The sequence below is a fragment of the Hydrogenophaga atypica genome, assembly GCF_042665215.1.
In the GTDB taxonomy this organism is placed as follows: Bacteria; Pseudomonadota; Gammaproteobacteria; order Burkholderiales; family Burkholderiaceae_C; genus Hydrogenophaga; species Hydrogenophaga defluvii_A.
On sequence record NZ_JBHTCA010000010.1, the window covers coordinates 57,672 to 112,191 of the forward strand.

A 54,520-nucleotide genomic window follows, 5' to 3' on the forward strand; every position below is an offset into this window, starting at 1 on the left:
TTCATGGCTGCAACCGTCCGGAGAAAACAATTTCCCCTGCTTTGTCACTGCGTTCGGCGCATTCCTCGCGGGACAAATTGTTTTCTCCTCCCGGTTCTCCACTGCGTTGCGACCACAAGCGGTGCAGCCCGCCCGTCCCCCGCCGGCCGGATCACAACAAGGACGCGATGGGCGCGAACCTTGTTCAACCGAAAGGAAAAATCATCATGGCCAACATCGGCACCTTCACCGCAGACAAAGACGGCTTCACCGGCACGCTTCGCACCCTGACGCTCAACGTCAAGGCCAAGCTGGTTCCCAACGACAAGGGCGGCAACGAGAACGCCCCGGACTTCCGCATCCAGGCGGCCGGTTATGACGTGGGCGCGGGGTGGCGCAAGACCAGCGAGGCCGGGCGAGCCTACGTGTCCTGCACCCTCGATGATCCTTCCTTCCCGGCGACGGTCTATGCCCGCCTGATCGAGGGCGAGGACGGCACGCACGACCTGATCTGGTCGCGCAGCAAGCCGCAAGCGGCCTGACGGCCATCCAGTGCCCCGCCGATTGCGGCGGGGCACTGTGCTGATGCAGCTGAGTGCCTGATCGACCACCGGGACGACAAGGTTTCAACGCTGCAAACGTGGCCCCTGCGAACCGCAGCAGGCGGCGAGTAGTGAGTCAGCGCCAAGCGTTGGGATCGCTCACGCGAGGCTTTCCATGTGCTCCTGATAGCACTCCAGCAGCACCGCCGACAACGCCGCAATCTTGGCCTGTGGTGCTTCCTTGCGCCAGACCAACCGGGTCTTCACCCGCCCGAATTTCGCACGCAACTTATGCACACTGAGCCGGTCGCGGTCGGTGTACGTTTCGAGCACGCTGTGGGGTACGAGAGCAACCCCCATGCCCACGGCCACACAGCCGAGGATCAGGTGGTACGAGCCGACTTCCACGATCCGCTCGGGGATGACGTGGCCGCGTGCAAACCAATCCTCCAGCCGCTTGCGGTGCGGGCATCCTGGGTGAAACGCGAGAATGGATTTTGAAGGCAGGTCCTTCGGTGATGCGATGGTGCCGTGCTTCGCTTCGGCGACGATCACCAGCTCTTCATCGTAGATCGCCATCGTCTCCAGGCGGCGATCAGATACAGGGTCTGCAATCAATGCGGCATCGAGTTCGGAATGGAGAACCTTGTTGACCAGATCCCGGGGATCGCCGGAATAGAGTTCCAGCGCCACGTCTGGATACCGATCATGAAAACGGCCCAGCGGGCCGGGTAGCCGGACCGCCGCCGTGCTCTCCATCGCACCAAGCCGCAGCACGCCGGTCGGCTGGTCCGCCTGCACCGCGCTGGCGGCCTCCCTCGACAACTCAACAATGCGCTCCGCATAGCCGACAAGGATCTTGCCGGCAGGAGACAACTGCAGTCGCCGGCCCTCGCGCAAGAAGAGTTGCACGCCGACCTTGTCCTCCAAGACCTGAATGCGCGATGTGACGCTGGACTGTGCGCGGTGCAAGACCTCGGCAGCACGATTGATCCCGCCGGCCCGCACGACGGTCAGGAAGATTTGCAGGTCGGAAAACTCCATGGATAAATCGCCTTTGTAGAACTGTTTGTTCTCCATTAATCATTATTCATGATCTCACGTTCTACCTACAGTCGTGTTCATCTGCAATGCAATGGACTGGAGCAACTATGAAAATCGGCGTCATCGGTATCGGCGTCATGGGCGAACCCATGGCGAGGAATCTCCACAAGGCGGGACACAGCGTCACCGTCTACAACCGCACAGCCAGCCGCTGCGACGGTCTGCATGCTCTTGGGATCGTGGTCGCCGAGACGGCCCGGCAGGCCATCGAGGCCTCGGATGCCATCGTCCTCATGGTTCCGAGCCACGTCGAGGTCGATGAAGCGCTGCAGCGCACGGCCAACGGAGCGATTGCGGCCCCTGTGAAGGGCAAGACCATCGTGCTGATGTCAACCGTTGCGCCAGCCTACTCGGCCGCGCTGGGCGACAACCTGGCAGCGGCCGGCGCTCGATACGTCGAAGCGCCTGTCTCCGGCTCGAAACAACCCGCCGAGACAGGCCAGCTCGTGATCCTCGCGGCGGCGGCCGATCCTGCGCACATCGACGATGTGCAGCCCCTGTTCGACGCCGTGGGCAAGAAGACGGTGCGGTGCGGCCCCATCCCTACGGCGATGCGCATGAAGCTGGCCAACCAGCTCCTGCTGATCGCCTGCTTCGAGGCGATCACCGAAGCCACGCACTTCGCTGCGGGCATCGGCCTCGATGTCGGGCTATTCCTGGAGATGGCCCAGGCGGGACCGCTGGCCAATGACGTGCTGCGCATGAAGGCGCCGAAGATGCTGGCTGACGACTTTACGCAACAGGCGCCCATTCGCCATGTCGTGAAGGACATCGGCCTGGTGTGTGACGAGGCCGCCCAGCGTGGGCTTCGGGTGCCTGTCGCGGAGGTCAACCGAACCCTGTTCTCCGAGGCCATGCAGTGCGGCCAGGCCCAGGACGACGCCGTAGGCATCGTCAAGATACTGCGCAAGGGACGGTAGCCATGGCTGCGATCCCCATTCCCATCACGGGACTGGCTGGCCGGAAGAGCCTGGGCATTGGTGTCCTGTGCGGCCTCGCCGTCGCCCTGATCTGGTCCGGCTGGTCGGTCGCGACCCGCTTCGCAGTAACGACCAGCCTCGGCCCATACGACGTGACGTTCCTGCGCTTTGGCGTCTCGGCGCTGCTGCTGTGGCCGATCCTCGTGCGCAAGGGCCTGGGCATCGAGCAGATCGGCATCGTTCGGCTGCTGGTGATGGTGCTGGGTGCCGGCGTGCCTTTCATGCTGCTGGGCTCCATCGGCATGCAGTTCGCACCGGCCTCCCACGTCGCCACGCTCATGATCGGGACAATGCCGATCTGGGTGGCCTTGCTGTCCGGGCTTCTGTTCGGCGAAAGGTTCACTCGCCAACAGTTGGGCGGCATGGGCATCGTCATCGCTGGCGTGCTCTGTATTGGCGGCTATGCGTTGATCGCGAACCGGGCGGCTGGCGAGTGGCGAGGCGATCTGCTGTTTCTGCTGGCGGGCCTGTTCTTCGCGAGTTTCACCGTGGCCCAGCGGCGCTCGGGTGTCAGCCCATGGCATGCGACCGCACTGGTGAATTGTTTCTCAGCCCTGCTGTTCACCCCGATCTACTTCCTCTGGCTCAAGCCACAGATCTTCACGGCACCGCCTGCAGCGGTGGCGTTCCAGGTCGTGGCGCAAGGCATCGCCGTCGCGATCCTGGGTATGTACTTCTACACGGAGGCGGTGCGCCGGTTGGGGGCACCTCGGGCGGCGATCTTCGGTGCGCTCGCGCCAGCGCTGACGGTCCTGATCGGCATGGTCGCCCTCAAGGAAGTGCCTGCGTGGCTAACCATCGTCGGCATCGCGCTCGTCATGTGTGGTGTCGCATGCGTCGTGACGGGCGGACGGGCGAAATCGAGTTAGGAAGGGGCGGCATAGGAGCTTTTCCTACGCCGCCTAACGCACCACTATGACTGCAAGCCCCTGAGCCGAGCTGCAGCGTAGGGAGCAACTGCAGTGACTAGTAGAACGACTGGCCAGATGTTGCCATCCTTGAACGTATACGCCTCCAGAATGGTGGCCCACGTCTTGCCCTGAAACCGACCGAATGAGAGTTCGAAAGCGAGGGTGAGGGCCACCCAAAATGCGCCGAACCCCATGAGTTGCGCTGGCCGGTGAGCCCCCAGCCATGGCAAGGCAAGAAAGGTGATGACCAGAATCAAGGCGGAAAGCAGTACCCCACTCAGGAGGAGTCCTGGTGCCTTGCCGAGATGAGGGATGAGAACGCTTTCACGCAGAGCGCCGTTGGCAACGGCGCAGAAAAGGATGACGAGCCAAACGGTGAGTGACTTTGCTATGAGTGCCATCGCCAGTCCAATAGCGCTTGATGCTTCAGTTCAGCAGCGGACCGATTCAAACGCCGCGTCCGCTGCAATTCAGTCGCGCCAGCTTACCCTTGTTCGACCAAACTGGCTCACACGCGACTATGGCACATTGCCTTGCTTCGCCACTGTCTCCAGCTCCCGCCGCACCTGCGCAAGAAGCTGCTCGGCCTGTTTTTGGCTCTTGCCCGCATAGGCCAGCGTCAGCAGCGTGAGCGGGTGCACCTCCATCACCTCGCACAGCTCGGCCAGCTTGTGCAAGGTGGGGCTTTTGAGGTCGCGCTCCAGCGAACTCATGTAGGTGCGGCTGGACACGTCCGAGAAGGCTTCCTGGCTCAGACCCCGTGCCTTTCGGATGGTCTTCAATGCCTCCGACAATGTGTGTTTCGCTGCCAACCTTGGATCTCCCTAAAATCCAAGATGACATCCGATTGCGCTCTATAGGGCTACAATCTATAGTGTTCATTGTTTGAGACTTTCCGCTTTCGTGCCTTTACGGAAATCCGCATTGACGGATTCCCACGCAAGCGCAGAATCGCCTCCGTGTTTTTCTGGCAATGCTGATCAAGGTCCACCGTTGTCGCTTCTCAAACGTTATCCGCAGATGAAGCAGCAGACCCTGGCAATGGCCGCAGATCAAGACAACGGATTCGAGCAGTCGCGCAAGCCCACCCGACGTGAAGAGTTCTTGCGGACCATGGAGACAATAGTGCCTTGGGCCGCCCTGTGCCAGGTGATAGAGCCGCACTACCCCAAGGCCGGCAACGGCCGTCCGCCCATTGGGTTGGAGCGCATGCTGCGCATCCATTTTCTTCAGCACTGGTTCAACCTGGCCGATCTGGCGTGCGAGGAGGCTCTGTATGACAGTGCCAGTCTGCGCCGCTTTGTGGGGATTGACCTGGGCCGCGAACGCGTGCCCGACGCCACCACGCTGCTGAAGTTTCGCAAACTGCTCAATGAGCAAAAACTGGGTGAAGCCCTGTTTGCCAAGGTAGGCCAGCAATTGCAGGAGCGCGGCTTCAAGGTCAACACCGGCACCATCGTGGATGCCACGATCATCGCAGCGCCCAGCTCCACCAAGAACGCCGACAAGGCGCGCGACCCCGATATGCACCAGACACGCAAAGGCCAGCAATGGTATTTCGGCATGAAGCTGCACATTGGCGTGGACAGCCAAAGCGGGCTGGCGCACAGCGCCGTGGTGACGGCGGCCAACGTGCATGACAAACACCCTCTGCCCAATCTGCTGCATGGCAATGAGCGGCGTGTGTACGGCGACTCGGCCTATGCCAGCCAGAAAGCACTGATAGCGAGCAAGGCCCCCAAGGCCAAGGACTTCACCAACCAGCGCACCCGCCGTGCAGGCGAGGTGGACGAAGTTCAGCGGGCCAAGAACCGCAACAAATCGCGGGTGCGTGCCCGGGTCGAGCATGTCTTTGCGGTGGTCAAGCGCCTGTGGGGATTCACCAAGGTGCGCTACCGCGGGCTTCAGAAGAACGCCACGCGGGCGTTCACGGCCTTGGCGCTGGCCAACATCTACCTGGGCCGAGGGCAATTGCTGGGACAGGTGCGCCCGTAGGGGTTTGAAGGGGGCTGAAAGCCTCCAGAGAGCGGGCTCAGCGGGCCGAGATTCGGCAGCGTTTCACGCCATTTGGCATTCAAATGGTTCGTGCCATGGATTGACGCTACTTGATCAGCATTGCCTTCTACAAACCCGCCGATGCGGCTTTGTGTTTTCATGCTTCGGCGAATTCGAGCAGCAAGAAGGGAGTGCCATGAACCCACTCATCACCGAGGACGAGCGCAGGCAGTTGCTGGCCCACGGCCAGGCCCGCGGCGCTGGCCGGGTCATCGACCCGCTGCCCGTCGTGCGGCTGTTCACGCCGGATGCACACGCCACCTGGCTGCTGGCCGCGCTCGATCCTGCAGATGGCGATACCGCTTGGGGCGTCATGGACGTGGGCATCGGCATGCCCGAGTTGGGTGAGATCAAACTTTCGGATTTGGCCTCGATCGTCGGTCCGAACAAGCTGCCCGTGAGGCGGGACCGGTATTTCCAGACAGCGCGCCCGCTGTCGGAATACCTGCGGCTGGCCCAGGAGAACGGTTCCGTCGTGGACTGAACCTCTCACGCCCCGGCCAAGCCGGGCGCATTGAGACTATTTCTGTCTTATTTCAGACCTAGCCGGTCTGAATCCGCACTCTTGCGGCCAAGCGCCGTGCTTGTGCTGAAAACAGTCACGATCTTTCACGCGGCTTGCGGCACGGTGATTGATATCGCGTGACGCTTTGGGATTGCGCGGTCGTCGTATTCGGACGAATTTCGCAATGCATCGGAGCCCATCGGTATTGACACGCAATGTTACGACTCCCGCATTTTGATGGCAATGGGCCATCTGCGACTGCCTTGTGTTGAACGCCCGTTACGACGTTCCTGATCTTCAACAGGAGCTTGTCCATCATGGCCGATCCGCACCATCTCGCGCACTGGTATCCCACCGCCGCCTACCTCTACGTCCTGGGCCTGGATGCACTCGCACTGGCCTGGGAGTACCTGCGCCGCCATCCCGATTACCGGCTCGAATGGCTGCACCGCCACCGCTGGCCACGAGCGGCACCACCCGCGGCGCATCGCTGGGGCTTGCGCCTGCTGGAAGACCCGGCCTTGGATGCGCGAGACGCGCATCCAGCCTGGTTTCCTGGCCACGCTGCCGTGGTGCAGCTCTACCCGGACGCCGATCCTCCAGTGGATGTCGAGCTCTTTGCGTTTTGGCGCATCCCTGGTCACAAGCAGCTGGTCCATGACGGCAAGGTATTGGCGCTGATCGCACGCAGCCCTGGCCGCTGCCTGCGCTTCGCACTGGCGCCGGGCCTGGAAGATGGCATGGCCGTGGCCTGTGCCCATCGTGGCGGCACGACCGCGAGGCTGGCAACCGATGCCGCACCCATGGCACGGCCCAGGCCGCCCCCTGCTGCGATGATGGAGCTGCACACCTTGCAGGCGCTCGACGCCACCCTGGCGGGCGCATCCTTGCGCGAAATCGCCGAGGGTTTGTTTGGTGAGGATGCAGCGGCCGATTGGTACAGCGACGGCGGCCTGCGTTCCAAGGTGCGCCGCCTGGCGCGGCGCGGCGATGCGTTGATGCGCGGCGGCTACCACCGCTTAGCACAACTTGCACCGCTTGAGAAGGGTCGTTTTGAAGGGGACGCAAAACGACCCTGAGCAACAGGGCTTCGTTTTCTGAGACTGCCTCCATCCGGTTGCGCTGTGTGGCCGGAGCTTTGAAAGCTATGGAGGTTCTCACCATGCGCCCTGCTCCCTTGCGGCCTGCCGCCGCTCCCGCAACCAACACCACTCCCGCTGCGCAGCCCCAGCGCTATCTGACCAACGACGAGGCCGCCGACTACCTGCGGCTGTCGCCGCGCACGCTGGAGAAACAGCGCGTGATGGGTGGTGGCCCGAAATTCCGCAAGTTCGGCCGCCGCGTCATGTACGCCGTGGCCGACCTCGACGCCTGGGCCGCCGAGCGCAGCTTCGAGAGCACGTCCGATCCCGAGTACGCCGAGCAGCACTCGGCGGACAGCCGTGCGCGCTGACCGCTGGAGCGCCGGAGGCCATCGCCATGTCCAGCCCATCGCTGCCATCGCGGCAGCGACCGTCGCAGGAGCGCGAACAGCTCGATCTGTTCCGCGCCCTGCCGGGCGACATGGCGCCGCGCGACAGCCAGGACCTGATGGCCTTTCCATTCTTCTCACTGGCGAAGTCGCGGCGCTCTGCGTCGATCAACTTCCAGGCGGGCGGCGTGACGATCCGCGTGGAGGGCACGCAGGAACACGGCATCGCCACGATCTGGGATGCCGACATCCTGATCTGGGCCGCCAGCCAGGTCGTGGAGGCACGCGATGCGGGCTTGCGCCCTTCGCGGCTGATGCAGGCCACGCCCTACGAGATCCTGCGCTTCATCGGGCGCGGTACGTCGCTGCGCGACTACCAGCGTCTCAAGGCGGCTCTGGATCGCCTGCAATCGACCACGGTGGCGACGTCCATCCGGGAGACCACGGGAAGGCGGTTGCACCGCTTCTCGTGGATCAACGAGTGGAAGGAGTTGGCCGACGCCCGCGGCACGCCACTGGGCCTCGAACTGATTCTGCCGGACTGGTTCTTTGCGGGCGTGCTGGATGCGGCACTGGTGCTGACCATCGACCCGGCGTACTTCCGGCTCACTGGGGGCATCGAACGCTGGCTGTACCGCCTGGTGAGAAAACACGGCGGACACCAACCCGGTGGCTGGCAGTTCGACTTCCAGCACCTGTACCGCAAGTCGGGCAGCGTGGCGCGGTATTACGACTTCGCGGCCGATCTGCGAGCACTGGTGGGCCGGCAAACCATGCCGGGTTATCTCCTGGGCATCGAGCATGTTTGTGGCATTTCCTCGCCACTGCTGACATTCCGGCCTGTGCCGCAAACGGCACGGGGATAACTGCGACAAAGCCTGTGGACGGACTCGTGCTATCAGGCAACTCAGGTATCGTGCTATCAGGCAACAAATCCTCGTGCTATCAGGCAACAAAATCGGCCGCAAAGCCAATAACGGCGCGGGTTTCGGCCTCTCTTAACTTCCCTAACTTAAATTCTCTAACTTTTAGTAGAAGCGCGCCGTTTCGGTGGACAACCGCCGAAAGACGAAAAGCGCAGCAAGCCAGAAGCCCAAAACAACCCCGCTTTGCAGTGCAAGTGCAGGCCAGCCTTCCAGCATGGAGGGCCGCGCCATGATCGTCGCCTTGCTCAACCAGAAAGGCGGCGTGGGCAAGACCACGCTCGCCACGCACATCGCCGGAGAACTCGCGATGCGCGGACAGTCGGTCATCCTGCTGGATGCCGATCCGCAGGGTTCATCCCTGCACTGGACGCAGCGCCGCAGCCAGCAGGGCTTGCCAAGGCTGTTCAGTGCTGTCGGTCTCGCACGCGAAACCCTGCACCAGGAAGCCCCAGAACTCGCCAGGCGGGCCGATCACGTCGTCATTGATGGGCCGCCCAGGATCGCGGCCTTGGCGCGCTCTGCGTTGCTGGCGGCGGACAAGGTGCTGATCCCGGTGCAGCCCAGTCCCTATGACCTGTGGGCCAGCGCCGAGATGGTGGCGCTGATCCGTGAGGCCCAGGTCTTCCGCCCGCTGCTCCGCGCGGCCTTCATCATCAACCGGCGCGTCAGCACCACGGTGATCGGGCGCGAGGCGCGGCAGTCGCTGGCCGAGCAGCCCCTTCCTGCGCTGCGCGCGGAAGTGCGCCAGCGCATCGTGTTCGCCGACAGCGTGGCCGCTGGCCGGCTTGCCAGCGAGACGGCGCCGGACAGTGCCGCCACGCGCGAAATCACCGCGCTGGTGGACGAACTGCTGCGGTGGCCGACATGACAGCGAAGCCGCCACCCAACAGCAAACGCGCTGCCAAGCGCGTGGGCATCGGCGCACGCCCGCCCGCGAATCCGCATGCCGAGGCGTGGATTCGTCAGGGCGATGTCGATGCGCTCAACAAGGGCGACCTTTACACAGCCCGGTTGACCCTCGACATCACGCCCGCCATGCGCTCGCGCATCAAGGTGTCGGCCTTCACGCAAGGCGTGACGGTGGCCGACCTGCTGCGCGGTCTGCTGGAGCGGGAGTTTCCGGAGCACCGCAGGGAGAACACACCATGACCGCATCCACTTCGTCTGCCACTGACGCTGCCACGGCTGCACCGTCGCCGTCACTCGCGGCGCTCACTGGCCGGCCTGCCGGAACGCCGCTGACGCGCGTTTCTCTGGCCTACGTGGAACACCGGATCAAGCTCTACCTGCGCTTTGGCGAACCGGCGCGCACGCTGCGGCTCGACCGCTGGCGCAGCGTGGCCGTATTCCTGCCGAACGCCATGTTCTGCCGCATCCGCTGGGAGTCCAACGACTACGGCACGATCCGCTGGCAGCTCATGGTGATGCAGGCTTGCACGCCGCTCGATGCTGCGCAACGCATCCCTGGCGTGCAGCCGGGCGCGCGCCTGCTGCTGCACGCCGAGGGCGACAACCAGGTCCGCGCCGTGCTGGAGCGCATCGACGCCATCGAGAGGTTGGGCATTGCGCCCGCCGCCGCATCACCCGCGTACTGGCGCACGCTGGGCAACCGGCTCGCTGCGCGCTTGCCGCTGCCCGAATACACCGCCGAGCGACACGCCGCCTGGCTGGCCGGGAGGGTGCTGCCATGACGACCACGACAGCATCACTTTCTCGCTCGCCTGTGCACTCACGTTTGCGCGCTCGCCGCGTGCTGGCGGGCCTGTCCGTCTGTGGCCTCGCTGCGCTGGCCTGGGCGGCTTTCGTGCACCCGCTGCCGCGCCTGGTCTACAACCCGTCCGACAGCGTGGCGGTCGGTTGGTATCGCGTCGATCCGCGAGGCCACGGTGCCGCCTCGCTGCTTGTGGGCAGCATCGTCCTGACCCGGTTGCCAGCCGACGCTGCCGCGCTTTCTGCGCAGCGCGGCTACCTGCCGGCGCGCATTCCGCTGCTCAAGCGCGTGGGCGCGGTCGCACCACAAGAAGTTTGCGTTTTCGGCGCATTGGTCTGGATCGACGGCGTGCCGGTGGCCGCCGTTCGATCCGCTGACCGACTGGGCCGTCCGTTGCCATCCTGGCCGCAGTGCCGCCGCCTTCAGGCTGGGGAGATTTTCCTATTGAGCACCACCAATCCGGCGTCGTTCGACAGCCGGTATTTCGGGCCGGTCAGCACCTCCGCCGTGATCGGCGTGGCGCACCCGGTCTGGCTGGAGTCACGCCCATGATGGCCGCAGATTTGCTGCACGCGAGCGTGCATCGCATCGTGCCATCAGGCGTGTCGTTCTGCTGGCCATTGTCGCGTTGTCGCGCATACAGTGCAGATGCGTTCGCATTGCACTTCGCGCTATCCCACGGGTTGCATCTCGGGTTGCATTCTGCGCAGCCCACCAACGTGCAGATGCCTTGCCGCGAACACGGCCGGTCTGTGGCCGTCGCCGTGTTCGCCAGTGCGCTGGCTGCATGTGCAGCAGCGCCACCGGGCCGCAGTTGCCGGGAGTGGATGCGGGAGGCAAATGCGGAAGGCAAGACAAAAGGGGGCGGCACCGGCCCGCCCGCAAAGCCAGTCTGCACGTGGGGGTGGCGCGGCACACGCCTGCTTCGCCGCCGTGCCGCGTGGAGCGCGAGGCCCGCGCCAATGCGGGTATGCCCGCGTGCTTTGCACGACCGGACACGCCAGAGCTTGCAGGGAGCACAGCCATGAGCGAGCGCCGCGATGACGATTTCCACATCCGCCCCAGCGCCCCGAAGAACCGGGGCCAGGGATTCGTCTCCAAGGTGCTCAAGCAGGCCGGCAAAGCCAGCAGCGGCAAGTCCTCGGTGCACCGCCCAGGGGGAGCTGGCAAGGGTGCTGGAACCGGCCAACGGCCCGGCTCGCGCCTCGGGCGAGGTCACACGGCTGCCCGCTTCGCGGGCGCGAAGTTGACGCCCATGTCGCGGCGCGTGACCATCAAGACGCTGCTGGTCAATCAGCAGCGGGCCAACCCGCAATCGCTCGCTAAACATCTGCGCTACATCGAACGCGACGGCGTGGGCCGCGACGGCGAGCCGGGCCGGGCCTACGGGCCGCAGACCGACGAAGCCGACCTCGATGCCTTCAAGGAACACTGCGACGACGACCGGCACCACTTCCGCTTCATCCTCTCGCCCGAGGATGGGGCGGAGCTGGAAAACCTGCGCACCTACACGCGGCACCTCATGGGGCGCATGGAGGCCGACCTGGGCACGAGCCTGGAATGGGTGGCCGTTGATCACTGGAATACCGACAACCCGCACACGCATATCGTCGCGCGCGGGCGCGATGACACGGACAAAGACCTCATCATTTCGGGTGACTACATCGCCGACGGGTTCCGGCACCGGGCCGCCGAACTGGCGACCGAATGGCTGGGGCCGCGCACCGAACTGGAGATTCAGCAGGCCATGCTGCGGGAGGTGGGGCAAGAGAGGTGGACGAGTCTGGATCGCACGCTGCAACGCGAAGCCGGCGACGACGGCCGGATACAGATCGAACGCTTCAACGAACCGCGGCTGCAACGCCAGCGCCTGCTGCTGATCGGCCGGCTGCAACGCTTGCAGCGGCTGGGCCTGGCCGACGAGGTTCAGCCCAGCACCTGGGCCGTCCATGCCGATGCCGAGAAGACCTTGCGCGCCCTGGGCGAGCGCGGCGACATCATCCGCACGATGCAGCGGGCCATGCGCGGCGAGGCGCGCGAACTGGCGGTGTTCGAGCCGGGTGAAGATGGCCGAACCATCCTAGGTCGTGTGGCTGCGAAGGGACTGGCCGACGAACTGCGCGACCGGGGCTATCTGGTCATCGACGGCGTGGACGGCAAGGCCCACTACGTCGCGCTCAATGCCGGCGACGAACTGTCGAACTACCCCATGGGTGCGGTGTTGGAAGTGAAAGGATCGGCCGACATACGGGCCGCCGACAGGAACATCGCCGCGCTGACGAGCGATGGGCTGTACCGCACCGACCATCACCTTGCTATCGCACAGGGTCAGGCCATGCCGGGCCGCGACCCGCAAGAAGTGGTGGCGGCCCACGTTCGCCGGCTGGAAGCCTTGCGCCGGGCTGGCATCGTGGAGCGTGTGGCCGAGGGACTATGGAAGGTGCCGGGCGACCTGCCCGAACGTGGCCGCCAGTACGACGCGCAGCGCCTGGGCGGCGTGGCCGTGGAGCTGAAATCCCATCTGCCCATTGAGCGGCAGGCCCGCGTCATCGGCGCCACCTGGTTGGATCAGCAGTTGATCGGCGGCGGCAAGGGTCTGGGCGACCTGGGCTTTGGCAGCGAGGCCAGGCAGGCGCTGCAGCAGCGAGCCGACTTCCTGGCCGAACAGGGACTGGCCGAGCGGCGCGGGCAGCGCATCATCCTGGCGCGCAACCTGCTGGCAACGCTGCGTGGCCGGGAGGTAGCGCAGGCCGCGAAAGACATTGCCACCGATACCGGCTTGGAGCATCGCCCCTTGGCCGACGGGCAACGCGTGGCCGGCATCTACCGACGTTCCGTCATGCTCGCCAGTGGGCGATACGCCATGCTCGACGACGGCATGGGATTCAGCCTGGTGCCTTGGAAGCCGGTGATCGAGCCGCGGCTGGGGCAGCAGATCGCCGCGACGGTGCGGGGCAGCAGTGTTTCGTGGGAGATCGGGCGACAACGGGGGCAATCCTTGAGTTGATTACTGCATCCTGCAGTTGATCGGCGCAACACGCGCTGCGCCAATCTGAGCGGCGAGTTCTCCGCCTGGGGCAGCCGCACATGGTCGATCGGACCGACTGCCGCTGTTCGACCGTGGCCGCCGCAAGAGCGTGGGGCAGTTGCGCGAGCTGGAGCAGCAGGAAGTGGCCGTGTACTACCAGAAGACCGTGCTCAAAGCCTGGCAGGAGATCGACGACGCGCTCAGCGGATACACAGCAGGAACGTGAACTGCAAGCCCGGACGCACAGCGCCGGCCAAGCCTACGAACTGGCTCGGGCACGCTACGACGGCGGCATGGCCGACTTCCTCTCGATGCTCGACAGCCAGCGCAGCTATTTGCAAGCGCGTCGCGCCCTGGCTGCCAGCGAAGGGCGCCTTGGCACCCGCTACGTGATGGTCGACAAGGCCATTGGCAATGCACAAATATCGGAAGGTGGCGAGACGAAATGACGAACCGCGTTAGCGCATACCCCGAGCGCTCACATCAACTGTTATTAGTTGTGGAGTAGGTCTTCTCGCATGATCGGGAACACTGCGGGGATTCGTCTTACCGGCTGCCCGCAGGGCAGACGCATCCAACGACGCGTTGGCACGTCTTTCCGCGCCGGAGAGAAGTATTTCAGCAGCCCTGCTAAGTCCTGGATGGCCTTCGACCACGGGCACTGATATTGAGAACGGCAGCTGTAACAATGACAAAAATCCCACTCAACTGTGCGAGTGAAACCTTTTCTCCAAGAGCAAGCCACGAGAGAAGCAGGGAGAACACGACGGTCATGTACTGAAGGGACGCTGCAACGATTTGATCACCAGAGCCAAAAGCCTTTGACACGCCAAACTGCCCCAGGGCTCCCAAGACCCCGGCTAACATGAGCAAAAGATAACCTTGAATGTCATTGCTGATATGGCCCTGCGCCAGCGACGTCAGAGGGAATGACAGGATGGCGGCCATCGTCGAAAAGTAGAAAACCATCTGCCATTCATTCTGGCCAGAATTTTTCAGGACACGGACGTCCTTGAATGCAAGTGCTGCAATCAGTGAAGCACACACACCTAAAACGACTGGAAATACATCGCTGGATCGCAGGCTACCGCCGAAGGGGTTCAACAGAACAATCACCCCAAAAAAGCCAAGAAGGATGTATGCGATCTCCTTCTTCGATGGCTTGTTGCTGGAACTTTCAAAGAGATAGAGGATGAGTCCCAAGAAAAGAGGGGATAAGTAGTTCAGCGTGACTGAGACCCCCATGGGCAAAACCCCTAGGGTGTAGTACCAGGTTGCCATGGACACTAGTCCGAAGAGGCTACGTCGGGCATGGATACCGAAGACATTCGTCCGTAGCTGAAATCGAAGAACTGACCTGATCAGCAGTACGAAAAAAATGGACGAAGCAGACCTTATGAACAAGATATCGGGTACAGAAAAGTGCTTTGCTTCCAGCTTGATGATGAATGCCATCAACGTGAAACTACTGGTCGCGAGCAACATCCAGAGAATGGAGAACATGGAAAAAATCGCAATACCGACGTGGGGAGCTTTGATAGCCGATATGGACTCCAATTCGTATTGGGTCTCTCATTGCTAACGGCATGAGAAAATCTTAGGCAACGGCTTGCCCTGACAGCAGACCCCTTTTTCCGGTCTTGCCAGACCTTCTGGAACTGAGTCAAATTGGTCTGGTTCGACTCGGAAAAGTGGCACACAGTCAATTGCATGCGATTGATAGACTGCTGTCGCACTATTTGTCTTTCGGCTTTATTCCTCCGCCTATATGCCTACGGTGACCGGCCGGGCTCTGTAGCAGTTTCATTGAATATGACCGCCGAGTTGCGTCGCGACGCCCCACTCCATTTCTGGCGCGGTGTATCCGTACTTAGTGTTGGCGAACAGGGGTTGCCATATGGACGATGAAGTGCTTCCGACAGTCAGTGCTCTTCTCCTTGAGCAGGTAGATAGCAACGTCTGGAAGGCCATTGAGGCCGAGCGGGGTCGGCAGGCACGTTCGATTGAACTGATTGCGTCAGAAAACTTCGTTAGCCGAGCGGTGCTCCAAGCCCAAGGATCGGTGCTGACTAACAAGCATGCTGAGGGCTATCCGGGAGCTCGCTACTACGGAGGATGCTCGCACGCGGACGCGGTGGAGATTCTGGCCATCGAGCGAGCCAAGGCACTTTTCAACTGCAGATATGCCAACGTGCAACCGCATTCAGGAAGCCAGGCCAATCAAGGCGTGTACCTCGCATTCCTTGAGCCCGGAGACAAGATTCTTGGCCTTGACCTGAGGTCCGGTGGGCACCTGACCCACGGAGCGCGCGTGAGCTTGTCGGGCAAGTGGTTTCAGTCAGTCTGCTACGGCGTGGAGCCCATTACGGAACTGGTCGATATGGACAACGTCGCGCTCATAGCCAGAAAGGAGCGACCCAGGCTCATCATCGCGGGAGGATCGGCCTACTCCCGGGTGATTGACTTTGCGAGATTTCGGGACATCGCCGATGAAGTGGGGGCGATTTTCATGGCCGACATCGCGCATGTGGCAGGCTTGGTCGCGGGAGGTGTCTTTCCCTCGCCCATTCCCTATGCGCATGTCACCACGACGACGACTCACAAGACCCTTCGAGGCCCACGCGGAGGCATGATCTTGAGCAACGATGCCGAGATTGCCCAGCAGATTGATGCCGCAGTGTTCCCTGGGCTTCAGTCGGGGCCGCTGATGCATGTCATTTCTGCTAAGGCTGTTGCCTTGGGTGAAGCCCTCCATCCCACGTTTCGTACATACGCAAAAGCGGTGTTGGAGAACGCTCGGGCATTGTGTGATCGGCTTGCTCAAGGCGGACTCTCCGTTGTATCCGGTGGAACGGATTGCCACCTTGGCGTGATTGATCTGCGCCCTTGGGGTCTAACAGGAAAGTCCGCAGAAATGGCGTTGGATGAGATTGGCATCACCGTCAACAAGAATACCGTTCCCAACGATAATGCCGCGCCTCTGGTCGCATCAGGTATTCGAGTAGGCAGCGCCGCATGCACGTCCCGAGGCATGGGAGTGGATGAATTCAGGGAAATCGGCGACATGATCCTCGCAACGCTTGGAGGGGTTCGCAGTGGAACGATGAACGCCCACACGCTAAAGGCTATTCATCAAGGTGTGTCAAACCTGACCAGGCGCTACCCACTTCCCTATTGACCTCGGCCGACAGGCACCGGCATGCTGCGAAGGGCATTGGCCAAGCACAAGATGGCGGACTCGATCTCGTACGCAGTCAGCGACGCGTAGCCCAGCAACCAACCCGGCTGCTTGTGTTCGCCGGCGTACAAGCGGCTGAGTCCCGGCAATACGACATTGACAGCGGCTGCCCGACGTATGGTGTCTTGCTCCGACCATCCGGGCTCCAGTAGACACGGAACCTGCAGCCCACCCGCTGGGCGTGGTGCCGTGACGATTCCCGCCAAGTGTTTACCGATGGACTCAAGGATGACCTCGCGGCGGCTCGCGTACAGCTTGCGCATGTTTCTCACGTGCGAGTTGTAGTGGCCGTCTTCCATGAACCTGGCCAGCGTCAGTTGCAAAATCTGCGGGGTGTGACCGTCCATGATGCTTCGCGCATGGGTGAACGCCTTGACCAACTCCTGTGGCAAAGCGATATACCCCATGCGTAAACTTGGATAAAGCGTCTTGCTGAATGTGCCGATATAGATCGTCCGTGCGTACTTGTCCAATCCTTGGACGCAGGCGGTCGGCATGCCGTCGTAGTGGAATTCGCTGTCGTAGTCGTCTTCGATAATCCAGCGGCCGTTTTCCGCAGCCCAGTGAATCAAGTCCAGACGACGCTCCAACGACATGGTGGCCCCCGTGGGGTATTGGTGTGACGGAGTCACGTACACACAAGTCGCGCCACTGCGGTCTGCTCGCAGCAGATCCGTGCGGATACCTTGTGCATCCACGTCAATCGGCGTGATTTTGGCTTCTGCCGACTCGAAAGCCTTCTTGGCCCCGAAGTACCCAGGATTCTCCAGCAGGATCGGTTTGCCTGCATCCACCAGCAATTGAGCGCACAAGAATAATGCCTGCCGGGTACTGCTCAGCACCAGGATCTGCTCGGCCGAGACCTTTGCTCCACGCTCCAGGTTGAGATAGGTTGCGATGGCTTCGCGCAGAGGTTTTGCCCCTTGCGGGTCACCATGTAAAAGCACGCTGGTGCGATAGTCCTTGAGTGCCTGGCGCTGCAGGCGCTCCCACACATCGGTAGGGAAGGTTCGCGTCTCTGGCAGACCTGTGGCAAATGCCTTGATTGATTGCTGATCCGAGATTCCCTCACTCTCGAGGATGACGTTCCCCCGCCGGCTCAAGCCCACACCCGGTGCCTGTGCTCGTCTTTCATGTTCTTGGTATTTCACGCGCCGCCGAGGGTGCCCTCGCAATTCCGCGCCAATGGTCTCGGAAACGTAGCTCCCTGATCCCTGCTGCCGAACGATGAACCCGTCTCGGTGCAGTTGCATGTACGCATTCTCGACCGTATCGCGTGCGATCCCGAGTGACTCGGCAAGCGAGCGCGTCGCCGGCAGTTTCAACCCAGGGGGCAAGGCGCCATCAAGGATCAGCTCGCGCATGGCGCGCTGCACACGCTGGTGCAGATCGAGTAACTGGAACTCCGCATCGTTCATCCGAATTCGCAGCGTCTCTAGCTCGAATGTTTTACTCATATGGTCTGCTCCTTGAAGTCAATGGTCCATCACTATGGCAGGCCATCTTATCGTCGTCGCTTGCCAAATGGTCTGACGTAAATCAAAAAAGTGTATGGCTTGCATAGTCCACTAGAGGCCTATAAACACAACTTCCATTGAAGCTCGGCGTTCAAGTAGTAAAGAGGAATTAAGAAACACCATGTCTCCATCCGACTCACATCCATCCCTTCGAATACGTGATCTCACCCATCCGGTCGTAGCCGGCCTGATTTCGGTCATCGTCAACTACGGCGGCACCTTCATCCTGGTGTTCCAGGCGGCCAAGGTCGCGGGACTGAGCCCGGAGCTGACGGCCTCGTGGGTGTGGTCGATTTCCATCGGCGTGGGCGTGACGGGGATCATCCTGAGCTGGCTGACGCGCGAGCCCATCATTACCGCCTGGTCCACGCCAGCGGCGGCGTTTCTGGTCACGGCGCTGGCGACCACGCCTTATGCCGAAGCGGTGGGCGCCTACATGATTTCGGCAGCGGCATTTGTCGTGCTGGGGCTGTCGGGTTGGTTCGAGCGCTTGATCCGCCTGATTCCTCCGGGCGTGGCCGCAGGTTTGCTCGCGGGCATCCTGCTGCAATTCGGCATCAAGGCTTTCGGCGGCATGAGCATTGATCCGGTGCTGGCCGGCTTGCTGATCGTGACTTATGTGGTGCTCAAGCGCTTCAGCGCGCGTTATGCCGTCGTCGGCATCCTGGTGTTGGGCTTGCTCTTTCTGCTCATGCAGGATCGCGTGGATCTGTCGGGACTGAGCTTGAAGCTCGCCGCTCCGCTTTTCACCATGCCGGCGTTCTCGCTCAACGCCTTGCTGAGCGTCGCCTTGCCCTTGTTCCTCATCACCCTGACCGGCCAATACATGCCCGGCATGCTGGTGCTGCGCAATGACGGCTTCAAGACCAGCGCCAACCCCATCGTGACGGTGACGGGTCTTGGCTCGCTGCTGATGGCTCCGTTCGGCTCGCATGCCTTCAACATCGCCGCCATCACGGCCGCCATCGCCACGGGCCGAGAGGCGCACGAAGACCCGTCCAAGCGCTGGATCGCGGGCATCGCCGCAGGCGTGTGCTACATCCTCGTGGGCGTGTTCGGCGTGACATTGGCCGCCGTCTTCATGGCATTCCCTGCGACCTTCATCACCACGCTGGCAGGGCTGGCACTGCTGGGCACCATCGGCGGCAGCCTGGCCACCGCCCTGGCCGACGCGAAGACGCGCGAAGCGTCGCTGATCACCTTCCTGGCTGCCGCCGCCAACATCTCGCTGCTGGGCATCGGTGGCGCGTTCTGGGGTCTAGTGATCGGGCTGGTCGCCTATGCCGTGCTCAATGGCGCACTGCCGCGCAGCGCGCGGCCGGCCGCTGCGGCTTCGACCACCGAGCCCGCGATCAAGAGGGAGCGCGCCAATGCCTGAGCCATCGGACACCCAGACCCGTCACGACCAGCATGGCCGCTATCCGCAGGCGGCCACGGTCGATGACTTCCGGCACAACCTGGCAGCGGTGCGGGCTCGCATGGACGTCGCCTGCCACCGCGCCGGACGCGATCCGGGGGGAGTGCGTCTGCTGCCGGTGAGCAAGACCAAGCCCGAGGCCAGCCTGCGCCTGGCCTACGCGGCGGGTTGCCGCCTGCTCGGCGAAAACAAGGTGCAGGAAGCTTTCGGCAAATGGGAAGCTATGCAGGACCTGACCGATCTGCACTGGTCGGTCATCGGCCATCTGCAGACCAACAAGGCCAAGCTGGTGGCGCGTTTCGCCAGCGAGTTCCAGGCACTGGACAGTCTGCGCGTGGCCGAGGCGCTGGAGCGGCGCCTGCAGGCCGAGGGCCGTGCGCTGGATGTGTTCGTGCAGGTCAACACCTCGGGCGAGGCCAGCAAGTACGGGCTGTCGCCCGAGAACGTGCAGGGCTTCATGAAAGAACTGCCCTCATTCCCGGCGCTGCGCGTGCGCGGGTTGATGACACTGGCACTGTTTTCCGCTGAAGCTGAAAGGGTGCGGCAGTGCTTCATCCTGTTGCGCAATCTGCGCGACCAGTTGCGGCAAAGCGCGCCGGCAAGCATCGGGCTGGAGGAGTTGTCCATGGGCATGTCCGGCGACTTCGAGATCGCCATCGAGGAAGGCGCCACTGTGGTGCGCGTCGGGCAGGCCATTTTTGGCGCGCGGGCTATGCCGGACAGTTACTACTGGCCGACAGAGACAGCGGGGACACAGGCATGACCGATACACCGTCTCCTGCCCTGCTGCCGTTGCGGCCCGACGTGGTTTCGGTGCAATCGCAGGTGGTTTATGGCCGCGTGGGCAACAACGTCGCGGTTCCCACCTTGGAGTCACTGGGCCTGTCGGTGGTTGCAGTGCCGACCGTCGTGTTCAGCAACACGCCCCACTATCCGACGATGCACGGCGGTGCGTTGCCTGTCGAATGGTTCGAGGGCTATTTGCAGGATTTGTCGGAACGCGGGGCGCTGCACGCACTGCGCGCCATCTTGGCTGGCTACCTGGGCAGTCCGGGGCAAGCCAAGGTGCTGGCCCGCTGGACGCAGGGCTTGCAGGCGGAGCGCGCAGACCTGCGCGTGGTCATCGACCCCGTGATGGGCGATCACGATCACGGCATCTATGTCGATACCGACATGGCCGAAGCCTACCGCCAGCTTTTGCTGCCGCTCGCTCACGGACTGACACCGAACGGGTTTGAGCTGGCGCACCTGACAGGCCGCCCGGTCGATGACACGGAGAGTGTCGTTGCCGCTGCCCGTACCTTGCTGACCGGTTGCACTCAATGGATCGCGGTGACCAGTGCAGCACCGGATACCTGGGCGCATGGCGAGATGCAGGTTGTATTGGTTACCCGCGCGCAGGCGCACGTCATCACGCATGCGCGCATCGACGCCGTGCCCAAAGGAACTGGTGATCTGTTCTGCGCTGCCTTGACGGGGCATTGGCTCAACGGTGCCACCTTGCCCGAAGCCATTGCCAGGGCTTGCCAAACGATCGTGCAGGCGCTGCGCCACACCCACAACGCGCAATGCGCGGAGTTGGTGCTGCCGAGCCGGGTGGCAAGCCCCCAGGCCAACAGCCAGACCCACGCACGCGAACTGGTGCGTATCCGTCAAGCGTTTTCTGAATCCCACTGGAGTCACCGTACATGCAACACACCACTTCCCATTTGATGCGGGCCTATGCCCGCCAACCCGTCTCCTTCACACGCGGCAGCGGCGCGCGTCTGTGGGACGAGAGCGGCGTGGAATACCTGGACGCCATCGCGGGCGTCGCCGTCACCAGCCTGGGCCATGCCCATCCGGAGATTGCCGCCGTCATTGCCGAACAGGCCGGGCTGCTGCTGCACACCTCCAACGTGTTCCGCATCGACTGGCAGGAGCAACTGGGCGAACGTTTGTGCGCGTTGGCGGGCATGCAGCGGGTCTTCTTCTGCAACTCTGGCGCCGAAGCCAACGAAACTGCGCTCAAGCTCGCACGCCTGCACGGGCACCGCAGGCAGGTGGCGCAACCCCAGATACTCGTGATGGAGAACGGCTTTCATGGCCGCACCCTGGCAACGCTCTCGGCCACCGGCAATCCGGCGAAGCAGCAAGGCTTTGAGCCGCTGATGCCGGGTTTCCTGCGGGTTCCCTATGACGATATCGAGGCAGTTCGCCGGGCGGCAGACCAATCGCCCAGCATCGTTGCGGTGCTGATCGAACCTGTGCAGGGGGAAGGCGGCATCCGCGTCGCCAGTGCCGACTATTTGCGGCAACTGCGGTCTTTGTGCGATGAGCGTGGCTGGCTACTGATGATCGACGAAATCCAGGCGGGCATGGGCCGCACCGGCGCGTGGTTCGGGCACCAGCATGCGGGCATCACACCCGACGTCATGACCTTGGCGAAGGCGCTGGGTAACGGCTTTCCGATCGGTGCCTGCCTGGCGCGGGGTGAGGCGGCCGATCTGTTCTCGCCCGGCCAGCACGGCTCCACCTTTGGCGGCAACCCTCTGGCCTGCCGTGTGGGCTGTACGGTGCTCGACATCATGGCCCGGGACGGCATGCCGCAGCGGGCCGCCGTTCTGGGAACGCGCCTTCTCACGGGCCTGCAAAAGGCATTGGGCCAGCACCCGAGTGTCCTTGCGATCCGGGGCCAGGGCCTGATGGCGGGCATCGAGCTGGACAGGAGTTGCAAGGAACTGGTCGGGCGGGCGTTGGAGGAGCAGCGCTTGCTCATCACGGTGACGCGCGATACCACCATCCGGTTGCTGCCGCCGCTGATCTGCGACGAAGCGCAGATTGACGACATCGTGGCACGTGTCGCCCGCTTGCTGTCTTCGATCCCTACGCTCAATCCTGCAGAGCCTACCCTCAACGATCTCGTCGATAGGACACCCCACCATGTATGACGCATCCCTCGCCCTTATGGACTTTGACCCCGAGCTGTCGCAGGCCCTGCAGAACGAAGAGCGCCGCCAGGAGGATCATGTCGAGCTGATCGCCTCCGAGAACTACGCCAGCCCGTTGGTGATGGCCGTCCAGAACTCGGTGTTCACCAACAAGTACGCCGAGGGCTATCCCGGCAAGCGCTACTACAGCGGCTGCGACAACGTGGACGTGGCCGAGCGCCTGGCCATCGAGCGGGTCAAGGCGCTGTTCGATTGCGACTACGCCAACGTCCAGCCCCACGCCGGCGCCCAGGCCAACGCGGCGGTGTTCCTGGCCCTGACCAACCCTGGCGATACCGTGATGGGCATGAACCTGGCCCAGGGCGGCCATCTGACCCACGGCAATCCGTCCAACTTCTCCGGGCGCCATTACAAGATCGTGCCCTATGGTCTTGACCCTGAGACCGGCCTGATCGACTACGACGAGATGGAGCGCATCGCGCTGGAGACCCGACCGAAGATGCTGATCGGCGGTTTCTCAGCCTATTCGCGCCATAAGGACTGGGCGCGCATGCGCACCATCGCCGACAAGGTAGGCGCGGTCTTCTGGGTGGACATGGCGCATGTGGCAGGCTTGGTGGCAGCGGGCGAGTACCCCGATCCACTGCCGCATGCCCACGTGGTCACCAGCACCACGCACAAGACCCTGCGCGGCCCACGCGGCGGCATCATCCTGGCTAAGGGGCAGGACGAGGACTTCTACAAGAAACTCAACTCCGCTGTGTTCCCGGGCATCCAGGGCGGCCCATTGATGCACGTGATCGCCGCCAAGGCCATCGCATTCAAGGAAGCGCTACGACCCGAGTTCAAGACGTACCAGCACCAGGTCGTGACCAACGCACGTGCCATGGCGGCCACGCTCCAGCAACGCGGCTACAAGATCGTGTCAGGTGGGACCGACAACCACCTGATGCTGATCGACCTGTCCGCCAAGCCATACACCGGCAAGGACGCTGACGCCGCACTGAGCGACGCTTACATCACCACGAACAAGAACTCGGTGCCCAACGACCCTCGCTCGCCTTTTGTAACCTCAGGCGTGCGCATTGGCACACCCGCTGTGACCACGCGAGGCTTTGGCGTGGCCGAGTGCGAGCAACTGGCCGGCTGGGTGTGTGACGTGCTGGATGCGCTGGAGACTGGTGGCAGTACGCTGACAACGGTGCGTGATCGGGTGCGTGAACTGGTGGTGGGCTTGTGCCAACGCCATCCCGTGTACCGGTAGCGGTTTTGCACATGGAATTGCGGCATCTTCGTTGCTTCATGGCCGTGGCCGAAGAACTCCACTTCGCCCGCGCGGCCGAGAAGCTGCATATGGAGCAATCGCCGCTGTCGCGAGCCATCAAGGAGCTGGAAGAAGACCTGAGCGAAGTGCTGTTTGCCCGTACCACGCGCAGCACGCGATTGACCCGTGCGGGAAAGCTGTTTCTGGAGCACGTGCCGCGTGTCTTCACTGCCTTGCAGCAGGCGCGCGACAGCGTGAAGGCAGCGGCCAACGGCTTCCACTGCCAGTTGCGGATCGCGCTGTCCGATGGCATCACGCCCTCGCGCCTGCCCAACCTGTTGGCACTATGCCGCCAGGAGGAGCCCGAGGTCGAAATGCGCTTCTTTGAGGTTTCCCTGTCGCAGCAGATCAAGGGGCTGCATGACGATCTATACGACGTTGGATTCGCTCAGTCGGATGAGGTCGGTGATGGCATCGTGGCGATTCCTGTGTGGAGCGATCCCCTCATGGTCGCCGTACCGGCCCGGCATCCGCTGCTCAAGCACAAACGTATCCCTCTGGAAGAGCTGCTGCGTTATCCGCTCGCGCTATGCGATCCGCAGGCATGCGAAGGCCATGCTAAGCACATCGAGCGCGTGCTCCGTCAGGTCGATACAGAACCGCTGATTGCTGAACGGGTGGCCTCATGCGACATGATGATGGTGCTGGTATCGGCGGGACTCGCCCTGGGATTGACCAGCAAGATTCACATCACCACCAGCCGGGAAATAGGCGTGGTCGCGCGTCCACTGGCCGGGCGCACGCACATGGTCACGACCTCTTTGCTGCGTCCGGCGGGAGAGGTGTCGGAGGTGCTGGCTCGCTTCATCGAACGAGTGCAAGCCATCGAGCCCTCCGAAGGCGACAGGCCCTTGCCGGGCGATCACCCCAATTCACCGAAGGAGTCCAAGCCATGAAGAGAACCATTCCATTCGTATTGGTCGCGGTACTTTCTGCCTGCGGCCTATCGGATTCCCCTCCGCAGGTAAACATCCCGACAGTCGAAGAATTGGCTGCTGATCCCCAGCGACTCAAAGAGTTGCGCCAGCAGTGTAAGACCGATCGCCCCATACTGGGTGACGTGTTGTGCAACCGGGTGGCCGAAGCCACAAGCCGCCGATTCTTCGGTGACGGCAAAGTGCCTTACACGCCACCGAAGGAGCCACCCAAGTTCTGATCGTCTGCTGTCTGCAACGAATCCCGGTTTTCTTTCTCCACACGCCGCAGCGCGCCCGCGCTTGCGGCTTTTTTTCGTCTTTCGCTTCTGCGCGAATTCTTGTTTTCTTCTCGACCTTTGTCCCGATAACGGTCTTTGACCGGCACTGACCCGGCACCGATCCTGAAGCCTGCGGCACATCGTTGTGCCGCGTTTGGAGGCAGGGTCATGCAAGGAACGAACGTGCTGTTCGGTCAGATCGCCGTGGTATTCGGCATCGTGATCGCCGGAGTGTGGAGCGCGACACAATGGACAGCAGCGGCCCTGGGCTATCAACTACGCCTGGGTTCGCCCTGGTTCGATCTGTTGGGCACACCGATCTACCACCCGTGGAAGCTGTTCGAGTGGTGGTTCTTCTTCGATGCCTATGCGTCCCACATCTTCGACGTGGGCGGCGCCATTGCCGCCGGCAGCGGTTTGCTCGCCGTGGTGGTCGCCATCGGCATGTCTATCTGGCGCTCGCGCCAGTCGCGCCTGGTTACGACCTACGGTTCGGCACGCTGGGCCGACGCCAGCGACATTCGCAAGGCAGGGCTGACCCAGCCCGCTGGTGTGTTCCTCGGTCGGCATGGTGATGAGTACCTGCGCCACGAAGGGCCAGAACACGTCCTGACCTTCGCGCCCACGCGCTCGGGCAAGGGCGTGGGCCTGGTAGTGCCGACGCTGTTGTCGTGGCCCGCATCGGCCGTCGTTCATGACATCAAGGGTGAGAACTGGCAGATCACCGCAGGCTGGCGCAGTCGCTTCAGTCACTGCCTGCTGTTCAACCCCACCGATGCCAAGTCAGCCGCTTACAACCCGCTGCTGGAAGTGCGGCGCGGCGCGCATGAAGTACGCGACGTGCAGAACATCGCCGACATCCTGGTCGATCCCGAAGGCGCGCTGGAGAAGCGAAACCACTGGGAGAAGACTTCGCATGCGCTGCTGGTCGGTGCCATCTTGCATGTGCTTTACGCCGGTGAGGACAAGACGCTGCGGGGCGTGGCGAACTTCCTCAGCGATCCGGCTTGCCCCTTCGAGCTGACGCTGCACCAGATGATGACCACGCGACATCTGAGCAACGAGCCGCATCCCGTGGTGGCCTCCGCTGCCCGTGAAGTGCTGAACAAATCGGACAACGAACGTTCGGGCGTGCTCTCCACGGCGATGTCGTTCCTCGGCCTGTACCGTGATCCCACGGTGGCCGAAGTCACCTCACGCTGCGACTGGCGCATTGCGGATCTGATTTCTGCTGAGTACCCGGTATCGCTGTATCTCGTGGTGCCGCCTTCGGACATCTCGCGGACGAAGCCGCTCATTCGCCTGATCCTCAACCAGATCGGTCGGCGGCTCACGGAATCGCTCGACGGCAGCGACGGCATTGCGCGCCGTCACAAGCTGCTGCTGATGCTCGATGAGTTCCCGGCGCTGGGGCGCCTGGACTTCTTCGAGACTGCATTGGCCTTCATGGCCGGCTACGGCATCCGCAGCTTCCTGATCGCGCAGTCGCTCAACCAGATCGACAAAGCCTACGGCCAGAACCATTCGATCCTCGACAACTGCCATGTGCGGGTGACCTTCGCCACCAACGACGAACGCACCGCCAAGCGGATCTCAGAAACGCTCGGAACCGCTACTGAACTGAAGTCTCAGCGCAACTACGCGGGTCACCGGCTCGCGCCGTGGCTGGGCCACCTGATGGTGTCGCGCCAGGAGACGGCCCGCCCGCTGCTAACACCCGGCGAAGTCATGCAATTGCCGCCCGATGAGGCTGTGGTGATGGTCTCCAGCTTGGCTCCGATCAAAGCCAAGAAGCTGCGCTACTACGCGGACAGCAACTTCAAGCACCGCGTGCTGCCGCCGCCCGTGCTTGCTGCGGGTCGCTACGCCGACGTGCCTCCCTCGCGTGCCGACGACTGGAGCAGTCTGGCGATTCCCTCCATGCCGATCGCAGCTCTTGCCGGTGCAGTCGACGGCGTCTCTGCTGCGGCCGATGACGGCGGCCCACGCCGCCAGCCCGAGCTTTCCGAAGTCTCCGAATACCAACCCGAACAGGCATCCGCAGTCAACGACCTTGCGCTGCTCGATGACGACGACGCGCCGCTTCCGCTCCCGCGCCAGCTTGACCCAGCGCTGCAGCGCACGGCCCGGCTGGCATCCCTCGACCCCAACGACGGAATCGACCTATGACCCAACACCGCCTCAACGTGTTCATCCAGCCCGAGCACAGCAAACGGCTTGATGAACTGGCCGCCAAGAAAGGCGTGTCCAAGTCCAGCATCGTCGCGGCGGCGCTCGCATCGTGGCTGTCGCCCGATGCCGCCGACCAGCGCGAAGCGGCCATTGCCAAGCGGCTCGATCGCCTGTCACGCCACGCCGAGCGTCTGGAGCGCGACCAGAACATCCAGATCGAGACACTGGCGCTGTTCATCCGCTATTTCCTGACGGTAAGCACGCCCGTGCCCGAAGCGCATCAAGACGCAGCTCGCGCCCAAGGCAAGGCCCGCTTCGAGCAGTTCGTCGAACAGCTCGGACGCCACCTGCTGCGCGGGCGCAGCCTGGTGCGGGACGTGGTGGAGGAACTGCATCCTGATCCGATGCGGATGGATGACGCGGTGGCACATACCGATGAGCGGGAGCGTGCCTCATGAGCGCCGTTCCCCAACTCCCGGCAGAACCTCGTTCATCGGCCGCTACGTCGCTGGATCGCCGCATCCAGATGCTGCGTACCGCCATGGGGCCGCTGATCGCCGCCGCGCTCGAAGACCCGGACGTGGTGGAAATCATGCTCAACCCGGATCGCACCTTGTGGATCGACCGACTTTCATCGGGGCGCGCACCAATGGGCATGGAGCTGTCCGAAGCCGATGGCGAACGCATCATCCGGCTGGTGGCTGCCCACGTCGGTGCGGAAGTGCATCGCGGCCAGCCCTTGCTGAGCGCCGAGCTGCCCGAGACGGGCGAGCGCTTCGAGGGCATCCTGCCGCCGGCCGCGCCAGGGCCAGCCTTCGCCTTGCGCAAGCGCGCTGTCGGCGTAATCCCGCTGTCGCGCTACATCGAGGACAGAATGATGACCGTCGCGCAGGCGGACCTGCTGGTGCGCGCCGTGCGCGAGCGCCAGAACATCCTGATCGCGGGCGGCACCAGCACCGGCAAGACGACGCTGGCCAATGCCTTGCTTGCGGAAATCGCAGCAACGGGCGACCGCGTGCTGGTGCTCGAAGACACGGTGGAGCTGCAATGCGCAGCCCGTGACCACGTGCCACTGCGCACACGCCGAGGTGTGGTGTCCATGCAGGAGCTGGTGCGCTCTTCCATGCGACTGCGGCCAGATCGCGTGGTGGTCGGCGAGGTGCGTGGTGCCGAGGCGCTGGATCTCATCAAGGTCTGGGGCACGGGCCATCCGGGCGGCATCGCCACGATCCATGCCGGCTCCGCCATCGGCGCATTGCTGCGCCTGGAGCAATTGATTCTCGAAGTGGCGGTGAATCCGCCTCGTGCGCTGATCGCCGAAGCGGTCAATGTGGTGATCCACATCGCCGGGCGCGGGCGCAAGCGCCGCATCGAGAGCATCGCCCACGTCGTCGGCTTGGACGGCGTGGGCTACCACCTGGCGGATGCGATGGAGACGCCGTTTCCTGAGCTGCCATCGCAGTCCGACCTTTCTTCCCTGTCCCTCAATCACCCTGGAAAACCTCCATGACGCACGTTCCTGCTTTCCGTCTTTCCGTAAATCCGCTTCCCCGGCCCGCACGGCTGGATGGCCTTACTCGCCCGGCGATGCAGGGCATGCTGCTCGCGGCGCTGATGCTGCTGCTTGCTGGTACTGCGCAGGCCGCTGGCTCCAGCATGCCCTGGGAAGCGCCGCTGCAATCCATCTTGGAGTCAATCCAGGGGCCAGTGGCTCGGATCGTCGCGGTCATCATCATCATCGCCACGGGTCTCGCGCTCGCCTTCGGTGATACCAGCGGAGGCTTTCGCAAGCTGATCCAGATCGTGTTCGGTCTGTCCATCGCGTTCGCGGCGTCGAGCTTCTTCCTGTCGTTCTTCAGCTTCTCCGGTGGGGCCGTCGTATGAGCAGCCCGGATACCTTCGCGGCCGGCTTCGAGGTGCCCCTGCATCGCTCGCTCACCGAACTGATCCTGCTGGGCGGTGCACCGCGCACCGTGGCCATTGCCAACGGCACGCTGGCCGCCGCCGTGGGCTTGGGCCTGCAACTGTGGATTCCGGGCGTGGTGCTCTGGATCGTCGGCCATTCGCTGGCGGTATGGGGTGCGCGCGTCGATCCGCAGTTCATGCAGGTCTTTGCGCGGCACATCAAGCACCGCTCACTGCTGGACGTGTGAGGGGAATGCCATGCTGAACCTCGCCGAGTACCGTCAGCGGCCCGCACTGCTCGCCGACTGGCTCCCTTGGGCCGGCCTGGTGGCGCCGGGCGTCGTCTTGAACAAGGACGGCAGTTTCCAGCGCACAGCCCGGTTTCGGGGGCCGGACCTCGACAGCGCGACGCAGGGCGAGCTGATCGCCACATCGGCGCGCTTGAACAACGCACTGCGCCGCTTGGGATCGGGCTGGGCACTGTTCATCGAAGCCGAACGCCGGCCCGCCGCCAACTATCCACACTCGGACTTCCCCGAGCCACTGTCCTGGCTGGTGGACGAGGAACGCCGAGCCACCTTCGAGGACTCGGGCAACCACTTCGAGAGCGGCTATCACCTGACGCTGGTGTACCTCCCTCCGGAAGAATCACGCGCCCGCGCGGCGGGGATGCTGTACGAGAACCGGCCCACCGAGGGCGTGGACTGGCGCGAGCGCCTGACGGCATTTCAAGCAGAAACGGATCGCGTCTTCGATCTGCTCGATGGCGTGATGCCGGAGATCGCGTGGCTGGATGACAGCCAGACGCTGACCTACCTGCATTCGACCATTTCAACACGGCGCTACCGCGTGGCCGTTCCGGAAGTGCCATTCCACCTTGATGCGCTACTGGCCGATTCCGCGTTCATTGGTGGGCTGGCTCCGATGCTGGGCGACCAGCACCTGCGCGTGACGACGGTGCGAGGTTTTCCGACCTCGACCTGGCCGGGGATTCTGGACGACCTCAACCGCCTCGGCTTTGCGTATCGCTGGAGTACGCGCTTTCTCTGCCTAGACAAAGCCGAGGCGGAAAAAGAACTCGCCCGCCTGCGCCGCCAGTGGTTCGCCAAGCGCAAGAACGTCATTGCGCTGCTGCGCGAGACGATCTTCCAGCAGGAAAGCCCGCTGGTCGATACCGACGCCAGCAACAAATCGGCCGATGCCGATGCAGCGTTGCAGGAGCTGGGCAGCGACCAGGTGGCCTTTGGCTATGTCACCGCCACGGTGATGGTGCTTGATGCTGACCCAGCGAAGGCCGACGAGAAGCTGCGCATGGTGGAGCGCGTCATCCAGGGTCGGGGCTTCGTCACCATCCCAGAAACGCTCAACGCCGTGGATGCGTGGCTGTCCTCTATTCCCGGTCATGCGTATGCGAACGTGCGCCAGCCCATCGTCTCGACGCTGAACCTGGCGCACCTGATGCCGGTGTCCGCCGTATGGGCCGGGCCGGAAAAGAACGCGCATCTTGATGGCCCACCGCTGATCGTGACCCGCACCGAGGGCGCGACGCCGTTCCGGCTGGTCACGCACATTGGCGATGTGGGCCACACGCTGGTGGCTGGCCCCACGGGCATGGGCAAGTCGGTGTTGCTCGCCACCTTGGCGATGCAGTTCCGCCGCTACCGCGGTTCGCGCATCTTCGCTTTCGACATGGGGCGCTCGATGCGCGCCACCATCCTGGGACTGGGCGGTGAGCACTACGACCTCGGGATGGATGGCGAGATCGCTTTCCAGCCGCTCGCGCGCATCGACCGCGAGAGCTACCGCACCTGGGCGGCCGAGTGGATCGAAGGCCGCTTGCTACACGAAGGCGTGGCAGTCAGCCCCGACGTGAAAGCAGCCATCTGGTCGGCGCTCGGCAGTCTTGCTGGTGCGCCCGTGGAGCAGCGCACGATGACCGGCCTGTCCGTGCTGCTGCAATCGAACGCGCTGCGCCAGGCGCTTGCGCCCTATGTGCTGGGTGGTGCCCACGGCAAGCTGCTGGACGCGGATTTGGATCGCCTGGGTTCCGGCTCCGTGCAGTGCTTCGAGATGGAGGAGCTGATGCACAGTAAGGCCGCCGTCATGGCCGTGCTGCATTACCTCTTTGCCCGGTTCGATGAGCGTTTCGACGGTGCGCCCACGCTGCTGATCCTCGATGAAGCCTGGCTGTTCCTCGACGACCCGGTGTTTGCTGCACGCATCCGGCAGTGGCTGAAGACGTTGCGCAAGAAGAACGTGAGCGTCATCTTCGCTACGCAGAGCCTGGCGGACATCAAGGATTCGAGCATCGCACCGGCCATCATCGAAAGCTGCGCGAGCCGCATTTTCCTGCCCAACCCGCAGGCGACCGAACCGCAGATTCGCACGATCTACGATGGCTTCGGGCTGAACTCTCGCCAGATCGAGATCGTCGCCACCGCGCAGCCCAAGCGGGACTACTACTACCAATCCCGTCTCGGCAACCGCCTGTTCGACCTCGACCTGGGGCCGGCGATGCTGGCCTTCGTGGGCGCTTCCATACCGCAGGACCAGCGGGACATGGACACGGTACTCGCTGCGGCCACTTCCTCTTCCTTCCCATTCGCAGCCCTCTGGCTGCGCCATCGCGGCTTGCACTGGGCCGCCGACCTGCTGTCTTCGTTTCCGTCCCCCCACCCACAGGAGAACCCATCATGAAAAAGCGTCTTATCACCGCTGTCGTCGCGACCATGCTTTGCGCTGCGACCACTGTCCATGCGCAAAGGGTCGTGATTGATCCCACCAACCTCGTGCAGAACACGCTGACGGCCATTCGCACGTTGGAGCAGATCAACAACCAGATCCAGCAGCTCCAGAACGAGGCGCGGATGTTGACGAACCAGGCGCGAAACCTTGCCAGCCTGCCGTTCAACGTGGTGAGCCGGCTGCGCAGCAATCTGGCACTGACTCAGCGGCTGATCGCCCAGGCCAAAGGCATGGCCTATGACGTGGCGAACATGGACCAGATGTTCCGGCGCCTGTATCCCGAGCAATACGCGGCCACGGTGAGCGGCGACCAGATGTACCGCGATACGCAGGAGCGCTGGAAGAACACGCTCAATGGCCTGCAGACCACCATGCAAATGCAGGCCCAGGCCTCGCAGAACCTGAGCGATGACGAGGGTGTGCTGGCCGACCTCGTGGGTAAGAGCCAGTCGGCTGAGGGCGCGCTGCAGGCCATGCAGGCCATGAATCAACTCTTGGCCTTGCAGGCCAAGCAGTCCATCCAGACCCAGCGACTGCAGATCACACAGGACCGGGCGGCCTCGCTGGAGCTGGCACGGCAGGCCGCCGCCGTCGAGCGCGGCCGCGAGGTGACGCGGCGTTTCCTGGGTACGGGCACGCCGTACACGCCGCACCCCATCAATTTCTATGGCAACTGACGGGTACGGCTATGAACGACGTTTCGGTCATTGACCGCTTCCTTGACACGTTCTCACGCTACATCGATTCGGGATTCGGGCTGCTGCAGGGCGAGGTCGCCTTCCTGACCGCCACGCTGATCGTCATTGACATGACGCTCGCTGGGCTGTTCTGGGCGATGAGCCATGCCGGCGGCCAAGGCGAGGACGTGATTGCCAAGCTGATCCGCAAGGTGCTGTACGTGGGCGCCTTCGCCTACATCATCGGCAACTTCAACATGCTCTCGGGCATCGTTTTCCGCTCCTTTGCCGGGCTGGGCCTGACGGCCAGCGGTTCGACCTTGAGCATGGGCAACTTCCTGCAGCCGGGACGGTTGGCCAAGGTTGGCATCGATGCAGCCGCGCCCATTCTCGGCCAGATCAAGGAGATGGCAGGCTTCCCGGAAGTGTTCATCAACATTGCCCTCATCGCCGTGCTGTTCCTGGCCTGGATGGTGGTCATCATCAGTTTCTTCGTGCTGGCGGTGCAGCTCTTTGTGACACTGATCGAGTTCAAGCTGACCACGCTCGCCGGTTTTGTACTGGTGCCGTTCGCTCTTTGGAACAAGACGGCCTTCCTGGCCGAGAAGGTCTTGGGCAATGTGGTGTCCTCGGGCATCAAGGTGCTGGTGCTTGCCGTCATCGTGGGCATCGGCTCAGGCTTGTTCTCTCAGTTCACCATTCCGGCCGGAGCCGAGCCCTCCATCGACCAGGCGTTGGTCATCATGCTGGCGTCGCTGTCCATGCTCGCGCTGGGCATCTTCGGGCCAGGTATTGCGACCGGATTGGTATCGGGTGGACCGCAGCTCGGCGCGGGTGCGATGGCTGGGGCTGCCATCGGCGCGGCCGGAGCCGCTGTCGCGGTCGGCGCTGCGGCTTCTGGCGTGGGCAGCGCGGTAGCCGCCGGAGCCCGCATGGCACCTGCCGCCGCCAAGGTCGCGGCGAGCGGCGCTCGCTCGGTGGCATCGACCGGCAGCAGCGCCAAGTCGGCATACCAAGCGGGCTCCGCTGCGGCCGGTGGTGGCCTCAAGGGTGCTGCCGCTGGCGTGGGCAACGTCGCCAAGACCGGCGCGCAGGCGGCCGGGCAGAAGGTGGCCGATGGCGCACGCTCGATGACAAAACGCGCCGCAGCCGCGTTCCGGGAAGACGGTAGTCCCAGCTCTGGAGCGGGAGCGGCTGAGGCCGCATCGGGTGGCGCAGCCGATGCCACCGCTTCATCACCCCCCACCGAACAACCCGCATGGGCCAAGCGCCTGCATCGCCGCCAGCAACTCAGCCATGCCGCGACCACTGCCGCCCACACGCTGCGCGGTGGCGATGGTGGCAGTTCCAGCCAAGGCCCAAGCCTTCGTGATTCCGATTCATAAGGAGAACTCCCATGCGATTCAAACGACCCCAGGTGCGCTACGCCGACACGCCGCAGCCTGCCACCCCGTACCAATCCGCCGCACAGGTGTGGGACGAGCGCATTGGCTCGGCCCGCGTGCAGGCGAAGAACTGGCGCTTCATGGCCTTTGGTTGCCTCACACTGGCGGTGCTGATGGCCGGTGGCCTGGTGTGGCGCTCGGCGCAGTCCATCGTGACGCCCTATGTCATCGAGGTGGACAACGCGGGCCAAGTGCGTGCTGTCGGCGAAGCCGCCACGCCGTACCAGCCCAGCGATGCGCAGGTGGCTTACCACTTGGGTCGCTTCATCGGTCTGGTGCGCGCACTGTCCATCGACCCCATCGTCGTGCGGCAAAACTGGCTGGATGCCTACGACTACACCACCGACAAGGGGGCCGTGGTGCTCAACGAGTACGCGCGGATGAACGATCCGTTCTCGCGCATCGGCAAGGAATCGGTGACGGTGCAGATCAGCAGTGTCACTCGTGCCAGTGACCAGTCTTTCAACGTGCGCTGGACGGAGACACGTTTCGTCAACGGGGCATTGGACCGCACCGAGCGCTGGAACGCGGTGGTGTCCACCGTGCTGCAAACCCCACGCACCGAGCAGCGTGTGCGCAAGAACCCCTTGGGCATTTACGTCAATGGCTTGTCGTGGAGCCGCGAATTGGAAGCGAACGAAGGAGCAAAACCATGAATGCACATTTCCGTAAGCCCGCTTTGCCGGTGATTCTGCTGGCATCCACCGTCCTGTTCACGGGCTGCGCCACGCAGGGCAAGCCGCCACCGTCCATCTCGCTCGATGAACCGGTGCAAGCGCAAGCGCTGGCCGAAGCACCGAAACCGATGGAGGTGGTCAGCGTACCCGAGCCGTTGGCCTTGCCGGGACAACTGATGCCATTGCCGGGCACGGGGGATACCAAACTTGCGCAAGAGCCTGCGGACGAGAAGGTGCGCGTATCGCGTGCCAATGCCGAGGCGCGCATCGCGCCTACGCGCGAAGGCTACGTGAATGCGATCCAGGTCTGGCCCTTTACCGATGGCGCGCTGTACCAGGTCTATGCGGCTGTGGGCCGCGTGACGGTCGTTGCGTTGCAGCCGGGTGAGGAACTGGTGACGGTGGCTGCGGGCGATACGGTGCGCTGGATCGTTGGCGATACGTCCAGCGGTTCCGGCGCGGACTTGCGGGTGAATGTGATGGTCAAGCCGATCCGCTCGGGCCTGAAAACCAACCTGGTCGTCACCACCAGCCGCCGCACCTACCTGCTGGAGCTGACTTCGACCGAGAAGACGTGGATGGCGTCGGTGTCCTGGGAGTACCCGAGAGACAAGATGCTGGCCTTGCAGCGCCAGGCGCAGGCGGCCAGCGCCGCCGCGCCGGTCGATAGCGGCCTGTCGCTGGAGAAGATCCGCTTCCGCTACGCGCTCAGCGGCAGCAATCCGCCGTGGAAGCCTCTGCGCGCCTTCGATGACGGCGAGAAGGTTTATATCCAGTTCCCGCCCGGCATCGCCCAAGGCGAGCTGCCGCCGCTTTTTGTGATCGGCGCGCAGGGTGATGGGCAGTTGGTGAACTACCGCTTCCGCCCGCCGTATTACATCGTGGATCGCCTGTTCGGCGCCGCAGAGCTGCGCCTGGGGGGTGACAAGGGTGACGTGGTGCGGATCGAGCGCACCGATGGGGCCGTGGGCAAGGTCGGGAGGAACTGAGCATGAGCCAGGATGACACTCCCGACCTCGCCACGCCGCAGACTGGCAAGGTTGCGCCCGAGGCGGTGGCGCTGCGCGCGCAGCCGCGCCCGGTCACGCGCCTGAACCGGCGCACGTTGGCCATCCTCACTGGCGGCCTGTCCGTCGCCGTGCTTGGGGCCACGATCTGGTCGCTGCAACCGCACCGGCGTGGTGCCAACGACCAGACAGAGCTTTACAACGTCGATCGCGTGTCGAAGTCCGAGGGGCTGGACGGCTTGCCTTCGGACTACTCCAAGCTGCCGAAGGTGCCGGAGTTGGGGCCACCGCTGCCGGGCGACCTTGGCCCGGCCATCGTGGCCTCGCAGCAGCCGATGGCGCCCACCTATGCGCCGCCGGGCCATGATCCCGAGGATGCCTTGCGCAAGGAGGCGGAAGCGGCGGCGGCTTCGTCGGTGTTCTTCCGCTCGGGCAAGCCGGGACAAGCCGCTGGTGCTATCGCGCAAGTGGCACCCGGTGCACCCAGCGCCATGGCGGCCTTTGACCCGCTGGCCGCCGGGCCAGCCTCGACCGCGGCCCAGCCAGCCGCCCCGACCACAGTGCAGAACCGCCAGGAGCAGAAGGAAGCCTTCCTGAAAGGCGGTTCTACGGAAACCCGCAATTCCGGCCATCTCCAGATGCCGGCCTCGCCGTACCAGGTCATGGCGGGGACGGTGATCGCGGCGGCGCTGGTGACGGGCATCAAGTCGGACTTGCCGGGCGACGTGATCGCTACGGTGACGGAGCCGGTCTATGACACGGCAACGGGCAAATTCCTACTGATCCCGCAGGGATCACGCATCCTGGGCCGCTACAACAGCCAGGTGAGCTACGGCCAAAGCCGCGTGCAGATGGTGTGGAACCGGATCATCCTGCCAGATACGTCTTCCCTAACGCTGGACAACCTCGTGGGCACTGATCCGGCAGGCTATGCCGGCGTGGAAGACGAGATTGACCGGCACTGGGGCCGCATCCTTGCCGGCGCGGCGCTGACCACGCTGCTGGGCGTGGGCGCCGAGCTGGCCGCGCCGGCGAACCGGCAGGACGGCAACCGCATCATCATCGCCGGACGCGATGGCTTGCAGGACAGCGTGAACCAGGTGGGCCAGGAGATGACCCGGCGCAACATCAACATCCAGCCGACGCTGACGGCGCGACCGGGCTTGCCAGTGCGGATTGTCGCCAACCGCGACCTTGTATTGCGCCCCTACCAGCCTTTGTTTCTTCAGCGTGGGAGCATGCGATGAGTACGACGAAAAAACTCCGTCTAGGCCCGCTGCCGAAGCTTGAATCCACCAAACTGACCTTCGCGTGCCCGGCCAGCCTGAAGGCCGACCTCGACCGCTACGCCTCGCTGCACGTACAGACGTATGGCGAGGCCGTGGATGCGGTGACGCTGATCCCGCACATGCTCGAAGCGTTCATGGAAAGCGATCGGGGGTTTCGCTCTCAATCGCATATGCAACAGAAGCGGGCAGCGCGAGATACAACGTCACCGTGATGCGTAGATTGGATGGTGCCCTCCCCCCTTCGCCGCAGCGAGTTGTGCCAATTACTGCCGATAGTCACCATAGCTACGTATGCACAGAGACCTACCGGGAGTCATCAATGCACGCTCACATGGAACACGTCGCTGAACACAAGGAACCGCAGGCGCGCGCACCGCATCCCGGCACGGATGGCTATGACAACCTGCCCCAGTTTCCTGCGAAGTTTCCTTTGCCTTTCCGCCGAACCATCCGCCGCCAAGAACTTCACCAGATCGTTCCTCTGGCAGAGACAACGATCTACGCGATGGAACAGCGCGGCGAATTTCCACGTCGGTTCGCGCTGACCGTGCGCTGCGTCGTCTGGGATCTGGAAGAGGTGGAAGCCTGGGTTGCCGCACGTAAACAGGCCTCTCGTTCCGGCGATGCCGCCAAGTCAACAGGGCCTGATGTCAGGCAACGCAAAAGGCGGCCGGTGCGCAATACGTCTGCTCGTTAGCCGGTGGTCACGCAACCAACACCCGCAGCTCGCGCGCAGCGGCAACAGGCAAACGGCCGACCTCCCTGGCCAGGTTAACCTCCAGTGCCGCACGTGCGGTTTCCAGCATCTTCCGCTCAAGGGCGTAACCGCCCTTCTCTTCCAACCAACCCAGCACTTCGGCCAGGTGCCAGATCGAGGCGCTGCCTTCATGCACTGGCGCGGGAAAAGTAGCGGCATGAGAGAGCATCAGTTTGCGCATCGCCTGACGTGACACGCCCATTATTTCGGCCACATCGGTCAGACCAACGAAATCCGGTACCGCCTCCACCAACTTGGCCGAGGGGATGGCACGCTTCACGTCCGCCAGCGCACTGCGCACTGCCACCTGCGCGCTCTCCGCTTCGCGAGTGAACTCCAGCGCCAGGCGACCTGGCTGTCCGATACCCACCAAGGCATCATCACAGCCAGCCTCGCCCAGACGCTCGACCAGCGCATCCGGATCATTGTCGTGCTCGGTAAGCTGGTACTTCAAGGTGAAGATGTATTCCATGGGTCAATCCTCGGATAGAAAGCGGGCCTCGCTTCGGCGTTGATAGGTCGTGCAGTTGTCCACGACCCGCTGCAATGCCTTGGCATGGTTGCCAGGATTCTTTGGCGTGCTCCACACGCTGGTGATGCAAAACTCGCCACAGCGGCACTCATCATCGTTGTAAGGGCAATAGATCCTGCCCCAGGCATGACTGCCGCCAACCGTGACGCGCCAGCCCTGCGCTTCCGCGTGCTTGAGCGCCGCTTCGACTTCCTTCTTCGGGTGAGAGGGACGAGTCATTCATGGTCTCCAGTATGGGGATGAATCGACAGGTTGTCAACTGACAACCTGTCGCAAAATGACTCAGGCCGCAGCACTCAGGACCGGCACCAACGTGTTGCTCGGCAGCAGCGTGGGCGCGTAGCTCCCTCCCTCCACCCAGGCATCGACCATGTTGGCCCACTCCTGCAGCATGTGGCGCCGCGGCTCGGCGTATTCGGCCTTGTTGTAGACCGAGCGCGAGGAACGGCCGTCTTCATGGGCAAGGCACTTCTCGATCCAGTCGCCGTTGAAGCCGACCTCGTTGAGCAACGTCGAGCCGGTGCGGCGCAGGTCGTGCACCGTGAACGGCTCCAGCGGTAGACCGGCGGCTTTGGCGCGCTCGGACACGATCTGGGTCACGCGGTTGAGGGTCGCCTTGGACATGCAGCGGTTGGCGTCGTACCGCGACGGCAGGACGAACTTCGATCCTGCCGCACAAGTGTGGAGCGCAACGAAGATGTCCACGGCCTGGCGCGACAAATAAACGACGTGCGGATTGCGACCTTTCATCCGTGACTTCGGAATCGTCCAGGTCGCATTCTCGAAATCAATCTCGGCCCATGTCGCCTCGATCAGTTCGCTCTTTCGTACCAGCGTCAACAGAATCATGCGCAACGCCAGGCGAATGGTCGGATACGTGGCCACCGATTCCATCTGCCGGTTCATCAGGCGGATCTCCATCGGTGACAGCGCCCGGTCCTTTGGCACGAAGGTCGCGATCGAAGCCGCGCCCACGCCATCGGCTGGGTTGTCCACTTTCTCGCCGTGCAGGATGGCGAAGGCATAAACCTGCTTCACGATGTCGCGGACATGCACGGCGGTGGCGGGCGCGCCACGCGCCTTCACCTTGCCGCACAAGGCGCGCAGGTCGTCAGCACTGATTTCGTTGAGGAGCCGGTTCTTGAACGCCGGCAGGATGTCCCGGTCGACGATGCTCTTGCGCATCGCTCGCGTGCTGTCGGCCATTTTGGCGTCGGCAAGCCATCGGACGGTCATGTCGCCGAAGTTCTTGGCGGCAGTCAGTCGGCGCTTTTCGCGTTGTTTCTCGTGCGCCGGGGACTTGCCCTCGGCGACGGCCCTCTTGGCGTCGAGCAGCTTTTCGCGGGCCAAGGCCAGCGATATGCCAGCTGGCCCGTAGCGGCCGATGGTCAGCGTTTCCCGCCGGCCGTTGAGACGGTAATCGTAGCGGAAGGTGACGGTACCGGCGGTCGATACCGTCACGTACATCCCATCCCGGTCAGAAGCCTTATAAGTCAACGACTTAGGCTTCAGATTGCGCAGTGCTGTGTCAGTAAGCATCGAGGTTTTCCTCCTGTTTTTGACGGCTTTTACCGTCAGGGGTCAGGAGACCTGCTGATGCCTGGAAAGCCGCATGAAACAAGCTTTCCAGAGGAGACATTTACCGTCAAAGACCTGTTTGGTCTCAATAGTAAACGGGAGGGTCTTAATCCGACCTCCAGTTCTTACCGTCAGTTTTACCGCCAACCTGGTTTGCTGGCCGGCGATAGCCACCGATAGCTGCCGTGACGTATTTTCTTATAAATCAATACGTTACGGCGGTTTTTCGATAGTTGGCGATAGTCCCCGAAGAACCCGATTTCACTCCCACTCAATCGTCGCCGGCGGCTTGCTGCTCACGTCGTAGGTCACCCGGTTGATGCCACGCACCTCGTTGATGATCCGGCTGGACACCTTTTTGAGCAGCGCGTAGGGCAGCTCGGCCCAGTCGGCGGTCATGAAGTCGCTGGTCTGCACGGCGCGCAGTGCCACAACGTAGTCGTAGGTGCGGCCGTCACCCATCACGCCCACGCTCTTGACCGGCAAGAAGACGGTGAAAGCCTGGCTGGTCAGGTCGTACCAGGTCTTGCCGGTCGCTTCGTCCTTGAAGTTGCGCAGTTCCTCAATGAAGATGGCATCGGCGCGGCGCAGCAGGTCGGCGTATTCCTTTTTCACTTCACCCAGGATGCGCACGCCCAGGCCGGGGCCGGGGAAGGGATGGCGGTAGACCATCTCGGCCGGCAGGCCCAGGGCCACGCCCAGCTCGCGCACCTCGTCCTTGAACAGGTCGCGCAGCGGCTCCAGCAGTTTCAGGCCCAATTGTTCGGGCAGGCCACCCACGTTGTGGTGGCTCTTGATGGTGACGGCTTTCTTGCTCTTGGCGCCGCCACTCTCGATGACGTCGGGGTAGATCGTGCCCTGGGCCAGGAAGGTCGCGCCCTTGTGACCCGCCGTGCCGGCCTTGAGCTTGGCGGCCTCGGCCTTGAACACGTCCACGAACAGGCCGCCGATGATCTTGCGCTTTTGCTCGGGCTCGCTCACCCCGGCCAACTTGCCCAGGAACAGTTCGCTGGCGTCCACGCGGATGACCTTGGCGTGCAGCTTGCCCTCAAACATGTCCATCACCATGTCGCCTTCATTCAGGCGCAGCAGGCCGTGGTCCACGAACACGCAGGTGAGTTGGTCGCCGATGGCGCGGTGGATGAGTGCGGCGGCCACGCTGGAATCGACCCCGCCCGACAGACCCAGGATGACCTCTTCATCGCCCACCTGCTCGCGGATCTTGGCCACCGCTTCTTCGATGTGGTCACGCATGATCCAGTCAGGGCGTGTGCCACAAATGCCCAGCACAAAACGCTCCAGCAACGCCCTGCCCTGCACCGTGTGCGTGACCTCGGGGTGGAACTGCACCGCGTAGTAGCCACGCGATTCGTCGGCCATGCCGGCGATGGGGCAGGCATCGGTGCTGGCCATGAGCTTGAAGCCGGGCGGCATCTCGGTGACCTTGTCGCCATGGCTCATCCAGACCTTGAGCATGCCGTGGCCTTCGGCCGTGGTGAAGTCGGCGATGTCCTCGAGCAAGGCGGTGTGGCCACGTGCGCGCACCTCGGCGTAGCCGAATTCGCGCGTCTTGCCAGCCTCCACCTTGCCGCCCAGTTGCTGCGCCATGGTCTGCATGCCGTAGCAGATGCCCAGCACCGGCAGGCCCAGCTTGAACACGGCGTCGGGCGCCTTGTCGTCCACCTCGTACACGCTGGCGTGGCTGCCCGAGAGGATGATGCCTTTGAGCTGGCCATCGGCGGCGAACTCGCGCACCCATTCGCTGCTGACGTCGCAGGGGTGGACCTCGCAGTACACGTGGGCTTCGCGCACGCGGCGTGCGATCAACTGGGTGACCTGAGAGCCGAAATCGAGGATGAGGATTTTCTGGTGTTGCATGGCGGTGAAGGCTTGTGTGAATCAGAAAGCAAAAGGCCGTCCGGCGGGACGGCCTCTGGGGCAGCTCAGATCAGTCCGCCCGGTAGTTGGGGGCCTCTTTGGTGATCTGCACGTCGTGCACGTGGCTTTCGCGGATACCGGCCGAGGTGATCTCGACAAATTCCGCCCGGTTGCGCATCTCTTCGATGGTGGCGCACCCGCAGTAGCCCATGCTGGCGCGCAGACCGCCCGCCATCTGGAACAGGATGCTGACGACCGAGCCCTTGTAAGGTACGCGGCCTTCGATACCTTCGGGCACCAGCTTGTCGGCATTGGGGTTGCCGGTGCTGCTTTCCTGGAAATAGCGGTCGGCGCTGCCCTGCTGCATGGCGCCAATGCTGCCCATGCCACGGTAGCTCTTGTAGCTGCGGCCCTGGAACAACACGATTTCGCCCGGCGCCTCTTCGGTACCCGCGAACATGCCGCCCATCATCACCGTGCCGGCACCGGCTGCGATGGCCTTGGCGATGTCACCGCTGTAGCGGATGCCACCGTCGCCAATCAGGGGCACGCCCGTGCCCTGCAGCGCGGTGGCCACGTTGTCGATGGCGGTGATCTGAGGCACGCCCACACCGGCCACAATGCGCGTGGTGCAGATGGAGCCGGGGCCGATACCGACTTTCACGCCGTCAGCGCCGGCCTCCACCAATGCCAGCGCGGCCGCGCCGGTGGCGATGTTGCCGCCGATCACGTCCACCTGCGGGTAGTTTTGCTTGACCCATCGCACGCGCTCGATCACGCCTTTGCTGTGGCCGTGGGCGGTGTCCACGACGATGGCGTCCACACCGGCTTTCACCAGTGCCTCGACGCGTTCTTCGGTGCCTTCGCCCACGCCCACTGCCGCGCCCACGCGCAGGCGGCCTGCAGCATCGCGCGCCGCGTTGGGGAAGTTGAGTTGCTTGGTGATGTCTTTGACGGTGATCAGGCCCTTGAGCTCGAAGGCGTCATTGACCAGCAGCAAGCGCTCCAGCTTGTGCTTGTTGAGCAGCTTCTTGGCTTCGGCCGGCGTGGTGCCGTCGGGCATGGTGACCAGGCGCTCGCGCGGGGTCATGATCTCGCTCACGGCGAGGTCGTAGCGGGTTTCGAACCGCAGGTCGCGCCCGGTGACGATGCCCACCACCTTGCCAGCATCCACCACGGGGAAACCGGACACGCCCAGTTCGTCCGACAGTTTCATGACCTGGCGCACCGTGGTCTGGGGGCTGATGACGACCGGATCGCGCAGCACGCCCGACTCATACCGCTTGACCTTGGCCACATGCGCCGCCTGCTCCTGGGCCGACAGGTTCTTGTGAACGATGCCAATGCCGCCTTCCTGGGCGATGGCGATGGCCAGCCGCGCCTCGGTCACCGTGTCCATGGCGGCGGACACCAGGGGCAGGTTCAGGGCGATGTTGCGGGTGAACTGGGTGGCGAGGGATGTGTCCTTGGGCAGGACTTGGGAGAACGCGGGCACCAACAAAACGTCGTCGAAGGTGAGCGCTTTTCCGAGCAGGCGCATGTGAAAGCTCCAAAAAACGTATTGTACAGGCGGGGCGCCGGGCTATGCGGCGGCGCAGCAGCGGCGATAAACTCCCACGCATGAAGCACCCTCACACCCCTCTTCTTCTGCGCGTCCTGCTGGCTGTCACGGCATGTGCCATCTCAAGCGGTGCCTGGGCGCAGTGGCAGTGGAAGGACGCTTCGGGCAGACGCATTTTCAGCGACACGCCTCCGCCCGCGTCGGTCCCCGATCAAGACATCCTGCAGCGGCCCAAGGGCGCCGCCCTGCCGGCTGCGGCGCCGGCCCCAGCGGCGGCCGGTGCAGCTGCGGCACCGGCCAAGGCCGCCCCGGCTGCCCCCACTGCCGATGCCAGCTTGGAGCAGCGCAAGCAACAACTCGAAAAGGCAGAAGCGGACAAACGCAAGGCCGAGGAGAAGGCTGCTGAGGAAAAAGCGGCCAAGGCTCGCGCGGTCAATTGCGAGAACGCGCGCAAGAACAAGGCGACCATCGAGTCGGGTGTGCGGGTGACAGTCACCAACGCCCGTGGCGAAGCCGAATACCTGGACGAAGCCGCCAGGGCTGCCCAGCTTCGTCAGGCCAACGATTTGATCAGGGACAACTGCCGCTGAGTGGCTCAGTAGCCAGCCTTGGCGCCGGGCCGTTTGCGTGCAAACAGGCCTGTGCTGCGCGTGCCCTGCCGGTTGAACCTCTCGCGCCGTGCCACTTTGGGGTCGACACGCAGCCCCCGATAGATCTCCAGCCGATCGCCGTCGCGCAACAGGTGGTCCAACGTTTGCTTTCTGCCCCACACGCCCACGTCCGGCGATTCACCCCATGCCCGGGTCGCCTCAGCCTGCGGCCAGCCCGCCGCTTGCAGCGCGTCGCGCACCCGGCTGCCCAGTGGCATCACCAGCTCGTGGACCACCACCTCGCGCGACCCAGGGCAGAAGACCAGTTCAATGTGCATGGCCATCACACACTGCCGTAGACCTGGTCGGCACGTTTGACGAACGCGTCCACCATGCTGCCGGCGATCTTGTCGAACACGGGGCCCACCAACGCGCTCAGGGCCTGGCTGGAGAAGGCGTAATCCAGCGAAAACTCGATTTTGCAGGCCCGCTGCGTGCCATCGCCCAGGGGAATGAAACGCCAGTGCCCTTCGAGTTGGGAAAACGGGCCATCCACCAGCGTCAGATCCACGCGCTGGTTTTCAACGTGGGTGTTGCGGGTGGTGAAGCTCTGGCGTATGCCACCAATGGCGATACCCACCTGTGCAACCACCCCATCGGCGGTGGTTTCAAGCACCGACGCGCGGTCGCACCAAGGCAGGAACTGGGGGTAATGGTCCACGTCGGTCACCAGCGTGAACATCTCGTGTGCGCTGTGCCAAAGGAGGACCGACTTGTGGACGCTTTTCATTGAAGCCTGAGGCTTTCATACAATCTCGGTTTGCGTCGGGATTGTATTCGGCCCGCAGCGCCTCAGATTGCTTACATGAACAAGCCCGCCTCGAAGTCCAAGCCCACCGACAGCCGCATCGCAGACAACAAAAAAGCGGTTTTCAACTACGCCATTGAGGAGCGTTTCGAAGCGGGAATGGTGTTGCATGGCTGGGAGGTGAAGGCGCTGCGCGAAGGCAAGGTGCAGTTGACCGACGGGTATGTGCTGATCCGCGAAGGCGAGCTGTTTCTGATCGGCTGCCAGATCAACCCGTTGCGCACCACGTCCACCCACGTCAGCGCCGACGCGGCACGGACCAAGAAGCTGCTGCTGCACAAGGCGGAAATCAGCCGCCTGGTGGGCAAAGTGGAGCAAAAGGGTTACGCCCTGGTCCCGCTGAACCTGCACTGGAAGAACGGCAAGGTCAAATGCGACATTGGCCTGGGCCGTGGCAAGGGCGAACACGACAAGCGCGACACCATCAAGGACCGTGAAGGCAAACGCGAGGTGGAGCGCGCCATGAAGGTCCACAACCGCTGACGCGGTTGTGGCGTTGGTCGTTCAGTCCAGGTGCCGCAGCGGGTGCGCGTGGGCCGGCCAGGGGCTGTCAAAAAACGGCGTCACCATGTCGGGCGTCACGTCTTCGATGCGGGACGGGTTCCAGCGTGGCGCGTGGTCTTTGTCAACCGCCAGCGCGCGAATGCCTTCGACCGTCTCGCTGGTCGCACCGCTGCGACCCAGGTGACCGGTGAAAAAACAATGGCGCACCAGGTCGCGCTCCATGCGCAGGTCTTCGGCCAGGGTCAAACCACGCGCGCGGCGCAGCTGTTCCAACACCACGTGCAGCATCAGCGGGCTGCGGTGGCGCAACATGCCGGCGGTCTCGGTGGCGGCCTGTGTGCCGGCCGCTTCCAGCGAGGCCACTATCTCGCCCACGGTGGGCAGGGCAAACGCGGCTTCCAGCTCGGGGCGCAGGCCTTCGGGGGCCTGCGAGGGCACGTTCCAGTGGGCTTGCTCACACCAGCGGCTCCACAGGCGGCGCAGCTCGTCAGGTGAGGATGGCCGGAAATGCTCCAGTGCCTCCCAGGCCTGGTGCAGGTGCTGCGACGGCACGATGAGATCGGCCAGATTCCAGGCCACCGCCTGAGCGCCGCCGATCACGTGGCCGGTCAACGCCAGGTACTCGCCTACGCGGCCGGGGCAACTACCTAAGAAGTGGCCACCGCCGACGTCGGGAAACAGCCCGATGTTGGTTTCAGGCATGGCCATCTTGGTGCGTTCGGTCACCAAACGCACGCTGGCACCCTGGCTGATGCCCATGCCACCGCCCATGACGATGCCATCCATGAAGGCGATGTAGGGTTTGGGGTAGGTGAAGATCAGGTGGTTGAGCGCGTACTCTTCGGTGAAGAAGTCTTCCAGCGCGGGGTCGCCGGCCATCGCCGCCTGGTGGAAAAACCGGATGTCGCCGCCCGCGCAAAAGCCGCCAAACGGCCCTTCCTTGTTGGTGCCGCGTATGGCCACGCCGTGCACGGCCGCGTCACTTCGCCACGCCAGCAAGATGTCGGTCAGGCGCCGCACCATGCCCAAGTTCAGGGCGTTCAGCGCACGCGGGCGGTTCAGGGTGATGAAGCCTACCCCGCCCACCACCTCGGACAGCACGTCGGGCGCTTGCACCACATCGGCGTTGTTGCTTGTCATGAGTTGTCTCCTAACTCGGTCTCGGTCTGTCGAATCTGATAGTGCCCAGCCCGTTCGCGCCAGCCCAACCATTCGTTGGCCACCAGCGCGCCCATGACCAGGGCGCCGCCCAGCAGAACTTGTTGCGATGGCACCTCACCAGCGCCCAGCCAAGCCAGAAGTATGCCGAACAACACCTCGAGCAAGGCCAGCAGCGAGACCTCCGGCGCACTCAACACGCGCGCGCAGACGACCGCCAGCACGCAGGGTACCGCAAGCTGGCCCAAACCCAAGCCTGCCAGCAGCGCAATGTCGTGAGCGCTGGCCGACAGGGGCCAGGCCAGCGGCAGCGTCAGCAGGGTGGACAGCACCGCGCCCACCAGCACCGCCGGCACCAAGTCCACCACATGCCCGCTGCGCTGGCTGCGTTGCACCAGCGTCCAGTTGATGGCGGCGGCCACAGGGACACAGAACGCCACCAGCGTGCCGACAATGCCGCCCTCGCCGAGTTGGGTGCCGAACATGTAGGCGATACCTGCACCCGCCACCAGAATGGCGACCCAGGTGCGGCGAGGCAGTTGGTGTCCTATGAAGAAGCGCGAGATCAAGGCCGTGAGCAAGGGGCCCGCCGCCATGGTGATCAACACGTTGGCGACCGAGGTGAGGGTCAAGGCCACCATGAACGCGGTGAACATCACGCCCCAGCACAAGCCTGAGGCCAGCAGCACGCCGCGTTCGGTCCACATGCGCGCCCACACCCCCCTGCCCTGCCACAAAGGCAGGATGACCAGGAGCGAGACAACCGTGAAAAAGCTGCGCCAGAACGTGATCTCGAACGCGCGAGCGTGTTCAAGCTGACGTGTGACCACGCCAGCCGTGGACCACATCAGCGGCGCCAGCACCATCAACCAGACGGCGTGAGAATGTTTCAGCTTCATCGACAACACAGGCCTTTCACAACGCTGCCAGGCTCAAAAAAGCCGGCCCCAAGAAGCTGCAGCCCCCGAAGGGGCTGCAGCGCTCAGATCATGCGAGTATGCCCGCCTATCATGCTTCGCGCGATGCGCGCTTGCGGTCGTGTTCTTTCAGGTGGCGTTTGCGCAGGCGCACGCTCTTGGGCGTGATCTCGACCAGCTCGTCGTCCTCGATGAACTCCACGCCGTACTCCAGCGTCAGCAGGATGGGCGGGGTGATCTTGATGGCGTCTTCCTTGCCGCTGACGCGGAAGTTGGTCAGCTGCTTGGTGCGGGTGGCGTTGACCACGAGGTCGTTGTCGCGGCTGTGGATGCCAACGATCATGCCTTCGTAAACCGGGTCGTTGGCCTTGACGAACATGCGGCCACGGTCGTCCAGCTTGCCCAGGGCGTAGGTGAAGATTTCGCCGTCGTCCATCGAGATCAGCACGCCGTTCTTGCGGCTGGCGATGTCGCCTTTGTGTGGCTCGTAGCCGTCGAAAATGTTGGAGATCAGGCCCGACCCACGCGTGAGGTTGAGGAACTCGTTGGTGAAGCCGATCAGGCCACGCGCCGGGATGCGGTACTCCAGGCGCACGCGGCCACGGCCGTCCGGGTCCATGTTGACCAGTTCGCCCTTGCGCTCGCCCAAAGCCTGCATCACGCCGCCCTGGTGCTGTTCTTCGATGTCGGCCGTCACCAGCTCGATGGGCTCGTGGCGCTCGCCATTGATGTCTTTGAACACCACACGCGGCTTGGACACGGCCAACTCGTAACCTTCGCGGCGCATGTTTTCCAGCAGGATGGTCAGGTGCAGCTCACCCCGGCCGGCCACTTCGAACACGCCGTCTTCGTCGGTTTCCTTCACGCGCAGCGCCACGTTGTGCTGCAGCTCTTTCTGCAGGCGATCCCAGATCTGGCGGCTGGTCACGTACTTGCCTTCGCGGCCGGCCAGCGGGCTGGTGTTGACGCAGAAGTTCATGATCAGTGTCGGCTCATCGACCTTGAGCATGGGCAGCGGCGACGGGTTGAGCGGGTCGGTCACGGTCACGCCGATGCCGATGTCGGCGATGCCGTTGATCAGCACGATCTCGCCCGGGCCGGCTTCGGTCACTTGAACGCGGTCCAGGCCCTGGAAGGTCAGCACCTGGTTGATGCGGCCTTTGACGCTGCTGCCGTCCGGACCTTCCATCACCAGCACGTCCATGCCGGGCTTGATGGTGCCCTGGCTCACGCGGCCCACGCCGATGCGGCCCACGAAGGTGGAAAAGTCCAGGGCCGAAATCTGCAGCTGCAGCGGCGCGGCGGGGTCGCCTTTTTGTGGCGGCACGTGTTTGAGCACGGTGTCGAACAGGGCCGACATGTCGGGGCCCCACTGCTCGCCCTGGGGACCTTCTTCCAGCGAAGACCAACCGTTGATGCCAGAGGCATACACCACGGGGAAGTCGAGCTGCTCGTCGGTGGCGCCCAGCTTGTCGAACAGGTCAAATGCGGCGTTGACCACCTTGTCGGGGTTGGCACCGGGCTTGTCCACCTTGTTCACCACCACGATGGGCTTGAGGCCCAGGGCCAGCGCCTTTTTGGTCACAAAGCGGGTCTGGGGCATGGGGCCTTCCTGCGCGTCGATCAGCAGCAACACGCCGTCCACCATCGACAGCGCACGCTCCACCTCGCCGCCGAAGTCCGCGTGGCCGGGGGTGTCCACGATGTTGATGTGGGTGTCTTTCCAGCTCACGGCGCAGTTCTTGGCCAGGATGGTGATGCCACGCTCGCGTTCGATGGCGTTGTTGTCCATCACCGTGTCCACGACTTTTTCGTGGTCGGCAAAGGTGCCGGACTGGCGCAGCAGCTGGTCCACCATGGTGGTCTTGCCATGGTCCACGTGGGCGATGATGGCGATGTTGCGAATCTGTTTGCTCATGACAAGTCCTTTGCTGCTTCTGTTTCGCGCAGCGGGTTTTCTAGAATCTGTTGAATTTCGATAGGGCTCAACAGCCGCCCGGGTATCAGTTCGCCGGCCACCACGTGTGCGGTGCCCAGCAGGGTGTCAGGGTCGGTGCCGTACACGGCCACCCGTTGGGCGTCGGGCCAGTGGCCACGGCGGCGCAGGCCACTCAGAAAGCGCCCCGCATCTTCCGCGCCCAGCGTGACGCGGGTGTGTCCGCCGAGCAAGGTCTCCACCGGCAGCAAGGCCGCCAGGCGCTCATCGGGGGACATGGCTTCCAGGGCATCCAGCGTGAGGGTCTGCGCCAGGCCAAACGGCCCGGTGTGGGTGCGGCGCAAGGCACTCAGGTGTCCGCCGCAGCCCAGGGCTTCGGCAATGTCTTCGCCCAGGGTGCGGATGTAGGTGCCCTTGGAACAGACCACATGCAAATCGAGGTGCGGCGTGTCGCCGTTCAATTGCATGTTCAGCAGGTCAAGGTCGTGGATGACCACATGGCGCGGCTCACGCGCCACGGTTTCGCCATCGCGCGCATATTCGTAGAGCGCCTTGCCGTCTTTTTTCAGCGCGCTGTGCATGGGCGGCACCTGCGCGATGGGGCCCATGAAGCGGTCCAGCACCTCAACGACCTGGCCCACACTGCAAGTCACAGGGCGTGTCGCCAAAACCTCGCCTTCGGCGTCGGCGGTGGATGTGGTTTGGCCCAAACGCACCGTCGTGTCGTAGGCCTTGTCGGCGTCCAGGTGCAATTGGCTGAACTTGGTGGCGGCGCCAAAACACAGGGGCAACACGCCGGTGGCCAGCGGGTCGAGCGTGCCGGTGTGGCCGGCCTTTTCGGCGCGCAGCAACCACTTGGCCTTTTGCAAGGCTTGGTTGCTGGATAGACCCAGCGGCTTGTCAAGCAGCAACACCCCATGCACAGGGCGCCGCTGCACCCGTGTGCGTGGCGCGTTCATGCTCAGTCCTCTTTGGCGCGCGAGGAAACCGCCTTGGCAATCAAGGCGTTCATGTCGGCCGCTCGCTCGGTGGTGCGGTCGAACACGAAGTGCAAGGTCGGCACGGTGTGGATGTGCAGGCGCTTGAACAGCCCATTGCGCAGAAAGCCGGCCGCCTGGTTCAAGGCGTCCTGGGTTTCCTGCGGATCGCCCGTCAGCAAGCTGTAGAACACCTTGGCGTGGGCGTAGTCGGGCGTGACTTCCACCGCCTGGATGGTGACCATGCCCACCCGCGGGTCCTTGAGCTCGCGCGCGATCAACTCGGTCAGATCGCGCTGGATCTGATCGTTGACGCGGTAGCTGCGGTTGGGAACAGAGGACTTCTTCTTGGGCATGTCGGCCTGCTTCGCTTACAGCGTGCGCGCGATTTCCTTGATCTCGAAGAACTCCAGCTGATCACCTTCTTTGATGTCGTTGTAGTTCTTGAGCTTGATACCGCACTCGAAGCCTTCCTTGACTTCGCGCACATCGTCCTTCATGCGCTTGAGCGAGTCGAGTTCGCCCGTATAGATGACCACGTTGTCGCGCAGCAGGCGGAAATGCGCGCTGCGGGTGACAAAACCGTTGGTAACCATACAGCCCGCAACCGTACCGATCTTGGACGCCACGAACACGGTGCGGATCTCGGCATTGCCGATGACCTCTTCGCGCTTCTCGGGCGCCAACATCCCGGACATGGCGGCCTTCAGGTCGTCCACCGCGTCATAGATGATGTTGTAGTAGCGGATGTCGATGTCGTTGCCTTCGGCCAGCTTGCGTGCGCCCACGTCGGCACGCACGTTGAAGCCGATGACCACCGCCTTGGATGCGATCGCCAGGTTGATGTCGGATTCGCTGATGCCACCGACGCCGGCGTACACCATCTGCACCTTGACTTCGTCGGTCGAGAGCTTGAGCAGCGAGGCCGCCAGCGCTTCCTGCGAACCCTGCACATCGGACTTGAGCACGATGGGCAGCATCTTGACTTCGCCGGCACCGATGTCGGCAAACATGTTCTCCAGCTTGGCGGCCTGTTGCTTGGCCAGCTTGGTGCTGCGGTACTTGCCTGCACGGTAGGTGGCGATTTCGCGCGCACGGCGCTCGTCCAGCATCACCATGAAGTCGTCGCCAGCCTGCGGCACTTCGGCCAGGCCCTGGATTTCCACCGGGATGGACGGGCCGGCTTCCTTGGACGGCTTGCCGTTTTCGTCCAGCATGGCGCGCACACGACCGGAGGTCTGACCGGCCAGCACCACGTCGCCCACCTTCAGCGTGCCAGACTGCACCAGCACGGTGGCCACGGCACCACGGCCCTTGTCCAGGCGCGCTTCGATCACCAGGCCCTTGGCCATGGCCTCCACCGGCGCCTTGAGTTCCAGCACTTCGGCTTGCAGCAGCACCTGTTCGAGCAGCGCATCGACGCCCTCGCCGGTCTTGGCAGAGACGCCCACAAAAGGCACGTCGCCACCAAATTCTTCGGGCACAACCTCTTCAGCCACCAATTCGGAACGCACCTTGTCCAGGTTGATGCCGGGCTTGTCGATCTTGGTCAGCGCCACCACCATGGGCACACCAGCCGCTTTCGCGTGTTTGATGGCTTCCTTGGTCTGGGGCATCACGCCGTCGTCGGCCGCGCACACCAGAATCACGATGTCGGTGGCTTGTGCGCCACGGGCACGCATGGCCGTGAAGGCTTCGTGGCCAGGGGTGTCCAGGAAGGAGATCATGCCGCGCGGCGTCTCCACGTGGTAGGCACCGATGTGCTGGGTGATGCCACCCGCTTCACCCGCCGCCACCTTGGCTCGGCGGATGTAGTCCAGCAGCGAGGTCTTGCCATGGTCGACGTGGCCCATGACGGTGACCACTGGGGCACGCGGCAGGGCTTCGGCGGATTGTTGCGCGACTTCGTCTTCGGTAAAGGCTTCCGGATCGTCCAGCGCCGCGACCACCGCCGTGTGGCCCAGTTCTTCCACCACGATCATGGCAGTGTCCTGGTCCAGCGACTGGTTGATGGTGACCATCTGGCCCAGTTTCATCAACTGCTTGATGACCTCGGACGACTTGAGCGACATCTTGTGCGCCAGTTCGGCCACGGTGATGGTCTCGGGCACGTGCACTTCAATGACCTTGGTCTCGGTCGGCTGGGCAAAGCTGGACTGCTGGTCGCGGCTGTCGCGGTCGCCACGGCGGCCACCGCCGCGCGGGCCCGAGCGCCAGTTGCTGTTGCCACGGCCACCGGAGGTGTCGCCGCGGGTCTTGATTTCCTTCTTCTTGGCCGCGTCGTCCTTCCAGGTGGAAGACAGGTTTTCGGACTTGACTTCCTTCTTGCCGCCGGCGCCAGGGGCTGCCACGGCCGGGCGCGCAGTACCGGTGGTGGCCGGCTTGTGCAAGGTGCCCTTGATACCAGCCGCAGGCGCGGCGGCCGGCTTGGGTTCCTCGGGCTTCTTCGCCACCAGCACCTTCTTGGGCGCGGCCATCATGGCACGGATGTTCGCTGCTTCGGCCTCGGCCTTGCGGCGGCGCTCCTGCAGATCGCGGGCGCGGGCGTCTTCGGCTTCTTTTTCGGCGGCAGCCTTGTCGGCCACCAATTTGCCGGCGGCGGCTTTTTCTGCAGCAGCCTTGTCGGCGACGGCTTTTTCAGCGGCCAACTTGGCACTGTCATCCACCACCGGAACAGCCGTGGCCGCTGCTTGCGCTGCCTGTGCAGCAGCCAGGCGGGCGGCTTCGGCGGCGGCCTGAGCCTGCGCGGCAGCGGCGGCTTCGGCGGCGGCACGCGCGCGTTCGGCTTCCGCCTCACGCGCAGCCTGCTCTTCTCGCTCGCGGCGTTTCTGGGCCAGCTCTTCTTCCTGCACACGCAGCAGTTCGGCTTGACGGCTCGCCTCTTCCTCTCGGCGTGCCAACTCAGCCTGATCCACCGCCGGTGCGGCGGGTTCGGCCTGTTCAGCCGCGCCGTCGCTTGCACCCAGTTCGTCATCGCGCTTGATGAAGGTGCGCTTCTTGCGCACCTCGACCTGGATGGTCCGGGCGCGTCCGGTGGCATCGGCCTGCTTGATTTCAGTGGTGGACTTCTTCACCAGCGTGATCTTCTTGCGCTCGCCCGAGGCGGTGCCGTGGCTGGCCTGCAGGTAGCCCAGCAGCTTGTGTTTGTCGGAGTCGGAAATCGCGTCAGCGCCCGACGATTTCGGAACGCCCGCGCCAGCCAGCTGATCGAGCAGCACGGTGGTGGGCTTGTTGAGTTCTGCAGCCAATTCGGCGACGGTGGTACTGGTCATATGGGGTGTTCTCCGCTGAGGCCTCCGGTTCAGGACGCTTGGTTGGCCTGGTCGCCAGAGAACCAGTGCGCGCGCGCCTTCATGATCAGAGCGGTCGCTTCTTCGGGGGTCTGTCCGGTGATATCGGTCAGTTCGTCGGTGGCCAGGTCGGCCAGGTCGTCGCGGGTGTGCACACCGGCGTCCATCAGCTTGGTGATGAGCTCGGCGGTCAAACCTTCAACGTCACGCAGGTTTTGCGAGACCTCTTCCACGTCTTCTTCCTTGGCAATTTCCATGGTCAGCAGCGCGTCCTTGGCGCGACCGCGCAACTCGTTGACCGTGTCTTCGTCGAAGGACTCGATGTCCAGCATTTCCTGCAGCGGCACATAGGCCACCTCTTCAAGGCTGGTGAAACCTTCCTCGATCAGGATGTCGGCGATTTCCTGGTCCACGTCCAGCTTGGCCATGAACAGCTTACGGATGCCGTCGGCCTCTTCGGCCTGCTTCTGCGCCGACTCGTCGGCGGTCATGATGTTGATTTTCCAACCCGTCAGCTCGGACGCCAGGCGCACGTTCTGGCCACCGCGGCCAATCGCGATGGCCAGGTTTTCCTCGTCCACCACCACGTCCATGGCGTGACGCTCTTCATCCACCACGATGGAAACGACGTTGGCCGGGGCCAGCGCGCCGATGACGAACTGGGCCGGGTCTTCGGACCACAGCACGATGTCCACACGCTCACCGGCGAGTTCATTGGTCACGCCGTTGACGCGCGAGCCACGCACGCCCACACAGGTACCAATGGGGTCCACGCGCTTGTCGTGCGACAACACGGCGATCTTGGCGCGGCTGCCGGGGTCGCGGGCGCAGCTCTTGATCTCCAGCAGGCCCTGCTCGATCTCGGGCACTTCCTGGCGGAACAGCTCGATCATGAACTCAGGCGCCGAACGCGAGAGCAGGATGGGCGCGCCACGCAGCGTCAGGTCCACCTCCATGATCATGGCGCGCACGCGGTCGCCGGTGCGGAAGTTTTCCTTGGGGATCATTTCGCCGCGCTTCAAGCGGCCTTCCACGCGGCCGCTCTCGACGATCAGGTCACCCTTGTCCATGCGCTTGACGGTGCCGACAAAAATCTTGTCGCCACGGCTCATGAAGTCGTTGAGCAGCATCTCGCGCTCGGCGTCGCGGATTTTTTGCAGAATGACCTGCTTGGCAGCCATGGCGCCAATGCGGCCGATGGGCACGCTTTCCACCGGCTTTTCG

At 63.6% G+C, this 54,520-nt stretch carries 56 protein-coding genes (1 of these 56 running past the window's edge); 37 read left to right on the top strand and 19 right to left on the bottom strand.

Translation table 11 applies throughout. The annotated features are described in order from the left end of the window. The first annotated feature begins 206 nt into the window (after positions 1-206). On the top strand, positions 207-521 hold the full coding sequence (locus ACFQPB_RS13900) for a DUF736 domain-containing protein (RefSeq protein WP_382224483.1): 315 nt from the start codon (positions 207-209) through the stop codon (positions 519-521). Between the two features lie 159 nt (positions 522-680). Here ACFQPB_RS13900 and ACFQPB_RS13905 read toward each other — a convergent pair whose 3' ends face one another. Next, the gene (locus ACFQPB_RS13905; protein ID WP_382224323.1) at positions 681-1,601 is read right to left on the bottom strand and encodes a LysR family transcriptional regulator; all 921 of its coding nucleotides are present in this window, start codon (positions 1,599-1,601) and stop codon (positions 681-683) included. Positions 1,602-1,672: 71 nt separating this feature from the next. On the opposite strand from ACFQPB_RS13905, the gene ACFQPB_RS13910 reads away from it, so the two are divergent. Then, a complete protein-coding gene (locus tag ACFQPB_RS13910) occupies positions 1,673-2,545 on the top strand; it encodes an NAD(P)-dependent oxidoreductase (protein ID WP_382224326.1) in 873 nt (290 codons plus the stop codon). 2 nt (positions 2,546-2,547) lie between these two features. Next, positions 2,548-3,474, top strand: a complete 927-nt coding sequence (locus ACFQPB_RS13915) for a DMT family transporter (RefSeq protein WP_382224329.1) — start codon at positions 2,548-2,550, stop codon at positions 3,472-3,474. Positions 3,475-3,518: 44 nt separating this feature from the next. Here the strand turns inward: ACFQPB_RS13915 and ACFQPB_RS13920 are convergent, their stop codons facing one another. Together ACFQPB_RS13920 and ACFQPB_RS13925 are read right to left on the bottom strand one after the other, a co-directional pair. Then, on the bottom strand, positions 3,519-3,917 hold the full coding sequence (locus ACFQPB_RS13920; RefSeq protein ID WP_382224332.1) for a hypothetical protein: 399 nt from the start codon (positions 3,915-3,917) through the stop codon (positions 3,519-3,521). Between the two features lie 117 nt (positions 3,918-4,034). Beyond that, positions 4,035-4,328 (bottom strand): helix-turn-helix domain-containing protein, encoded by a 294-nt coding sequence (locus ACFQPB_RS13925; protein WP_382224335.1) that lies wholly within the window; start codon positions 4,326-4,328, stop codon positions 4,035-4,037. A gap of 208 nt (positions 4,329-4,536) precedes the next feature. On the opposite strand from ACFQPB_RS13925, the gene ACFQPB_RS13930 reads away from it, so the two are divergent. The 11 genes from ACFQPB_RS13930 (at position 4,537) to ACFQPB_RS13980 (ending at position 13,661) form a co-directional block, all read left to right on the top strand. Continuing rightward, positions 4,537-5,511 (top strand): IS5 family transposase, encoded by a 975-nt coding sequence (locus ACFQPB_RS13930; RefSeq protein ID WP_382224477.1) that lies wholly within the window; start codon positions 4,537-4,539, stop codon positions 5,509-5,511. 196 nt (positions 5,512-5,707) lie between these two features. Next, complete coding sequence (locus ACFQPB_RS13935; protein ID WP_382224338.1) at positions 5,708-6,055, top strand: DUF2958 domain-containing protein; 348 nt, start codon at positions 5,708-5,710, stop codon at positions 6,053-6,055. Positions 6,056-6,393: 338 nt separating this feature from the next. After that, positions 6,394-7,155, top strand: a complete 762-nt coding sequence (locus tag ACFQPB_RS13940) for a DUF2285 domain-containing protein (protein WP_382224341.1) — start codon at positions 6,394-6,396, stop codon at positions 7,153-7,155. An 83-nt stretch (positions 7,156-7,238) separates the two neighbouring features. Beyond that, positions 7,239-7,529: a helix-turn-helix transcriptional regulator gene (locus ACFQPB_RS13945; protein ID WP_382224344.1), complete on the top strand. Its 291-nt coding sequence runs from the start codon at positions 7,239-7,241 to the stop codon at positions 7,527-7,529. Positions 7,530-7,555: 26 nt separating this feature from the next. Then, positions 7,556-8,413 carry a replication initiator protein A gene (locus ACFQPB_RS13950; RefSeq protein WP_382224347.1) on the top strand — a complete coding sequence of 286 codons (858 nt, stop codon included), beginning with the start codon at positions 7,556-7,558 and terminating at the stop codon, positions 8,411-8,413. Positions 8,414-8,702: 289 nt separating this feature from the next. Further along, positions 8,703-9,341 (top strand): ParA family partition ATPase, encoded by a 639-nt coding sequence (gene parA / locus ACFQPB_RS13955; protein WP_382224349.1) that lies wholly within the window; start codon positions 8,703-8,705, stop codon positions 9,339-9,341. Then, a complete protein-coding gene (locus ACFQPB_RS13960; protein WP_382224352.1) occupies positions 9,338-9,622 on the top strand; it encodes a chromosome partitioning protein ParB in 285 nt (94 codons plus the stop codon). The genes parA and ACFQPB_RS13960 overlap by 4 nt, the downstream gene beginning before the upstream one ends. After that, positions 9,619-10,164, top strand: coding sequence for a DUF2840 domain-containing protein (locus ACFQPB_RS13965; RefSeq protein ID WP_382224355.1), 546 nt, complete (start codon positions 9,619-9,621; stop codon positions 10,162-10,164). Before ACFQPB_RS13960 ends, ACFQPB_RS13965 begins: the two co-directional genes overlap by 4 nt. After that, positions 10,161-10,736 carry a S26 family signal peptidase gene (locus ACFQPB_RS13970; RefSeq protein ID WP_382224358.1) on the top strand — a complete coding sequence of 192 codons (576 nt, stop codon included), beginning with the start codon at positions 10,161-10,163 and terminating at the stop codon, positions 10,734-10,736. The genes ACFQPB_RS13965 and ACFQPB_RS13970 overlap by 4 nt, the downstream gene beginning before the upstream one ends. A gap of 472 nt (positions 10,737-11,208) precedes the next feature. Continuing rightward, complete coding sequence (locus tag ACFQPB_RS13975) at positions 11,209-13,191, top strand: relaxase/mobilization nuclease domain-containing protein (RefSeq protein WP_382224360.1); 1,983 nt, start codon at positions 11,209-11,211, stop codon at positions 13,189-13,191. Between the two features lie 314 nt (positions 13,192-13,505). Then, a complete protein-coding gene (locus ACFQPB_RS13980; RefSeq protein ID WP_465262279.1) occupies positions 13,506-13,661 on the top strand; it encodes a hypothetical protein in 156 nt (51 codons plus the stop codon). Between the two features lie 181 nt (positions 13,662-13,842). On the opposite strand, the gene ACFQPB_RS13985 is transcribed toward ACFQPB_RS13980, so the two are convergent. After that, a complete protein-coding gene (locus ACFQPB_RS13985) occupies positions 13,843-14,715 on the bottom strand; it encodes a DMT family transporter (protein WP_382224363.1) in 873 nt (290 codons plus the stop codon). 394 nt (positions 14,716-15,109) lie between these two features. On the opposite strand from ACFQPB_RS13985, the gene ACFQPB_RS13990 reads away from it, so the two are divergent. After that, on the top strand, positions 15,110-16,390 hold the full coding sequence (locus ACFQPB_RS13990) for a serine hydroxymethyltransferase (protein WP_382224366.1): 1,281 nt from the start codon (positions 15,110-15,112) through the stop codon (positions 16,388-16,390). Here ACFQPB_RS13990 and pdxR read toward each other — a convergent pair. Further along, positions 16,384-17,907, bottom strand: a complete 1,524-nt coding sequence (gene pdxR, locus ACFQPB_RS13995) for a MocR-like pyridoxine biosynthesis transcription factor PdxR (protein ID WP_382224369.1) — start codon at positions 17,905-17,907, stop codon at positions 16,384-16,386. The genes ACFQPB_RS13990 and pdxR overlap by 7 nt on opposite strands. Positions 17,908-18,088: 181 nt before the next feature. Between pdxR and ACFQPB_RS14000 the strand changes: the two genes are divergently transcribed. The 20 genes from ACFQPB_RS14000 to ACFQPB_RS14095 all read left to right on the top strand — a co-directional run bounded on the left by ACFQPB_RS14000 (position 18,089) and on the right by ACFQPB_RS14095 (position 37,447). Next, positions 18,089-19,345: a benzoate/H(+) symporter BenE family transporter gene (locus tag ACFQPB_RS14000; RefSeq protein WP_382224372.1), complete on the top strand. Its 1,257-nt coding sequence runs from the start codon at positions 18,089-18,091 to the stop codon at positions 19,343-19,345. Continuing rightward, positions 19,338-20,147 carry a YggS family pyridoxal phosphate-dependent enzyme gene (locus ACFQPB_RS14005; protein WP_382224375.1) on the top strand — a complete coding sequence of 270 codons (810 nt, stop codon included), beginning with the start codon at positions 19,338-19,340 and terminating at the stop codon, positions 20,145-20,147. The genes ACFQPB_RS14000 and ACFQPB_RS14005 overlap by 8 nt, the downstream gene beginning before the upstream one ends. Then, the gene (gene pdxK, locus ACFQPB_RS14010) at positions 20,144-21,097 is read left to right on the top strand and encodes a pyridoxine/pyridoxal/pyridoxamine kinase (protein WP_382224378.1); all 954 of its coding nucleotides are present in this window, start codon (positions 20,144-20,146) and stop codon (positions 21,095-21,097) included. Before ACFQPB_RS14005 ends, pdxK begins: the two co-directional genes overlap by 4 nt. Further along, positions 21,073-22,314, top strand: a complete 1,242-nt coding sequence (locus ACFQPB_RS14015) for an aspartate aminotransferase family protein (protein WP_382224381.1) — start codon at positions 21,073-21,075, stop codon at positions 22,312-22,314. The genes pdxK and ACFQPB_RS14015 overlap by 25 nt, the downstream gene beginning before the upstream one ends. After that, a complete protein-coding gene (glyA, locus tag ACFQPB_RS14020; RefSeq protein ID WP_382224384.1) occupies positions 22,307-23,578 on the top strand; it encodes a serine hydroxymethyltransferase in 1,272 nt (423 codons plus the stop codon). Before ACFQPB_RS14015 ends, glyA begins: the two co-directional genes overlap by 8 nt. Positions 23,579-23,589: 11 nt before the next feature. After that, positions 23,590-24,534, top strand: a complete 945-nt coding sequence (locus tag ACFQPB_RS14025; RefSeq protein WP_382224387.1) for a LysR family transcriptional regulator — start codon at positions 23,590-23,592, stop codon at positions 24,532-24,534. Further along, complete coding sequence (locus ACFQPB_RS14030; RefSeq protein WP_382224390.1) at positions 24,531-24,794, top strand: EexN family lipoprotein; 264 nt, start codon at positions 24,531-24,533, stop codon at positions 24,792-24,794. The genes ACFQPB_RS14025 and ACFQPB_RS14030 overlap by 4 nt, the downstream gene beginning before the upstream one ends. Before the next feature lie 207 nt (positions 24,795-25,001). Then, positions 25,002-27,002 (top strand): conjugal transfer protein TraG, encoded by a 2,001-nt coding sequence (locus ACFQPB_RS14035; protein WP_382224393.1) that lies wholly within the window; start codon positions 25,002-25,004, stop codon positions 27,000-27,002. After that, complete coding sequence (locus ACFQPB_RS14040) at positions 26,999-27,463, top strand: CopG family transcriptional regulator (protein ID WP_382224396.1); 465 nt, start codon at positions 26,999-27,001, stop codon at positions 27,461-27,463. The genes ACFQPB_RS14035 and ACFQPB_RS14040 overlap by 4 nt, the downstream gene beginning before the upstream one ends. Further along, on the top strand, positions 27,460-28,515 hold the full coding sequence (gene trbB / locus ACFQPB_RS14045; RefSeq protein ID WP_382224399.1) for a P-type conjugative transfer ATPase TrbB: 1,056 nt from the start codon (positions 27,460-27,462) through the stop codon (positions 28,513-28,515). Before ACFQPB_RS14040 ends, trbB begins: the two co-directional genes overlap by 4 nt. Continuing rightward, complete coding sequence (locus ACFQPB_RS14050; protein ID WP_305335773.1) at positions 28,512-28,889, top strand: TrbC/VirB2 family type IV secretion system protein; 378 nt, start codon at positions 28,512-28,514, stop codon at positions 28,887-28,889. Before trbB ends, ACFQPB_RS14050 begins: the two co-directional genes overlap by 4 nt. Beyond that, positions 28,886-29,158, top strand: a complete 273-nt coding sequence (locus tag ACFQPB_RS14055) for a VirB3 family type IV secretion system protein (RefSeq protein ID WP_305335772.1) — start codon at positions 28,886-28,888, stop codon at positions 29,156-29,158. Before ACFQPB_RS14050 ends, ACFQPB_RS14055 begins: the two co-directional genes overlap by 4 nt. Positions 29,159-29,168: 10 nt before the next feature. Next, entirely contained in the window at positions 29,169-31,607 is a 2,439-nt protein-coding gene (gene trbE, locus ACFQPB_RS14060; RefSeq protein WP_382224404.1) for a conjugal transfer protein TrbE, read from the top strand. Further along, on the top strand, positions 31,604-32,332 hold the full coding sequence (gene trbJ / locus ACFQPB_RS14065) for a P-type conjugative transfer protein TrbJ (RefSeq protein ID WP_382224407.1): 729 nt from the start codon (positions 31,604-31,606) through the stop codon (positions 32,330-32,332). The genes trbE and trbJ overlap by 4 nt, the downstream gene beginning before the upstream one ends. Before the next feature lie 11 nt (positions 32,333-32,343). Then, entirely contained in the window at positions 32,344-33,717 is a 1,374-nt protein-coding gene (gene trbL / locus ACFQPB_RS14070) for a P-type conjugative transfer protein TrbL (RefSeq protein WP_382224410.1), read from the top strand. Positions 33,718-33,728: 11 nt separating this feature from the next. Then, positions 33,729-34,433, top strand: a complete 705-nt coding sequence (gene trbF, locus ACFQPB_RS14075) for a conjugal transfer protein TrbF (protein WP_382224413.1) — start codon at positions 33,729-33,731, stop codon at positions 34,431-34,433. After that, positions 34,430-35,443, top strand: a complete 1,014-nt coding sequence (gene trbG, locus ACFQPB_RS14080) for a P-type conjugative transfer protein TrbG (protein ID WP_382224416.1) — start codon at positions 34,430-34,432, stop codon at positions 35,441-35,443. Before trbF ends, trbG begins: the two co-directional genes overlap by 4 nt. 2 nt (positions 35,444-35,445) lie before the next feature. After that, complete coding sequence (locus ACFQPB_RS14085; protein ID WP_382224419.1) at positions 35,446-36,708, top strand: TraB/TrbI/VirB10 family type IV secretion system protein; 1,263 nt, start codon at positions 35,446-35,448, stop codon at positions 36,706-36,708. Beyond that, positions 36,705-36,962: a DUF2274 domain-containing protein gene (locus ACFQPB_RS14090; protein WP_382224421.1), complete on the top strand. Its 258-nt coding sequence runs from the start codon at positions 36,705-36,707 to the stop codon at positions 36,960-36,962. Before ACFQPB_RS14085 ends, ACFQPB_RS14090 begins: the two co-directional genes overlap by 4 nt. 119 nt (positions 36,963-37,081) lie before the next feature. Continuing rightward, positions 37,082-37,447, top strand: a complete 366-nt coding sequence (locus ACFQPB_RS14095) for a helix-turn-helix transcriptional regulator (protein ID WP_382224424.1) — start codon at positions 37,082-37,084, stop codon at positions 37,445-37,447. 7 nt (positions 37,448-37,454) lie between these two features. Here ACFQPB_RS14095 and ACFQPB_RS14100 read toward each other — a convergent pair whose 3' ends face one another. The 5 genes from ACFQPB_RS14100 to guaB all read right to left on the bottom strand — a co-directional run bounded on the left by ACFQPB_RS14100 (position 37,455) and on the right by guaB (position 43,035). Continuing rightward, positions 37,455-37,979 carry a helix-turn-helix transcriptional regulator gene (locus ACFQPB_RS14100; RefSeq protein WP_382224427.1) on the bottom strand — a complete coding sequence of 175 codons (525 nt, stop codon included), beginning with the start codon at positions 37,977-37,979 and terminating at the stop codon, positions 37,455-37,457. Between the two features lie 3 nt (positions 37,980-37,982). Beyond that, positions 37,983-38,258, bottom strand: a complete 276-nt coding sequence (locus tag ACFQPB_RS14105; RefSeq protein WP_382224430.1) for a hypothetical protein — start codon at positions 38,256-38,258, stop codon at positions 37,983-37,985. Positions 38,259-38,321: 63 nt separating this feature from the next. After that, the gene (locus tag ACFQPB_RS14110) at positions 38,322-39,578 is read right to left on the bottom strand and encodes a tyrosine-type recombinase/integrase (RefSeq protein WP_382224433.1); all 1,257 of its coding nucleotides are present in this window, start codon (positions 39,576-39,578) and stop codon (positions 38,322-38,324) included. Between the two features lie 300 nt (positions 39,579-39,878). Then, positions 39,879-41,495: a glutamine-hydrolyzing GMP synthase gene (gene guaA, locus ACFQPB_RS14115; protein WP_382224436.1), complete on the bottom strand. Its 1,617-nt coding sequence runs from the start codon at positions 41,493-41,495 to the stop codon at positions 39,879-39,881. Positions 41,496-41,565: 70 nt separating this feature from the next. Further along, positions 41,566-43,035: an IMP dehydrogenase gene (guaB, locus tag ACFQPB_RS14120; RefSeq protein ID WP_382198572.1), complete on the bottom strand. Its 1,470-nt coding sequence runs from the start codon at positions 43,033-43,035 to the stop codon at positions 41,566-41,568. A gap of 80 nt (positions 43,036-43,115) precedes the next feature. On the opposite strand from guaB, the gene ACFQPB_RS14125 reads away from it, so the two are divergent. Further along, positions 43,116-43,646: a DUF4124 domain-containing protein gene (locus ACFQPB_RS14125; RefSeq protein WP_382224439.1), complete on the top strand. Its 531-nt coding sequence runs from the start codon at positions 43,116-43,118 to the stop codon at positions 43,644-43,646. Positions 43,647-43,651: 5 nt separating this feature from the next. Here the strand turns inward: ACFQPB_RS14125 and ACFQPB_RS14130 are convergent, their stop codons facing one another. Both ACFQPB_RS14130 and ACFQPB_RS14135 read right to left on the bottom strand, forming a co-directional pair. Then, positions 43,652-43,984 (bottom strand): RnfH family protein, encoded by a 333-nt coding sequence (locus ACFQPB_RS14130; RefSeq protein WP_382224442.1) that lies wholly within the window; start codon positions 43,982-43,984, stop codon positions 43,652-43,654. Positions 43,985-43,989: 5 nt separating this feature from the next. Continuing rightward, positions 43,990-44,436 (bottom strand): type II toxin-antitoxin system RatA family toxin, encoded by a 447-nt coding sequence (locus ACFQPB_RS14135; protein WP_382224445.1) that lies wholly within the window; start codon positions 44,434-44,436, stop codon positions 43,990-43,992. Between the two features lie 75 nt (positions 44,437-44,511). Between ACFQPB_RS14135 and smpB the strand changes: the two genes are divergently transcribed. Continuing rightward, complete coding sequence (gene smpB / locus ACFQPB_RS14140; protein WP_382224448.1) at positions 44,512-44,997, top strand: SsrA-binding protein SmpB; 486 nt, start codon at positions 44,512-44,514, stop codon at positions 44,995-44,997. Between the two features lie 21 nt (positions 44,998-45,018). Here the strand turns inward: smpB and ACFQPB_RS14145 are convergent, their stop codons facing one another. From ACFQPB_RS14145 to nusA, 7 genes are all read right to left on the bottom strand, one after another. Continuing rightward, a complete protein-coding gene (locus ACFQPB_RS14145) occupies positions 45,019-46,158 on the bottom strand; it encodes an enoyl-CoA hydratase/isomerase family protein (protein ID WP_382224451.1) in 1,140 nt (379 codons plus the stop codon). Then, positions 46,155-47,075 carry a DMT family transporter gene (locus ACFQPB_RS14150; RefSeq protein ID WP_382224454.1) on the bottom strand — a complete coding sequence of 307 codons (921 nt, stop codon included), beginning with the start codon at positions 47,073-47,075 and terminating at the stop codon, positions 46,155-46,157. Before ACFQPB_RS14150 ends, ACFQPB_RS14145 begins: the two co-directional genes overlap by 4 nt. Before the next feature lie 109 nt (positions 47,076-47,184). After that, positions 47,185-49,011, bottom strand: a complete 1,827-nt coding sequence (gene typA / locus ACFQPB_RS14155) for a translational GTPase TypA (protein WP_382224457.1) — start codon at positions 49,009-49,011, stop codon at positions 47,185-47,187. After that, positions 49,008-49,988, bottom strand: a complete 981-nt coding sequence (gene truB, locus ACFQPB_RS14160; RefSeq protein ID WP_382224460.1) for a tRNA pseudouridine(55) synthase TruB — start codon at positions 49,986-49,988, stop codon at positions 49,008-49,010. Before truB ends, typA begins: the two co-directional genes overlap by 4 nt. Before the next feature lie 2 nt (positions 49,989-49,990). After that, positions 49,991-50,362: a 30S ribosome-binding factor RbfA gene (gene rbfA / locus ACFQPB_RS14165; protein ID WP_382198581.1), complete on the bottom strand. Its 372-nt coding sequence runs from the start codon at positions 50,360-50,362 to the stop codon at positions 49,991-49,993. Positions 50,363-50,377: 15 nt separating this feature from the next. Further along, a complete protein-coding gene (gene infB, locus ACFQPB_RS14170) occupies positions 50,378-53,278 on the bottom strand; it encodes a translation initiation factor IF-2 (RefSeq protein WP_382224463.1) in 2,901 nt (966 codons plus the stop codon). A 29-nt stretch (positions 53,279-53,307) separates the two neighbouring features. Beyond that, positions 53,308-54,520: the 3' portion of a transcription termination factor NusA gene (gene nusA / locus ACFQPB_RS14175; RefSeq protein WP_382224466.1), read on the bottom strand. 287 nt of this gene lie beyond the right edge of the window; the window shows 1,213 of its 1,500 coding nt (coding positions 288-1,500); its start codon lies beyond the right edge, outside the window — the gene reads right to left on this strand; its stop codon occupies positions 53,308-53,310.

What these genes read in the sequence shown, in the direction of transcription:
- ACFQPB_RS14125 (WP_382224439.1), top strand. Translation starts at nt 43,116, where the DNA reads ATGAAGCACCCTCACACCCCTCTTCTTCTGCGCGTCCTGCTGGCTGTC.
- ACFQPB_RS13905 (WP_382224323.1), bottom strand. Translation starts at nt 1,601, where the DNA reads ATGGAGAACAAACAGTTCTACAAAGGCGATTTATCCATGGAGTTTTCC.
- truB (WP_382224460.1), bottom strand. Translation starts at nt 49,988, where the DNA reads ATGAACGCGCCACGCACACGGGTGCAGCGGCGCCCTGTGCATGGGGTG.
- trbJ (WP_382224407.1), top strand. Translation starts at nt 31,604, where the DNA reads ATGAAAAAGCGTCTTATCACCGCTGTCGTCGCGACCATGCTTTGCGCT.
- ACFQPB_RS14085 (WP_382224419.1), top strand. Translation starts at nt 35,446, where the DNA reads ATGAGCCAGGATGACACTCCCGACCTCGCCACGCCGCAGACTGGCAAG.
- ACFQPB_RS14030 (WP_382224390.1), top strand. Translation starts at nt 24,531, where the DNA reads ATGAAGAGAACCATTCCATTCGTATTGGTCGCGGTACTTTCTGCCTGC.
- ACFQPB_RS14145 (WP_382224451.1), bottom strand. Translation starts at nt 46,158, where the DNA reads ATGACAAGCAACAACGCCGATGTGGTGCAAGCGCCCGACGTGCTGTCC.
- trbF (WP_382224413.1), top strand. Translation starts at nt 33,729, where the DNA reads ATGCGATTCAAACGACCCCAGGTGCGCTACGCCGACACGCCGCAGCCT.
- infB (WP_382224463.1), bottom strand. Translation starts at nt 53,278, where the DNA reads ATGACCAGTACCACCGTCGCCGAATTGGCTGCAGAACTCAACAAGCCC.
- ACFQPB_RS13930 (WP_382224477.1), top strand. Translation starts at nt 4,537, where the DNA reads ATGAAGCAGCAGACCCTGGCAATGGCCGCAGATCAAGACAACGGATTC.
- trbL (WP_382224410.1), top strand. Translation starts at nt 32,344, where the DNA reads ATGAACGACGTTTCGGTCATTGACCGCTTCCTTGACACGTTCTCACGC.
- parA (WP_382224349.1), top strand. Translation starts at nt 8,703, where the DNA reads ATGATCGTCGCCTTGCTCAACCAGAAAGGCGGCGTGGGCAAGACCACG.
- ACFQPB_RS13960 (WP_382224352.1), top strand. Translation starts at nt 9,338, where the DNA reads ATGACAGCGAAGCCGCCACCCAACAGCAAACGCGCTGCCAAGCGCGTG.
- trbE (WP_382224404.1), top strand. Translation starts at nt 29,169, where the DNA reads ATGCTGAACCTCGCCGAGTACCGTCAGCGGCCCGCACTGCTCGCCGAC.
- ACFQPB_RS13950 (WP_382224347.1), top strand. Translation starts at nt 7,556, where the DNA reads ATGTCCAGCCCATCGCTGCCATCGCGGCAGCGACCGTCGCAGGAGCGC.
- glyA (WP_382224384.1), top strand. Translation starts at nt 22,307, where the DNA reads ATGTATGACGCATCCCTCGCCCTTATGGACTTTGACCCCGAGCTGTCG.
- ACFQPB_RS13940 (WP_382224341.1), top strand. Translation starts at nt 6,394, where the DNA reads ATGGCCGATCCGCACCATCTCGCGCACTGGTATCCCACCGCCGCCTAC.
- ACFQPB_RS14095 (WP_382224424.1), top strand. Translation starts at nt 37,082, where the DNA reads ATGGAACACGTCGCTGAACACAAGGAACCGCAGGCGCGCGCACCGCAT.
- ACFQPB_RS13970 (WP_382224358.1), top strand. Translation starts at nt 10,161, where the DNA reads ATGACGACCACGACAGCATCACTTTCTCGCTCGCCTGTGCACTCACGT.
- ACFQPB_RS13910 (WP_382224326.1), top strand. Translation starts at nt 1,673, where the DNA reads ATGAAAATCGGCGTCATCGGTATCGGCGTCATGGGCGAACCCATGGCG.
- pdxK (WP_382224378.1), top strand. Translation starts at nt 20,144, where the DNA reads ATGACCGATACACCGTCTCCTGCCCTGCTGCCGTTGCGGCCCGACGTG.
- ACFQPB_RS14015 (WP_382224381.1), top strand. Translation starts at nt 21,073, where the DNA reads ATGCAACACACCACTTCCCATTTGATGCGGGCCTATGCCCGCCAACCC.
- ACFQPB_RS14005 (WP_382224375.1), top strand. Translation starts at nt 19,338, where the DNA reads ATGCCTGAGCCATCGGACACCCAGACCCGTCACGACCAGCATGGCCGC.
- ACFQPB_RS13945 (WP_382224344.1), top strand. Translation starts at nt 7,239, where the DNA reads ATGCGCCCTGCTCCCTTGCGGCCTGCCGCCGCTCCCGCAACCAACACC.
- ACFQPB_RS13920 (WP_382224332.1), bottom strand. Translation starts at nt 3,917, where the DNA reads ATGGCACTCATAGCAAAGTCACTCACCGTTTGGCTCGTCATCCTTTTC.
- ACFQPB_RS14000 (WP_382224372.1), top strand. Translation starts at nt 18,089, where the DNA reads ATGTCTCCATCCGACTCACATCCATCCCTTCGAATACGTGATCTCACC.
- ACFQPB_RS13975 (WP_382224360.1), top strand. Translation starts at nt 11,209, where the DNA reads ATGAGCGAGCGCCGCGATGACGATTTCCACATCCGCCCCAGCGCCCCG.
- ACFQPB_RS13965 (WP_382224355.1), top strand. Translation starts at nt 9,619, where the DNA reads ATGACCGCATCCACTTCGTCTGCCACTGACGCTGCCACGGCTGCACCG.
- trbB (WP_382224399.1), top strand. Translation starts at nt 27,460, where the DNA reads ATGAGCGCCGTTCCCCAACTCCCGGCAGAACCTCGTTCATCGGCCGCT.
- ACFQPB_RS14110 (WP_382224433.1), bottom strand. Translation starts at nt 39,578, where the DNA reads ATGCTTACTGACACAGCACTGCGCAATCTGAAGCCTAAGTCGTTGACT.
- ACFQPB_RS14105 (WP_382224430.1), bottom strand. Translation starts at nt 38,258, where the DNA reads ATGACTCGTCCCTCTCACCCGAAGAAGGAAGTCGAAGCGGCGCTCAAG.
- ACFQPB_RS14035 (WP_382224393.1), top strand. Translation starts at nt 25,002, where the DNA reads ATGCAAGGAACGAACGTGCTGTTCGGTCAGATCGCCGTGGTATTCGGC.
- ACFQPB_RS14025 (WP_382224387.1), top strand. Translation starts at nt 23,590, where the DNA reads ATGGAATTGCGGCATCTTCGTTGCTTCATGGCCGTGGCCGAAGAACTC.
- rbfA (WP_382198581.1), bottom strand. Translation starts at nt 50,362, where the DNA reads ATGCCCAAGAAGAAGTCCTCTGTTCCCAACCGCAGCTACCGCGTCAAC.
- ACFQPB_RS14100 (WP_382224427.1), bottom strand. Translation starts at nt 37,979, where the DNA reads ATGGAATACATCTTCACCTTGAAGTACCAGCTTACCGAGCACGACAAT.
- ACFQPB_RS14040 (WP_382224396.1), top strand. Translation starts at nt 26,999, where the DNA reads ATGACCCAACACCGCCTCAACGTGTTCATCCAGCCCGAGCACAGCAAA.
- ACFQPB_RS14150 (WP_382224454.1), bottom strand. Translation starts at nt 47,075, where the DNA reads ATGAAGCTGAAACATTCTCACGCCGTCTGGTTGATGGTGCTGGCGCCG.
- ACFQPB_RS13915 (WP_382224329.1), top strand. Translation starts at nt 2,548, where the DNA reads ATGGCTGCGATCCCCATTCCCATCACGGGACTGGCTGGCCGGAAGAGC.
- ACFQPB_RS13980 (WP_465262279.1), top strand. Translation starts at nt 13,506, where the DNA reads ATGGCCGACTTCCTCTCGATGCTCGACAGCCAGCGCAGCTATTTGCAA.
- ACFQPB_RS13990 (WP_382224366.1), top strand. Translation starts at nt 15,110, where the DNA reads ATGGACGATGAAGTGCTTCCGACAGTCAGTGCTCTTCTCCTTGAGCAG.
- guaA (WP_382224436.1), bottom strand. Translation starts at nt 41,495, where the DNA reads ATGCAACACCAGAAAATCCTCATCCTCGATTTCGGCTCTCAGGTCACC.
- ACFQPB_RS14130 (WP_382224442.1), bottom strand. Translation starts at nt 43,984, where the DNA reads ATGCACATTGAACTGGTCTTCTGCCCTGGGTCGCGCGAGGTGGTGGTC.
- ACFQPB_RS14050 (WP_305335773.1), top strand. Translation starts at nt 28,512, where the DNA reads ATGACGCACGTTCCTGCTTTCCGTCTTTCCGTAAATCCGCTTCCCCGG.
- ACFQPB_RS13985 (WP_382224363.1), bottom strand. Translation starts at nt 14,715, where the DNA reads ATGTTCTCCATTCTCTGGATGTTGCTCGCGACCAGTAGTTTCACGTTG.
- ACFQPB_RS14090 (WP_382224421.1), top strand. Translation starts at nt 36,705, where the DNA reads ATGAGTACGACGAAAAAACTCCGTCTAGGCCCGCTGCCGAAGCTTGAA.
- ACFQPB_RS14055 (WP_305335772.1), top strand. Translation starts at nt 28,886, where the DNA reads ATGAGCAGCCCGGATACCTTCGCGGCCGGCTTCGAGGTGCCCCTGCAT.
- guaB (WP_382198572.1), bottom strand. Translation starts at nt 43,035, where the DNA reads ATGCGCCTGCTCGGAAAAGCGCTCACCTTCGACGACGTTTTGTTGGTG.
- typA (WP_382224457.1), bottom strand. Translation starts at nt 49,011, where the DNA reads ATGAGCAAACAGATTCGCAACATCGCCATCATCGCCCACGTGGACCAT.
- trbG (WP_382224416.1), top strand. Translation starts at nt 34,430, where the DNA reads ATGAATGCACATTTCCGTAAGCCCGCTTTGCCGGTGATTCTGCTGGCA.
- ACFQPB_RS14135 (WP_382224445.1), bottom strand. Translation starts at nt 44,436, where the DNA reads ATGAAAAGCGTCCACAAGTCGGTCCTCCTTTGGCACAGCGCACACGAG.
- ACFQPB_RS13935 (WP_382224338.1), top strand. Translation starts at nt 5,708, where the DNA reads ATGAACCCACTCATCACCGAGGACGAGCGCAGGCAGTTGCTGGCCCAC.
- ACFQPB_RS13900 (WP_382224483.1), top strand. Translation starts at nt 207, where the DNA reads ATGGCCAACATCGGCACCTTCACCGCAGACAAAGACGGCTTCACCGGC.
- smpB (WP_382224448.1), top strand. Translation starts at nt 44,512, where the DNA reads ATGAACAAGCCCGCCTCGAAGTCCAAGCCCACCGACAGCCGCATCGCA.
- pdxR (WP_382224369.1), bottom strand. Translation starts at nt 17,907, where the DNA reads ATGAGTAAAACATTCGAGCTAGAGACGCTGCGAATTCGGATGAACGAT.